We start from the raw sequence: 56,743 nt of genomic DNA, 5'->3' as shown, positions 1-56,743 counted from the left end.
CACGTGGACCGAGGACGCGGCCGAGGCGGCCGACCTTGCCCATCATGTCGGGGGTCGCGACGACGGCGTCGAAGTCGAGCCAGCCTCCGTTGACCTTGTCGATCAGCTCGTCGCCGCCGACGACGTCCGCGCCGGCCTCACGGGCGGCCTCGGCCTTCTCGGCGTTCGCGAAGACGAGCACGCGGGCGGTCTTGCCGGTGCCGTGGGGCAGGTTGACGGTGCCGCGCACCATCTGGTCGGCCTTGCGTGGGTCGACACCGAGGCGCATGACGACGTCGACGGTCTCGTCGAACTTCTTCTTGCTGGTGTCCTTGGCGATCTTGATCGCGGCGTACGGCGAGTACAGCTCGTCCACGTCGAACGACTCGGCCGCCGCGCGGTAGGTCTTGCTGCGCTGCATGGTGTTCCTACTTTCGGAAGATGTGGTCATCGGGCCAGCGCGGCCCTGCCACGGGTGTGGTGTGGATGGCGCCTTGGTGTCGAGACGGTCGCAGAGCGATCTCCTCAACCAGCGGCGATCACTCGGTGGTGACGCCCATCGAGCGGGCGGTGCCCTCCACGATCTTCATCGCGGCCTCGACGTCGTTGGCGTTGAGGTCGGGCATCTTGGTCTGCGCGATCTCGCGGACCTGGTCCTTGGTCAGCCGACCGACCTTCTCCTTGTGCGGGACGCCGGAGCCCTTCTGCAGGCCGGCGGCCTTCTTGATCAGCTCGGCGGCAGGCGGCGTCTTGGTGATGAAGGTGAACGACCGGTCCTCGTAGATGGTGATCTCGACCGGGATCACGTTGCCGCGCAAGGACTCGGTCTGGGCGTTGTACGCCTTGCAGAAGTCCATGATGTTCACGCCGTGGGGGCCGAGTGCGGTGCCGACCGGCGGTGCCGGCGTCGCGGCACCCGCCTGGAGCTGCACCTTGACCAGCGCGGCGATCTTCTTCTTCGGAGGCATTGCTTGTCTGTGTCCTTCGTGGTTGTACGTCGTGGTCATCGCGAGCCGGACCGGCCCTGCCACCTTGTTGTTACCGGGTGCTGCTGCGAGCTCAGACCTTCTGTACCTGGCTGAAGCTCAGCTCGACCGGGGTCTCCCGGCCGAAGATCTCGACCAGCGCCTTGACCCGCTGGGCCTCGGCGTTGATCTCGGTGATCGTCGCGTGCAGCGTGGCGAACGGACCGTCGACCACCATCACCGAGTCTCCCTCGCCGAAGTCGGCGACCTCGACCTGCTTCTTGGTGGCGGTCGCGGTGCCGCCACCGGATGCAGCGGCGCCGGCGGGCGTCTCTGCCGGGGCGACCATGGTCGGAGCAAGCATGTTCTCGACCTCGCTCATGCTCAGCGGCACGGGCTGGTGGGCCTGGCCGACGAACCCGGTGACCGACGGCGTGTGGCGGACCGTCGCCCAGGACTCGTCGGTGAGGTCCATCCGGACCAGCACGTAGCCGGGGAGAACGGTGCGCTTGACCATCTTGCGCTGACCGTTCTTGATCTCGGCGACCTCTTCGGTGGGGACCACGATCTCGTGGATGTAGTCCTCCATGTTCAGGGAGACGATGCGGTTCTCGAGGTTCTGCCGGACGCGGTTCTCCATGCCGTAGTAGGTATGGACGACGTACCACTCCCCGGGCTTGGCCCACAGCTCGCGTCGGAACTCCTCGAGCGGGTCGTCCTCCGCCGCGGTCTCGCCGGTGTCTCCGGCGTCCTCCGCGAGCGCCTCGTCCGTGTCGGCCTCGGCAGCCTCGGCCGCGGGCTCCTCGGTGGGCTCGGCCGGCTCCTCGGGGAGCTCGCCCACGGCCTCGTCGACCACCTCGGTCTCGGCTACCGGGTCGGCCGGGGTCGGCTCCTCCGCCTCCGCTACCGCGACGGACTCCTCGGCCACCGGCGCGTTCGCCTCGGCCTCGGCGTTCACCTCGGCCCCCTCGTCCGGGGTCGGGTCAGCCGACGCCTCGGGGGTCTCCGCATCTGCTTGCGCGGGGACCGCCTCTACGGCGCCGTCCTGCTCGATGTCGTGCTGCGACACGTTTCCTGCTCCCAACCTCAGCTCGAGGAATGGCCGCTGAACAGCCAGAACGTCAACTTGCCGAAGGCCAGGTCGAGCCCGGCGATCAGCGCCATCATGAACGCGACGAACACCATGACCACGAAGAAGTACGTGACCAGCTGCTGCTGAGTCGGCCAGACGACCTTCCGCAGCTCGGCGACGACCTGTCGGTAGAACAGGACGGGGCCGGTGCGCTCGGTGCGCCGGTCACGCGACCGGACGGCGTTGCCTCCCGCCACGTGGTCCACCTCTTCCTGGTCTCGGGCGGCCGGCCCGGTTGGCCGACCACTTCTGGTGTGTCCGTTGCTCGCAGGGCACGAGGGACTTGAACCCCCAACCTTCGGTTTTGGAGACCGATGCTCTGCCAGTTGAGCTAGTGCCCTCTGTGGATCTGTTGATCCGCGGGGATCTCCAGGACCCACCGCCCTGGGACCGTGGGCATGACAAAGCCTTGGGGAGAACCACCGTCGTGAACTCTACCCGGCGGCCGGAAGCGAGTCGAACTCGCGAGCGCCCCTACGATGGCCTCATGACCGAGGCCCGACCCGCCGCCAGCACCCCTCGTGAGCGCCGCGTCTCCGGACGCATCGGCGCCATCGCCGAGTCGGCCACGCTCAAGGTGGATGCCAAGGCCAAGGCGCTGAAGGCCGAGGGCCGGCCGGTCATCGGCTTCGGTGCGGGTGAGCCCGACTTCCCGACTCCGTCGTACGTCGTGGAGGCCGCGGTCGACGCCTGCCGCGACCCGAGGAACCACCGCTACACCCCGGCCGGCGGCCTGCCCGAGCTCAAGCAGGCCATCGCCGACAAGACGAGGCGTGACAGCGGTCTCGAGGTGCAGCCCGTGCAGGTGGTGGTGACCAACGGCGGGAAGCAGGCGATCTACGAGGCGTTCGCGACCATGCTCGACCCGGGCGACGAGGTGATCGTCCCGGCGCCGTACTGGACGACGTACCCCGAGGCGATCCAGCTCGCCGGTGGCGTCGCGGTGCCGGTGCTCGCCGACGAGACCCAGGGGTACAAGGTCACCGTCGAGCAGCTCGAGGCGACCCGCACCGCCCGCAGCAAGGTGCTGCTCTTCGTCTCGCCGTCCAACCCGACGGGCGCGGTCTACACCGCCGACGAGATCCGGGCGATCGGTCAGTGGGTCGAGGACCACGGGTTGTGGGTGCTCACCGACGAGATCTACGAGCACCTGGTGTACGACGGCGTCGAGACCGGCTCGATGCCCGTGCTCTGCCCGTTCCTCGCCGACAGCACCGTCGTCGTCAACGGCGTCGCCAAGACCTATGCGATGACCGGCTGGCGGGTCGGCTGGATGGTCGCCCCTGCCGACCTCGCCAGGGCCGCGGCCAACCTCCAGTCACACGCGACGTCCAACGTCGCCAACGTCTCCCAGCGCGCCGCCCTCGCGGCGGTCAGCGGGGACCTGTCGGCCGTGGCCGAGATGAAGTCGGCGTTCGACCGCCGCCGGAAGACGATCGTGTCGATGCTGAACGAGATCGAGGGCATCTACTGCCCGATGCCCGAGGGCGCGTTCTATGCCTACCCGTCGGTGAAGGGCCTGCTCGGCCGGGAGTACGACGGCCACGTGATCAACTCGTCGGCCGACCTCGCCGAGTACATCCTCGAGCAGGCCGAGGTGGCCGTGGTGCCGGGCGAGGCGTTCGGGACACCGGGCTACCTCCGGCTCTCGTACGCGCTGGGCGACGACGACCTGGTCGAGGGGATCACGCGGCTGCAGAAGCTGTTCGCCTGAGGTGCCGCGCGACCTCCGAACACTGCCGAAGGCACACCTCCACCTCCATTTCACGGGGTCGATGCGCCACCCGACCCTGCTCGAGCTCGCCTCGCGCGACGGCATCCAGCTGCCCGAGTCGCTGGTGAGCGAGTGGCCGCCCCAGCTCTCGGCGGCCGACGAGAAGGGCTGGTTTCGGTTCCAGCGGCTCTACGACGTGGCCCGGTCGGTGCTGCGCACCGAGGACGACGTACGCCGGCTGGTGCGGGAGGCGGCCGAGGACGACGTCCGCGACGGCGGACGCTGGCTGGAGATCCAGGTCGACCCGTCCGGGTACGGCGCCCGCTTCGGCGGCATCACCGCGTTCACCGAGCTGGTGCTGGACGCCGTCCGCCGGACGTCGGCCGAGACGGGCCTCGGGATCGCCGTGGTCATCGCCGCCAACCGCACCCGCCATCCGCTCGACGCCCGCACCCTGGCACGCCTTGCTGTCCAGTACGCCGGTCGCGGCGTCGTCGGCTTCGGCCTCTCGAACGACGAGCGTCGCGGCGTCACCGCGGAGTTCGCCCCCGCCTTCGCGATCGCCGAACGGGCCGGACTGCTGCTCGATCCGCACGGCGGCGAGCTGGTCGGACCGGCCTCGGTACGCACCGTCATCGACGCGCTGCACGCGCAGCGCATCGGCCACGGCGTCCGCTCCGTCGAGGATCCAGCATTGCTCGAGGAGATCGTCGACCGCGGGATCGCGCTCGAGATCTGCCCGGTCTCCAATGTCGCGCTCGGCGTGTACTCCGACCTCACGTCGGTGCCTCTGCCCGATCTGCTCGCCGCCGGGGCCACCGTCGCGCTCGGGGCCGACGACCCGCTGCTCTTCGGGTCGCGCCTCGCCGCGCAGTACGCGACCATGCGCGCCGCGCACGAGCTCGACGACGAGACGCTGGCGGAGCTGGCGGCGATGTCGATCCGGGCCTCGTGCGCGCCCTACGAGACCAAGGCGGCGCTGCTGGCCGAGGTCGCCGCCTGGCTCACGACGGACCCGATGTCTGCCACCATGACGCCATGAGCGACGACGATCTCTGGCGCCCGAAGGAGCCGTCCTCCGACGACCCGGCGTCCGAGACCACGAGCTCCGGCGAGCAGCCGCCGAGCCCTCCCGTCAGCGACGAGACCCAGCCGATCACCGGGTCGCCCGGCCCCGCGCCGTCGCCGCCCGGCCCGTCGTACCAGCCGCCGGGCCCCGGCGCCGTACCGCCACCCCAGAACCCCTACGGCGCGCCGGGTCCCTACGGCGCCCCGCCGAGCCCGAACCCGTACGGCGCCTCTCAGGGCGAGCAGTACGCACCGCCGCCCAACCCCTACCCCGCGCCGAACGAGTACGCCGCACCGCAGAACCCGTACGGCGTGCCGTTCCAGCCGGCCTACGCGGGCGGCGCGCTCCCCGACCACCCGTCCGCGACCACCTCCTTGGTGCTCGGCATCGTCGGCCTGGTCGGCATCGTCCTCTGCGGCGGACTCACGCTGGTCCTGTCACCCGTGGCCTGGGTCGTCGGCGCCAAGGCGGTGCGCGAGATCGACGCCACCCCCGGCCGGTACGGCGGGCGCGACAAGGCGCAGGGCGGCAAGGTGATGGGGATCATCGGCTCGATCTTCCTGGTGCTCGGGATCATCGCGATCATCGGCTTCGTCGCCCTCGCGGCGAGCGTGTCCAACGATCCGACCCCGACCGGCCCCCAGCACGGGTTCCTGAACGGCTGATACGCGGCTTGCGCGCCGCGCCCATTCGCTGCGTCGTCCGCTCCGGCTCCGCCGGATCGGACGGTCCTCCCTCAGAGCTCGCAGCCGACCAGCACCGGCTCGTTGACAAGCCGGATGCCGAAGCGTTGCTCGACCCCGTCGCGGACCTCGCGGGCCAAGGCCAGCAGCTCCGCCGTGGTGGCGTTGCCGCGGTTGGTGAGCGCCAGCGTGTGCTTGGTCGAGAGTCGCGCCCAGCCGTCGCCGTACCCCTTGCCGAAGCCGGCCTGCTCGATCAGCCAGGCGGCGCTGGTCTTGAGGCCGTCCCCCTGCGGCCACGCCGGTGCGCCCTCGGGCAGCACATCGGAGTCGACGACGGGGTTGGTGAAGAACGAGCCGGCACTCCAGGTGTCGTGGTCCGACGGGTCGAGGACCATGCCCTTGCCGCGGCGCAGCTCCAGCACCGCACGACGTACCTCGGCCATGGGCGCGCGCTCGCCGGGCTTCACCCCGAGACCTCGCGCCAGCTCGGCGTACCCCACCGGCGCACCGAGCTCGCCCTGGCGGAACTGGAAGGTGACCTCGAGGACGACGTGCCGGCCGGGGTCGGCCTTGAACCTGCTCGTGCGGTACCCGAAGCGGCAGTCCGCGGCGGCGAAGGTACGGATGCCTTTCAACGTCCGGTCCCAAACGCGTACCGAGGCCAGGGTCTGGGAGATCTCCTGGCCGTAGGCGCCGACGTTCTGGATCGGGGTCGCGCCGAGCGAGCCCGGGATGCCGGAGAGCGCCTCGATCCCCGCCCAGTGGCTCTCCACCGCTCGGGCGACGAAAGGGTCCCAGGGCTCGCCGGCGGCGACGGTCACGACCACGCCGCCGCAGGTCGCGTGGTCGCCCTCGTGGTCGGCTCGCACGCCGGTCGTGGCGACCTCGACGACCGTGCCGTCAAAGCCCTCGTCGGCCACCACCAGGTTGCTGCCGCCGGCCAGCACGAGGACCGGTTCGCCGACCTCGTCGCACCGGCGCACGGCCTCGATGAGTGCATCCTCGGTCGTGGCACGGGCCCAGCCCTTCGCCGGACCGCCCAGCCGCAACGTGGTGTGGTCGGCCAGCCGCTGCCGGCGCTCAGCCACGCAGGACCGCCACCGGATTGCCGAGCACGGTCTCACCGGCGCAGGTGACCCGCAGCGCGAGGGTGCGCTCGTCGCGCCAGGTGCCTTCGATTACGACCTCGGTGCCGGACTCAGGGACCACGACCGGCTTGGTGAACTTGGCGCCGAGCTCGGCGATCCGGCCCGGCTCGCCGAGCTGCTCGTCGACGTACCTCGCGGCCAGGGCGAGGGTGAACATGCCGTGCGCGATCACGTCCGGCAGCCCGACACTGCGGGCCACCTCGGGGTCCTGGTGGATCGGGTTGGGGTCGCCGCTGGCCGCGGCGTACGCGACCAGCGCGTCGCGGGTGACGGGGTACGTCGCAGGAGTGAGCTCGGTCATCAGGCGCCCGCCTTGTGCACGAGGGTCGCCTCGGCGGTGCAGACCAGCGCGCCCGCGTCATCGGTGATCGCGCTGGAGGTGGAGATGACGTCGGTGCCGGCGATCTGGCGGAGCCCACTCACACTGAGCGTCGCGGTCAGCCGGTCGCCGACCACGATCGGGCGCTCGTGCACGAACTTCTGCTGGCCGTGGACGACGTGGTGGAGCTCGATGCCGACCTCGGGGTCGACCATCAGCCCCTGCATCGCGCCGAAGGCGACCACGATCGCGAAGGTCGCCGGGGCCGGGTCGCCGCCGGCGTACGGCGTACCGGTGGCGGCGGCGAAGTCGCGCACGGCCTGCTCGGTGACGTCGTACGCCTGGGTCGGAGGGAAGGTGCGGCCGGCGAGCGACTGGTCGATCGGCATGGTCAGAACCTACCCAGACATGACGACACCCGCCCGGTCAGCCCGGACGGGTGCGTGGGTGCTCGCGAGAACTCGTGGTCTCGACAAGCTCGACCGACGAGACCTATCGCGTCTCGCGGTGCGGGGTGTGCTTGCGGCAGCGCGGGCAGAACTTCGACAGCTCCATGCGGTCGGGGTCGTTGCGCCGGTTCTTCTTGGTGATGTAGTTGCGCTCCTTGCACACGGTGCAGGCGAGCGTGATCTTCGGGCGAACATCGCTGGTCTTGCTGGCCACGGTCTGTCCTCTTGTTGTGGGGCCTTCTGTCGTACTGCTGGTCGGGGCCCGGACCGTCGTCCGGCCACCGCGGTAGTGGGGGCGGGATTCGAACCCGCGACACCACGATTATGAGCCGTGTGCTCTAACCACCTGAGCTACCCCACCAGGAGGAGCAGGGTGCCCCACCTCAGAGCCCCTTTACGGAATCGAACCGTAGACCTACTCCTTACCATGGAGTCGCTCTGCCGTCTGAGCTAAAGGGGCGGACGGACGAGAAGGATACACAGCGGCTGAGGCGATCCCGAAATCGTCTGAGACCCCTCCCACTCGAGGGTGTCGGGACCTCTCAGTCGAGGTCCGCGACGTCGATCAGAACCTTTCCGACAGCGCCGTTCTCGACCGCGTCGTGGGCCGCCGCGGTCTCCTCCAGAGGGAACCTCAAGAGCGGAAGTCCGTGCTCCTCGCCCACCTCGAGGACGCCCTCGGCAACCGCGCTCGAGATGTCCTCGGCAGCGGCACGGAGAGCCTCCTCCCCCAGGGTGTACATCAGGATGAACTGGAGCCGGGCGTTGAGTCCCATGAACGTCCGCACCGGCAACGTCACCTCGGTGCCGCCGGTGTTGGCGTAGCTCGAGACCGAGCCGCGAGTCTTGAGGACGCGCCCGACCAGGTCGGTGTTCTGGATGACCGCGACGTCCACGACGAGGTCGACGCCGTCGGGGGCGATCGCCTTGATCTCGGCGGCCGGATCACCGGCGCGGTAGTTGACGACGTGGTGGGCTCCGGCGGCCGCGGCCAGGGCTGCCTTCTCGTCACCGCTGACCGTGGTGACCACGGTGGCGCCGGCCCAGACCGCGAGCTGGACCGCGGCGTGGCCCACCGCACCCGCACCGCCGGTGACCAGCACGGTGCGGTCGTCGAGCGCCCCCGGGGCGAGTCGGCTCGGCCCGTCCTCGTGGATGGTGAGGGCGCGATGAGCGGTCATCGCCGGGACGCCGAGGCTGGCGCCCACGTCGTACGACGCGTCGCCGAGGCCGACGACGCGGTCGGCCGGGACCACCGTGTACTCGGTCGCGGTGCCGAGCGGGCGGTCGTGCTGGGCGAGGAAGACCCACACCCGGTCGCCGACCTTGACGTCGAAGACCCCGTTGCCGACCTCGTCCACGACCCCGGCGCCGTCCTGCCCGGGGACGATCTCGTCGAAGGGCATCGACGAGGCGGTGGTACCGGTCCGGGCCTTCCAGTCGGTGGGGTTGACCCCGGCCACGGCGAGCCGGACCCGGACCTGGCCCCAGTGGGGAGTGGGCAGATCACGTTCGACGACCTCGAGGACCGAGGAGTCACCGAGCTGGGAGTAGGCGACGGCACGCATGCGTTCGACCGTACCCAGATGGTCAGGCATCACGCAGCAGCGGCCACGGCCGGGCCTCCTCGAGCTCGTAGGCGAGCTCGAGGAGCAACCGGTCGTGGCCGACGTCGGCAGAAAGCATCATCCCCTGCGGCAGACCGGCGGCGGTGGTGCCCAGGGGCAGCGAGATCGCGGGTGCCCCCGTCGCGTTCTGCCAGGGCGTGTAGGCGACCCACCGGAGCAGTCGGTCCATCAGGGTCTCGTAGTCCTGCATCGGGTCGAGCCAGCCGACCCGAGGGGTCTCGCAGGCCAGGGTCGGGGTGAGGATGACGTCGTACGTCGCGTGCAGCTCGGCCGCGAGCCGGCCGCAGCGACGCAGCCGGGCGATCGCGCCGGGGAGGTGATGGAGGTTGCGGCGGCAATGCTTGTCGAGCCCGTGGGTCATCCCGTCGAGACGTGAGGCGTCCCAGGACCTGCCGTGCTCGACGCGACCCGAGGTGATGATCGCCGAGGCGAGCATGCCCCAGTAGACGAGGAAGTCGTCCTTGAACGATGCCGGGAGCGGCTGGTCGATCCGCTCGACGCGGTGCCCGAGCGACTCCAGCAGCGCTGCGGCCTCCATGGTCAGCGCCTCGACCTCCGGGGTCGCCCGGACGTCGATCCCGTCTGTCACGACCGCGACGGTACGGCGAGCCCGCGACGCGCGGGTCACGTCGCCGACCGGGGCGAGCCGCAGCTCGCGGTAGACCTTCTCGGCCTCGCGCAGGAACGCCGCGCTGTCGCGCACCGAGCGGGTCACCACGCCATCGGCGACCAGCCGGACCGGCATCTGGCGCAGCATCCGGTCCTGGGGAAGACGGCCCCTGGTCGGCTTCAGGCCGACAAGACCGTTCACCGCTGCCGGGATGCGGATCGACCCGCCGCCGTCGTTGGCATGCGCCAGCGGGACGGCGCCGGCGGCGACCAGTGCGGCCGAGCCCGCGGACGACGCGCCCGCGGTGTGGCCGGTCGACCAGGGCGAGCGGACCGGGCCGAGACGTGGGTGCTCGGCCGTTGCGTTGAAGCCGTACTCCGAGAGCTGGGTCTTCCCGAGTGGGATGACTCCCGTGGCCAGGAACATCCGCGCGAAGTCACCGTCGCGCTTGGCCGGAGCAGGGGCGAAGGCGTCCGTGCCCTGCATCGTGGGCAGTCCGGCCAGGTCGGAGTTGTCCTTGACGAACGTGGGGATCCCGGCGAAGAACCCGCCCCGTGGATCCGTCACCTCGGTGCGCGCGCGGTCGAAGCATTCCGCAGCGAGGGCGTTGAGCCGTGGCGCGACCTGCCGGGTCCGGGCGATCCCCGCATCGACGACCTCGGTGACTGACGCGCGACGCCGGGCGATCGCATCGGCGAGGCCGACCGCGTCGTGGTCCCCGAGTGCGTCGTCGGCGTAGGCGTGGACGCGGACCATGCGCTGGAGGCTATCCCTCCCCGACTCGACAGATGCGACGGCCGCCGGTGTGGGCCGGCGGCCGTCATGTGGTGCGCTGGAACGCCCCACAGGGATGGCGCCGGACCCCCGTCGACCCGACGCATCCTCAAGGAGTGCCGTGACGAGCGTCCTGATACGTCAGCCGGACAGGTCAGCCGACCACGTCAGGCGGCCGAGCTGCGATGGCAGCCAGCGAGGTGGTCGTCGACCAGGCCGATGGCCTCCATCAGCGCATGCATCGTGGTCGGCCCGACGAACGCGAACCCGGCCTTCTTGAGGGACTTCGACAGCGCCAGCGACTCGGGTGTCCGTGTCTCGATGTCGGCGGTGGTCGCGGGAGGCGCCCATGATGTCGGTCGGTGGGACTCGATCAAGCTGACCAGGCCACCGTGGTCGCGCAGCCCGACCGTCGCCCGGGCGTTGGTGATCGCGGCCTTCACCTTGGCGCCGTTGCGGACGATCCCGGCGTCGTTCATCAGGCGCTCGACGTCCGTGTCGTCGTACGCCGCGATGCGGTCGGCGTCGAAGTCGCGGAACGCGACCCGGAACGCCGGTCGCTTGAGCAGGATCGTGCGCCAGGAGAGCCCCGACTGGAACGCCTCCAAGGTGAGCCGCTCGAGGTGCGCAGCCTCGCCGACGACCGGCCGACCCCACTCGTCGTCGTGGTAGGCGCGCATCACGGCGTCGCTGTCACCCCAGGGGCAGCGGGCGAGTCCGTCCTCGCCGATGACCGGTCCCATGCGCCGATCCTGGCAGTCCCCACCGACACCACGCTGACCCGCCGGAAGTGCACGCCCTACGGACGCCGACCCGCCGGAAGTTCACGCCCTAGGGACGCCGACCCGCCGGAAGTGCACGCCCTACGGACGCCGACCCGTCAGATGCGCCCGCCATTTAGCGCCGACCCGCCGGAAGAGCACGCCGTGCGACATCGGGGTCAGCGCCTCCCAGCCGCACACTTCTGCCGGGTCAGCGCCTCCCAGCCGCACACTTCTGCCAGGTCAGCGCCTCCCAGCCGCACACTTCTGCCAGGTCAGCGTCGCGGCTTGAGCTTCGCGTTCGGGAGGGCGGGGGCCGGGATCGGCGGGAGGTGGTCTCCCTCGACGATGCCGAACCGGCCGTCGTAGATCTCCGAGCTGTCCTGGATGGTGCCGTTGTTGTCGCGGATCTGGGCCATCCAGTCCTCGCGGGCATGGACGACCTCGTCGTGGTCGCGGCCGACGAAGTTCCACCACATCACGATCTCCTCGCCGAGCGGTCGCCCACCGATGACGAGGACGTGGGAGAGATCGGCGGCCTCGATGTCGAGGCCCTCGCCGGGAGCGACGTACGCCAGCTGGTGCTGCTTGATCTCCTCGCCGTTGACCCGGACCAGGCCGAAGTCGACCAGTACGCCGTACTCGAAGTGCGACTGGAGGTCGGGCGTCAGCCGCGTGCCGCCGTCCAGGATCATCTCCGCGGCGAGCAGCGGACTGTAGGTCTCGACCGGCGACTCGCTGCCGAGCATCGAGCCGAGGAACACCTGTGCGTCCCAGCCTTGGCCGTGCACGACGGGTGGGGCGTAGTGAGCGAAGCTGGGCTCGGTGTCGCGGTACGCCGCGGGAAGGGCGACCCACAGCTGGACGCCGTGCAGCTGGGTGGTGTCGTCGGTGGACACCTCGGAGTGGGAGATGCCGCTGCCGGCGGTCATCAGGTTGAGCTCACCCGGCTTCACCAGGGCGTGGGTGCCGGCGCTGTCGCGATGCTCGATCGTCCCGCCGAACAGCCAGCTGACCGTCTGGAGCCCGATGTGGGGGTGCGGAGCGACCATCATCCCGCCGGTCTCGTCGACGCGGTCCGGCCCGTAGTGGTCGAGGAAGCACCAGGCACCGATCAACGAGCGCTGACGCTGCGGCAGGGTACGACGTACGTTCATCGCACGCAGGCCGCCCAGCGGCACCTCGCGGGGCTCGAGGATCTCAGTCATCGCTCACGTCTTCGCAGACCATCATTCGCAGACCATCAGGAGTTGGAGAAGACGGCGGGCCCGCCGTCCTCACCCGAGCCGGACTCGCCGGAGTGCCGGCCGGCCCAGCTCCAGGCGTACGACGCGTCCTCGGCCGCGACGCCGGCCTCGCCGAGGTCGAGCGGCTGGAAGGTGTCGATCATGACCGCGGTCTCGTCGAACGTCTCGACGCCCAGCGACGCCTCGATCGCGCTCGGCTGGGGGCCGTGGGCGTAGCCGCCCGGGTGCACCGAGATCGAGCCGAGGTCGATGCCCGAGCCCTTGCGCGCCTCGTAGTCACCGCCGACGTAGAACATGATCTCGTCGCTGTCCACGTTGGAGTGGTAGTAGGGCACCGGGATCGACAGCGGGTGGTAGTCGACCTTGCGGGGCAGGAAGTTGCAGATCACGAAGTTCCATCCCTCGAAGACCTGGTGCACCGGCGGCGGCTGGTGGATCTTGCCGGTGATCGGCATGTAGTCCTCGAGGTTGAACGTGTAGGGGTAGAGGCAGCCGTCCCAGCCGACCACGTCGAACGGATGCGTGTCGTAGGTCATCCGGGTGCCGACGACCTGGCCGCCGACGCGATGCTTGACGAGGACCTCGATGTCGCGCGGGCCCTCGACGAGGATGGTCTCCCCCGGGCCGTGCAGGTCACGCTCGCAGTACGGCGCGTGCTCCAGCAGCTGCCCGAATCGCGACAGATAGCGCTTGGGCGGGGCGATGTGGGAGTTGGCCTCGATCGCGTAGAGCCGGCTCGGCTCGCTGGGCACCCACCGGTGGGTGGTCGCTCTCGGGATGAGCACGTAGTCCTGGGTGCGGTACGGGACGACCCCGAACACGGTCTCGACCACGCCGCTGCCGGCCTCGACGTACACGCACTCGTCGCCGATCGCGTTGCGGTAGTACGACGACGGGTCGGTGCCGCTGACGACGTAGCTGATGCGGACGTCGTTGTTGCCGAGCACCATCCGCCGGCCCTCCACGGGGCAGGCGCCCTCGCCCTCGCCGGGTTCCGGGAAGAGGGTGTGCAGCTTCAGGTGCCGCGGCTTGAGGGGGTGGTTCGGCGTACGGCTCTGGTCAGGGAGCTCCCAGACCTGCGAGTCGACGATGCCCGACGGAACGCCCCGGTGGTAGAGCAGTGAGGAGTCCGAGGAGAAGCCTTCCTCGCCCATCAGCTCCTCGTAGTACAGCCTGCCCTCGGGGTCGCGGTGCTGCGTATGGCGTTTCGGGGGAACGGATCCGACGCTCCGGTAGAAGGGCATACCGCCAGACTAGGACGTCGACCGAGGACACGCAGAACCATGCCGGAGCGTGCTCCCGGACACCCAAAACGGTTCGCCGCTGCGACCCTCGCGACCGTAGGCTCATCAGTGCCATGCGCGACTTCCCACCGGAGATCACGACGTTCTACAGCGCGGCCGGACGGAAGCCGGGACCCGCGCCGGACACGCGCACTCCGGCCGCGTTCCTCCGGTGGATCCTGAAGCTCCAGTGGCCGGTGATCGCGACGTCGACCGTGGTCGGCGTGCTGTGGCAGCTGCCGGCGATGCTCGGGCCGTGGCTGTTCGGCAGGGCCGTGGACGACGGCATCGTGCCCGGCTCCACGAGCGGCACCCTGAAGTACGCCGGCCTGCTGCTGCTCGTGACCTTGATCGGCGCGTTCTTCGGCATCGTCATGCACACGCTCATCGTGCGCAGCTGGCTGATCGGTCTCTACGGGACCATGAAGCTGGTGACCCGCAAGGTCGTGCAGATGGGCCACGTCCTGCCTCGGCGGGTACCGACGGGCGAGGTGCTGAGCGTCGCCTCGGCCGACTCCGACGAGTTCGGCGCCCTGACCGAGATCATCTCTCGCTCGGGCTCGCAGCTCGTCGCCTACCTCGTGGTGGCGTTCATCGTGCTCAGCACCTCGCCGGAGCTCGGCGTGCTGATGCTGCTGGCCGCGCCCGTGCTCGTCGGAGCCGCGATGCCGCTGCTCAGGCCGCTGCACCGCCGCCAGCAGCTCGAACGCGTCCGCAACTCCGACCTGACCTCGATGGCCACCGACATCGTGGCGGGACTGCGGATCCTGCGCGGGATCGGCGGCGAGCGGACGTTCGGCCGCAACTACGACCACCAGTCGCAGCAGGCCAAGGGGGCCGGTGTCTCCGCCGGCCTCTGGCAGGCCGCGATCGAGGGCGTCGGCGTGCTGTTCTCCGGGGTCTTCATCGTGCTGCTGGTCTGGCTCGGCACGCGTGAGGTGATCTCCGGCGACCTCCTGATCGGCCAGCTGATCAGCTTCCTGGGCTACGCGCTGTTCATGATCTACCCGATCCAGACCTTCTTCGAGCTCGCCCAGAAGGTCACCCGGGCGATGGTCTCGGCCCGCAAGGCGGTCGCGATCTTCGAGCACCAGCCGCCGTGGCCGGACCGCGCCGAGAGCACACCGCTGCCCGACGGCGCCGACCTGTACGACGAGCTGTCCGGCTTCGTCGCCCACCACGGCGAGCTGACGATCGTGGTCTGCGGCGTCCCTGAGGACACCGCGGCGCTGGCCGACCGACTGGGCCGCTACCTGCCCGCCGACACCGAGCCGGTGAGCCAGGAGCTCGAGGAGGGCATCAAGGGTCGTGCGGCCCGACGGGCCCGCGCGGAGCGGCTGGCCGAGCGCGCCCGCCTCGCGGCACTGGACGAGGAGCTGGCGAGCCGTGAGTGGGGCGTCAAGCTCGGCGGCGTCGACCTCGGCGCGGCCGCGCTCGACGACGTACGCCGGAAGATCCTGGTCAGCGACACCGGCAGCCAGCTCTTCGCCGGGACGCTCCAGGACGCGATCGACCCGCATGGACGGCTGACCCGGGCCGAGGCCGAGGAGGCCGTGCGCGTGGCCAACGCCGAGGACGTCTACGACGCCCTGCCGGGCGGCTGGCAGGGCGTGCTCGACGAGCGCGGTCGCGGGCTCTCCGGTGGCCAGCGCCAGCGGGTGGTCCTGGCGCGAGCGCTCGCCGCCGACGCCCCGATCCTGGTGCTCGTCGAGCCCACGTCCGCCGTGGACGCCCACACCGAGGCGCGGATCGCCGCACGCGTGGCGGCCGTACGCCGAGCGCGGACCACCGTGGTCAGCACCGTCTCGCCGCTGTGGCTGCACCACGCGGACCGGGTCGTCCTCTTCGAGGGCGGCCGAGTGACCGAGGAGGGCACCCACGAGGACCTGCTGCGCGACAGCCCGGCGTACCGCCGTGTCGTCGCGCGGGCGATGGACGCGCCCGTGGAGGAGGTGTCGAGCCATGAGCACAGCGGTGTCTGACCCGTTGGCGAGCTCCGCCGACACCTGGCTCGACCGCTCCGCGCGCGAGCCGGCGATCCCGGCGGAGCTGGTGCCTCCGCCCGACGGCACGTCCCGCCGCCAGCGTCTCTCGGCGCTGCACCGGCGGCACCTCCTGCGCGAGAGGCGCGCCCGTGACACGTTCGCCGCGTCGCGGAACCCCGACCGCGGCTGGCCGGTGGCGGACAACCACGTCGTGCTGGCGTTCTTCCGCAGCTTGCTCCGCGAGCGCAAGGGCATCACCTTCTGGCTGATCGCCCTCAACGCACTGGCCGCCGGCACGGCGCTCGTCGTACCCCGGCTGCTGGGCAACCTCGTCAACCGCACCGCCGCAGGCGGCTCCGACGCCGCGCAGCTCAGCAGTCTGAACACGCTCGCGATCGTGATCGTGGTCGTGGTCTGCACGCAAGCAGTGCTCACCTTCCTGGCCCAGAGCGTCTCGACGATCTTCGGGCAGGACCTGCTGTCCTCCGCACGCGAGTACATCGTGACCACGGTCCTGAAGCTGCCGCTGGGCCGCGTCGAGGGCGCGTCGACGGGCGACCTGGTCACCCGCGTGACCCGCGACGTCGGCACGATGAGCCGCTCCGTGCAGTTCGGGGTGCCGCAGGCGATCATCTCGGGCCTGACCGTCGTGCTGTCGGTCGTGGCGATGATGCTCAACTCGGTGCTGCTCGCCGTGCCGTCCCTGCTGCTCATCGGGTCGTCGGCGTTCCAAGTACGGCGCTACCTCCAGCGCGCCCCCAAGGGGTACATCACCGAGGGATCGACGTACTCCCGGATCAACACCACGCTGACCGAGACCGTGGAGGGCGCGCGCACCGTCGAGGCGCTCGCGCTGACGGACCTGCGGGTGCTGGCCGGCGACGACGACATCGCCGTGTCCGCGCAGGCCGAGCGCTACACGATGACGCTGCGGAACCTGCTGTTCACGGTCATCGACGTCGCGTTCAACACCCCGCGCGTGATCACCGTGCTGGTGGGCGGCTACGGGTACCACCAGGGGTGGGTCTCGCTGGGACAGATCACGACCGCGCTGCTGTACGTCGAGTCGCTGAGCGGGCCGCTCGACCGGCTGGTCGGTGAGATGGACCGGCTCCAGGTCGGCGTCGCGTCGACGAGCCGGCTCCTGGGCATCGCCGAGGTGCCGGAGGATCGCGTCGCCGGCGAGGAGAGGCCGGACGGACCGCACCTGGTGGGTGAGGACCTGCGCTTCGCCTACCGCGAGGGGCACGACGTACTGCACGGGGTCTCGCTCGACCTCGAGGTGGGTGAGCGGCTGGCGATCGTCGGACCGTCCGGGTCCGGGAAGTCGACGCTGGGCCGGCTCCTGTCGGGGATCAACGGCCCGCGCACCGGGTCGGTGAAGGTCGGTGGCGTCGACCTGGTCGCCCTGCCGCTGGAGCAGCTGCGGACCGAGGTCGCCCTAGTCACCCAGGAGCATCACGTCTTCGTCGGCACGGTGCGCGACAACATCGTGCTCGCCCGCGAGGACTCCTCGGACGACGCGGTGTGGGACGCCCTGTCGGCCGTGGGCTCACGCGACTGGGTGGAGCGGCTGCCCACGGGCCTCGACACGATGATCGGCTCCGGCAACCAGTCGCTGACGCCGGCGCAGGCTCAGCAGATCGCGCTCGCGCGGTTGATCATCGCCGACCCCCACACGCTGGTGCTCGACGAGGCGACATCCCTGATCGACCCGCGCACCGCGCGCACGCTCGAGGGCTCGATGAGCGTGCTGCTCGACGGCCGTACCGTGGTCGCGATCGCCCACCGCCTCCACACCGCCCACGACGCCGACCGGATCGCGGTCGTCATCGACGGTGAGGTCGTGGAGCTCGGCTCCCACCACGAGCTGGTCGCCCAGGACGGTGAGTACGCCGCCCTCTGGCGCGCCTGGACCAGTTAGCGCTGACCCGTCAGAAGTGCACATGGTTTCGCGCTGACCCGTCAGAAGTTCGCCGTGTAACGCGTCCACCCGGCAGAAGGTTGCTGTGCACTTCTGCCGGGTCAGCGTCGTGAGGCGTGCACTTCCGGCGGGTCAGCGCTTACGGGCGGCCCTGGTAGGCCTTCGCGATGGTGGAGGTGAAGTGGTAGACGCCGGACTCATCGGGGGCCAGGGGGCCGGCGTCGTAGTGGGGCGTGGCCAGGCCGCGCTGGACGCCCTCGCAGGCGGCCCAGTCCTGGCGGTTGGTGAGGTCCCAGAAGTCGACGGCGTACGCCGGGCTGAAGCGCTCCTGCTCGACGACGTCGGGAGGGAACGCCCAGGAGCAGGTGATCCGGGTCCGGGTCGGCGACAGAGGCACCAGCAGGTGCGTCATGACGTAGTCGGGGTGCAGCGAGATCAGCAGGTTGGGCAGCACGGCGGCGTACATCACGTGCGACTGCTCGTGCTCGTCGAGCCGTGCCATCTTCAGGCCGCCGCTGCGCCCGTCGAGCGACATCGTCTCCATGCCGGTGCGCAGGTCCATCCACCCGCCGACCCAGTTGCCGGTGCGCTCCTGGACGTTGTCGCCGCTGTTCGGCGGAGAGATGCGGCACAGCTCGGGGTGGATCATCGAGCAGTGGTAGCACTCCTGGTAGTTCTCGACGATGACCTTCCAGTTGGCCTCCACGTCGTAGCTGTGCGACTCCGCGGTCACCAAGGACTCCGCGTCGTAGCGCGCGACGACGTCCTCCAGCTCGCCGATGTGCTCGGTGAAGTCCTTGGCCGTGCCGGTCCGGTCGACGAACATCCAGCCGTGCCACTCGTGCACGCGCACGGGCACGAGGCTCAGCGTGGACCGTTCATAGTGCTCGTCGATGTTCTTGAAGTTCGGCGCGCCGATCAGGCTGCCGTCGTGACGGTAGGACCAGGCGTGGTACGGGCAGACGATCGCCCGCGGCGCCTCCGACGACCCACCGCAGGGCAGCAGCTCGTGTCCGCGATGGCGACAGGCGTTCTCGAAGGCCCGGAGCACGCCGTCCTGGTCGCGGGTGAGGAGTACGCCGTAGCCGCCCACGGACTCGGCCCGCAGCCCGGTGGCCGGGATGTCCGTGGAGCGCCCGACGCACGTCCAGCCGTCGAACAGATATCGACGTTCCCACTCCAGGACCTCGTCCGACACGTACGCATCACGGGGCAGCAACCGGCTCTCGCCGAACGGTGCCAGGGCCAGCGCGACCTGCGCGGGGTCGAGGGGTGCGGGTGGGATCGTCGTCATCTCGCCTCCTTCGGCGATGTCTGTGTCCGGGCGCACGAACACAGCCGGCAACTGAACAGGTATTCAGTTCAGTCTACGGCACCCGCATTGATGCGGCGCCGACCAGATGGCGAACCGCTAACTGAATAGTCAGTCATGTGGTTCCGTCTGCCCCCTTCGCTGTCTAGACTTCCGCGCATGGCCCGAGGCGACCCAGCAAGTCAGCACCCCGGCGGGTCCATCTCGATCGTCGGTCTCCGCAAAGACTTCGGCGAGGTCACTGCCGTCGACGGGATCAACATCGACATCGGTGCGGGCGAGTTCTTCACGCTGCTCGGCCCCTCGGGGTGCGGCAAGACCACCACGCTGCGCATGCTGGCCGGCTTCGAGCAGCCCACCGAGGGACAGATCCTCATCGACGGTGTGGACGTCGCGCAGACTCCCGCACACAAGCGACCGGTCAACACGGTGTTCCAGAGCTACGCGTTGTTCCCGCACCTTGACGTCGAGCGCAACGTGGCCTACGGGCTGAGGTGGCGCAAGGACCTGGACAAGCGAGAGCGGGCGGCTCGGGTCGCCAAGGCGCTCGACCTCGTCCAGCTTTCCGGGTACAGCAAGCGTCGCCCACACCAGCTCTCAGGCGGCCAACAGCAGCGGGTGGCGCTGGCCAGGGCGCTGGTCCTCGAACCGGCCGTGCTGCTCCTCGACGAGCCGCTCGGTGCCCTCGACGCGAAGCTTCGGCACTCGCTGCGCGCTGAGCTGACCGGCCTGCAGCGCGAGGTAGGCATCACGTTCGTGTTCGTGACGCACGATCAGGAGGAAGCCCTCGAGATGTCGAACCGGCTGGTCGTGATGGACGGCGGCCGGATCATGCAGCTGGGCTCACCCGAAGAGGTGTACAACGAGCCGCTGACCGAGTTCGTCGCAGACTTCCTCGGCGTCGCGAACCTTCTCGGCATCGAGTGTCTGTCCGACGGCGGCTTCATGCGCACCATCCGCTACGGCGAGTTCACCCTCGAGGCGCAGGCTCCGGCGGGCCATGCCGCCGGTGAAGGACGGGCGGTGATCCGCCCCGAGTGCGTCGAGCTCGCAGCGGCTGGACTCACGGGCGCCAACCGGATGCCTGGAATGGTCGACCGAACCGTGTTCCTCGGGTCGACGACGCAGGTCATGGTTCGTCTGCCGCACGGTGCGGTTCTCCAGTCGCTGATGACCAACAACGCGGCCACCGAGACGTACTCGGCGGGGCAGCCGGTCACCGTGTGTTTGCCCGCCGAGTCGCTGCGCATCCTCGCGACGTCGGCCGAGGCCGCGCGTTTCGCTTACGCCGAGACGGTCTGACCGGGATCAGCCCCAGTCGGCCAGGGTCTCGAGGGCCGACTCGTCAGTTCCGCGGCGCCGCGCCTTCAACACCAGCACGGTGAGAATCAGAGCGAGGAACGTACCGACGAGCAGGATCGTGGCGAGCGCGTTCAGCGCCGGCGTCGGCGAGGCTCGGACGGCGTTGTACAGCAGGATCGGCACGGTCGCGTTCGAGGCGTTGCCGAACAGGAACTGGCTGACCACGAAGTCGTCCAACGACGTCGCGAAGACGATCATGGCGGATGCGAAGATCGCTGGCATGAGCAGCGGGACCAGGACGGTACGGATGGCCTGCATCGGGCTGGCTCCGAGATCGCGCGCGGCCTCCTCGTACTCGCCCCCGATGCTGAGCAGGCGTGATCGCACGATCACCAGGACGTAGGAGACCGTGAACGTCACGTGGCCGAGTAGCATGGCCGGCCTTCCGAGCGGCACGAACTGGTAGAGGTTGATCATCACCAGGTAGAGGGCCGATCCGACGACGAGCTCAGGCGTCACCAGGGGCACCAGGGAAATCCCGTTCGCAGCTGCACTCGTGCGACTGCGCCAGCGGGTCAGGCCCATCGCGAGCATGACACCGAGTGGTGTCGCCACCAGAACTGTCGCGATGCCGAGGATGAGGCTGTTCTTCAAGGCGAGGAACATGCTCGGGTCCTCGAAGACCGAGCCTTCGTTGCAGCAGTACCACTGCGTCGAGAAGCCCTGCCAGACGCTCCTGGACCGGCCGTCGTTGAACGAGAACTGGATGGCGATGAGCACGGGCAGCAGTGACCAGGCGATGTACAGCCAAGTGATCGCACCCAGGATGTACGGCCGCCGCCACGGGTTGCGCCACGGTGGAACCCGTCGGCGAACCGGCTTCGACACCTCGGCGACGGCCGGACGCTCCAGAACCGTCATCGGGTCAGCTCCTTGCTCGCTCGCTGGGTGAGGATCAGGTAGTAGAGCATGAAGAACAGGAGCACGAGCGACAGCAGCAGCACCAAGGCGGCTCCGATGTTCTTCTGCGGCCCTTCGAGCAGGAACAGCTCGATCTGGTTGCCGACCATGTTCGTGTGGGGCGAGCCGGAGACGATCGTGTTGGTGTAGTAGTCGCCGGCCATCGGCAAGGCGGTGATCACCAGCGCTGTGATGAGGCCCATCCGCGACAGCGGCAGCGTGACGTGGAGGAATGTCCGGACGGAGCCGACGCCCAGATCTCGGGAAGCCTCGAGCAAGCGCTGGTCGATGCGGTCGAGCGACGCGAACAGCGGGATGATGAAGAACGGCAGGTAGCCGTAGGCGAGGGCCCACACGACCGTGATCGAGCTGCCCGACAGCCACGAGTACGGCGGGATGCCGAAGAGGCCGAGGAACTTGTTCACGTAGCCGTCGTCCTGCAGCAGGTTCACCCAGGCGAGCATTCGGGTGATGTAGTTGATCCACCACGGCGCCAGGATCAGCGCCAGGACCAGCCCACGCCGCTTTCCGGCCAGCCGCGCGGCGTAGTAGGCCACCGGATAGCCGATGACCATGCAGATGACCAAGGCCCAGAACGAGTAGATGGCCGTGCGGACCCACACCTCGTGGTACACGCCCGACGGCGTGAAGGAGTCAACGATGACGCCGTTGAAGGTCGTGAATTCCCAGTCGAGCGGATTCCACGCGGGGATCGGCTCGTTGAAGATGTTGATCTGACCGCTGAAGGCGACTGCCATCACCGCGTAGAACGGCACGATGAACAGCGCGATCAGCCAGAGCGTGCCCGGCAGGGCCAGTGCTGGCCACAGCCGCCGCGTCGCGCGGTCGCGGCCGGACTTGTGGTCAGGCACCCGCCTTGAACCTTGCCCAGTCGGTCTGCCAGAGCGCCTCGGTGCTCGGGCTGACCTCATAGAAGGTGCGGCCCTGGGCGAAGTCGCTGCGCTCCACCACGGAGTTGGAGAGGTTTTTGGGGATGTAACCCTCGTCGGTCAGGAACTTCGTGGATAGCTTGGTCAGCGGCGGTTGGTATCCGTTCCAGCCGAAGTTCTCTAGTCCGATCTTGTTGTCCAGCAGGTCGTTGATCATCATGTGCGCCAGGACCGGCTTGGAGGCGGACTTCGGGATGGCGATGTTGTCGCTGCCGACCACGTAGTCGGCTGCCGCGGGGCGCCAGTACCCGAGAACCTCGGGCGTCTGGCCCTTCGGCAGGTAGTACTGCCCGGCGATCGGGTCGCCGGACCAGCACTGATGGATCGTGGCCGTGCCCTCGGGGACCTCGGAGTACGCGTTCACGTCGGTCTTGACGTTCACGAGGCCGATCAGCTCGATCAGGCTGTCGGTCGCCTTCTGGACGTCGTCGGCGTTCGAGGTGTTGATGTCGCCGGTGATCTTGTTGCGGAGCAGTGACATTCCGATCGCTTCCTGCCGATCGTCCAGCAGGTAGACCTTGCCTGAGTACGCCTTGTCCCACAAGAGGTCGTAGCCGACCTCAGGAACGCTGGTCACCCGGTCGGCGCGATACATCACGCCCGTGCCGTAGATCGTGTACGGGACCGTGTAGTGCGCACCACGGTCGTACCACGGGTCCTGGTACTCGGGCCAGACGTTCTTGAGGTGCGGGACGTATGCGTGGTTGATCGGTTGCAGCAGGTCTGCGTAGACCATCTTGCTGAGCACGCTCGGGCCCGGAAAGACCAGATCGAACGACTGGCCCGGTTGCCGGATCTTGGCGAGCATCTCGTCGTAGTTGTTGTACGGCGTGACCTCGACCGAGACGTTGTGCTTCTGGCCGAAGGCCTTCATGACTCCCGGCGCCATATACTGCGAGTAGTTGAGGATCTGGAAGGTGCCGCCGGTCTCGGGGTCGAGGCCGTCGTCGATCGGAGGGTTGCTGTCCTTGATCGCCAAGGTGACCGGCTTGTCCGGTCGAGCGAGGGGATAGGGAGCGGAGCCGTTCGCCGCCTGCCCCGAGGATCCGTTGTCGCCGCACGCGGCAAGCAACGGCGCCGCTCCCAGCCCCACGGTGATCCAGACTCCTCCTCGCAGGACGTCTCGTCGGGCCAGCTGCGGCCGTGGCCGCCGACGACGTAGTGCCGGGTCGTTCGGATCGAAGCTCATGTCAACCTCTTCACGGTCGACAGCAACGCCGACCTGATCTGCCCCGGGAACCTGCCCCTAACTGACCGTTCAACCAACAAGGTCATTCTCACCGTCACTGGGGTGAATGTCGAGTAACGAACAGGTCTCAAGCTTCTTGCCGCCTTCGGAGAAGGTCACATAGACTGAACGATCAGTCAATGACCTGACGACGGGCAGGAGCCCTGATGACCGCGACCGAGATCGCACCCGAGTTGTCCACCCGCCTGGACTCGATCATCGAGCACGAGACCGAGAACTTCCTGAGGCGACAGCATCGAAGTCATGAGATGTCGCAGCGCGCCACCGTGCTCGCCGGGGGCGCCACCTCCAGCTGGCAGGTGGCGGAGCCTCACGCCGTATGGCTGAGCCACGGCAACGGCTCCAAGCTCTACGACGTCGACGGTAACGAGTACTCCGACTTCCACGGCGGGTACGGCGTCTCGCTCGCGGGTCACAACCACCCCGCGATCGTCGAGGCGGTACGCCGCCGCGTCGCCCTCGGCACCCACTTCGCCCAGCCGACCGAGGACTCCATCGTCGTGGCGGACAACCTTGCCCAGCGCTACCACCAGCCGCTCTGGCGCTTCGGCAACTCCGGCACCGAGTCGACCATGGACGCCGTCCACCTGATGCGGGCGTTCACCGGTCGCGAGCGGATCCTCAAGCTCGAGGGCGGCTACCACGGCCACCACGACTCGGTCATGGTCTCGGTCCAGCCGGAGAGCGTCGGCGACCTCGGTCCCGCCGACGCCCCGATCGGCATCCCGGAGAACACCGGGCTGCTGCGCGCCACGATGGACGGCACCGTCATCGTGCCAGCCAACAACCTCCCCGCCGTCCAGGCGGCGCTCGAGCGCTACTCCGGCGAGATCGCCGGCATGATTCTCGAGCCGATCATGATGAACGCGGGGATCATCTACCCCGACGACGGCTACCTCGCGTCCCTCAAGGACCTGCTGCACGCCCACGGCGCACTGCTGACCTTCGACGAGGTCAAGACTGGCTTCACGGTCGGTCCGGGCGGTGCCTCCGGCAAGCTCGGCGTCACGTCCGACCTGGTCTGCGTGGCCAAGGCGATGGGTGGCGGGCTGTCGACGTCCGCGATCGGTGGCGGAGAGGTGATGGAGCTGGTGGCTCGCGGGGACTACCAGCAGGTGGGCACCTTCAACGGCAACCCGCTGGCGATGGCCGCCGCGCGGGCGATGCTCACCGAGGTGCTGACCGACGAGGCCTACGCACACCTTGACCACGTGCGCGTCCGGATGCAGGACGGTCTCCAGGCCGTCATCGACCGGCACGCGGCACCGTGGCTGGTGGTGACGGCGGGCGCGAAGGGCTGCGTATCCTTCATGCCCGACCGCATCCGCAACTTTCGCGACTTCCGCGGTCTCGACGGGCGCTACGGCCATGCGCACTGGTTGGTACAGCACAACCGCGGCGCCTTCCTACCCCCGTGGGGCAAGGTCGAGCAGTGGCTGATGTCGGTGCAGCACACCGACGAGGACGTCGACCGCTTCGTGGGCAACTTCGACCACCTGGCGGACACGCTGCTCGGACCCGCCTAGGCCCGAGCGGCCTCGGCCACTACGACCCAGGCGATCGCCGCGTGCTCGAACGGCGGCTCGGGCAACAGCTCACGGCAGCGCTGCTCGACCCGGCGCCGATGCTCGGGGTCGAGCGAGGCGACGTACGAGCCGACGGGCCCGACCCCGTCGAGGTACGGCGCCCACCACTCGTCGTACGACGTGAACGGGAGGCGGACCGTCAGCGACGTCGACCGCACGTCGCGCAGGCCGGCGGCATCGGCGATCTCGACGAGCGCACCCTCACGCGTCCCGGCCCGGTCGGCCTCGCCGGGCGCGGCCGGGTCGATCTCCTGGGCCGCCTGCCAGAACACCGACAGTGGCGCGGTCCCCCCGGCGAAGTCCCAGACGCTGGCGGACACGACTCCACCCGGCTTCGTCACCCGCCTCATCTCGCGCAGCCCGGCGACGGGATCGCTCATGAAGTGCACGACGAGCTGCGCAAGGGCCGCGTCGAAGACGTGGTCGTCGAACGGCAGGGCCTCGGCGGTGGCCTCGTGCACGTCGACGCCGGGGAAGCGGTCACGGACGGCCGCGATGAACGGGGTCGACGGGTCGACCGCCGCGACGCTCTCGGCTCCGCATCGCTCCACCAGTGGTGCGGTCAGGACTCCCGGACCGCAGCCCACGTCGAGCACCCGGTCACCACGCCGTACGGCGACGAGGTCGACGAACTGCTCCGCGAGCGGCCGGGAGTAACGGCCCATGAACCGCTGGTAGGCATCGGCGGCGACGTCGAAGCTCATGGGCCGAGTGTGGCCCCGTCAGGGGGACTCGAACCAGGGCTTGTGCAGGTCGTAGAAGCTGGCGCCGGCCATCATCGCCTCCAGCGCCTCCCTGACCTCGGTCGGAGGCTCCATCCCCTCGCCCTTGCGGGCGCTCTCCTCGTCGGTGAAGTAGACCGTCTCGAAGAAGGTCCCGTCCGACGCCAACGCGAAGGTGCCCCCGATGATCTCGGGCCGCATCGTCTTCAGGTCGCCGGGGTCGGCGAGCATCGCCTTGATCGGCGTCGCGTCGTCCGTCTGGCCGCGGATCACCTGCACGAACCCGGCGTCGTCCGAGCCGCCCTCGAGGAACGACGAGACGTCGTCGCAGTCGTAGAACGCCGGCGCACCCTCGAGCAGCTCGCCCAGGCGGGCCGCCCACTCGCCCTGCTCGGGACGCTGCGAGTTGGCCATCGCCGCCTCGCGCGACTCGAACCGGACGATCGCGAAGAAGTCGTCGTCCTCGGTGAAGCCGAACGTGCCGCCGAGCCAGCCGGTCGCTCCCTCACCGAGCTCTTCCCGCCACGACTCACCCACCGCTCGCAGCTCGTCCTGGCGGGTGCATGTTCCGTGGATGACTTGGATGAACACGGCATGGCCTCCTGTCACGCAGGCCATCTCGGCTGAGGTGGTCCTGTGTCCACCTCTGACCATAGGCAGGTGCCGATGCCGTGGCCAGACACTCCGGGACCACGTGGTCCGGGCGGTCGGTCAGGACCGCCTGGCGCTCCGTACGCGGGGTCGGGACCGCAGCCCGAGCTCCTTGGCGGCGACGTCGAGGGCCACCTGTCGCGCGCGCCTGGAGTCGACGACAGGGTCGTCGAGGGCGACCTGGACGACCAGGCCGTCGAGCAGCGAGCCCCACATGATCGCGAAGGTCTCGACGTCGAGGGGCTCGATCTCGCCGGCGTCGATGCCCTCCTGGGCGATCCGGGCGATCAGGTCGCGCCACTGCGCGTCCAGCTCCGCGCGGTCCTTCTTGACCTCGGGGTGGCGGAACGCCTGGGCCCACAGGTCGAACCACAGGCCCCAGTCACCGGTGAGCGCCTCCTGCTTGTCGGCGACCAGGGTCCACTCGACGAGGGTCTCCAGCCGGTCGCGCAGCGCGTCGGTGGACCGGAGCATCTCCTCGGTGGCGGCGTAGAACGATCGTTCGGACCAGCGCAGGGCCTCGGTGAGGAGGCTGTCCTTCGTGCCGAAGTAGTAGATGACCAGCGCGGGGCTCGCTCCGACCCGCTGGGCGACGTCCGCGATCCGGGTGTCGTTGAAACCACGCTCCGCGATCAGGGTGGACGCGGCGGCCAGCATCTGGTCACGGCGTACGTCGGCGACCGCGTCCCCATGCTCTCGTGCGGCCATCCCACCTCCCCGGTCCCGGTCTGTAACACGAGCTCCTTGTGCCGCACGCTAGCACGATCGTAGACTGAACAGTCAGTCAGGACCGCGCGACGAACGGTGAAGCATGGGCACCTCCCTCCCGTCCGACCAGGCCCGGCTTCGGACGACGTTGGCGGCCCGGTCCGTGGCCGTCGTGGGGGCCGGCGACCGGGTTGACTCCTTCGGTTGGCGGCTGACGACCGAGGCGTTGCGCAGCCCCGGGATCGAGCGCGTCCACCTGGTGCATCCCACCCGGACCTCCGCGTTCGGCCGACCGTGCGTGCCGTCGTTGGCGGACGTCCCGGAGCCGGTCGACCTGGTCCTGCTCGGCGTACCGGACAAGGCGCTCGCGCCGACCCTCGCGATCGCCTCGGAGCGCGGTGACGCGGGCGCGGTGGTGTTCGGGCCGGCGCACGGGGTCAAGGACGACGTGGTCGCCGCGGCCGGTGACATGGCGCTGGTGGGTGGCGGGTGCATGGGCTTCGTCGACACGACCACCGGCGTCCGGGCGATCGGCTACCTCGAGCGCGATCCGCTGCCGGCCGGACCGATCGGGCTGGTCACCCATTCCGGGTCGGTGTTCTCGGCATTGCTCCGCACCCGGCGCCCACTCGGCTTCACGCTGGCCGTGTCGTCCGGGCAGGAGCTGGTCACCACCACGGCCGACTACCTGGAGTACCTGCTGTCGCTCCCGGAGACCGGGGTGATCGGGCTGGTGCTGGAGACGATGCGCGACGCACCCCGGCTCGAGGCGGCGCTGGCCGAAGCCACACAGCGAGACATCCCGGTGTGCGCACTGACGGTCGGGACGTCGGTACGCGGCCAGGCCCTCGTCGATGCACACTCGGGCGCGATCGCCGGCTCGGACGCGGGCTGGGAGGCGCTGTTCACGGCGTACGGCGTGCACCGCTGCAGCGACCTGGACGACCTCACCGACAGCCTCGAGACGTTCTCGATCGGACGGCGTCACCTGCCCGGCACCGGCCGCGGGATCGCGACGGCGCACGACTCGGGAGCGGAGCGCGTGCTGGTGGCGGACGTGGCCGAGCGGTTGGGCGTGCGGTTCGCGACGCTGTCGGAGCCGACGGTCTCGCGGCTGGCCGCGGTGCTCGATCCCGGCCTGGAGCCGATGAACCCGCTGGACGTCTGGGGTCGAGGCACCGACACCGTCGAGCTGTTCACCGAGTGCCTGAGCGCGCTGGCCGACGATCCCGACACCGGCGCCGTGGCGCTCGCGGTCGACCTGGTCGAGGAGTACGACGGCGACGAGAACTTCGCCGTCGTGCTCGAGAACCTGTTGCGACGCACCGACAAGCCGGTCGCCGTCGTCTCCAACGTCACCGCGTCGCTGGACCCGGTGGTGGCCGCGCGGCTGCGGGCGCAGGGCATCCCCGTGCTCGAGGGCACGGCGTCCGGGCTGCGCGCGCTGGGACACCTGATGGCCGAGCCGCCGCGGCCCCGGCCCGCGGTGGTCGTCGACGCCGAGCGTGCGACGCGCTGGGCGTCGCGACTCGGTTCCGGCAGGGAGCTCGGGACGCCCGAGTGGTCGGAGCTGCTGACCGACTACGGCCTGCCGGTCGTGCCCGGCCGGAGCGTCGGGTCGGGGACGGGGGCGGTATCCGCGGCCGAGCGACTGGGGTACCCGGTGGTGCTCAAGAGCGACTCCGCCGAGGTGCACCACAAGACCGAGGCCGGTGGCGTCCGGATCGGGCTCGCCGACTCGGCGGCGGTGGCCGCGGCGTACGACGAGCTGGCCGGGCGCCTCGGCCCGCAGGTCGTGGTCCAGCGCCACGCCTCCGGGGTAGAGGTCGCGCTCGGTGTCGTCCGCGACCCGCTGCTCGGGCCCTTGGTGATGGTCGCGGCCGGGGGTGTCCTGGTCGAGCTGGTCTCCGACCGGGCAGTCGCGCTGCCGCCACTGGACCGGGAGACCTCGCTGGCGATGATCTCCCGCCTGCGGGTGTCGGCGCTTCTCGACGGGTACCGCGGCTCGGCACCGGCGGACACCGACGCGCTCGCCGACGCTCTGGTGTCGCTCGGACAGCTCGCGGTCGAGCTCGGCGACCACCTCGACGGGGTCGACCTCAATCCGGTCATGGTCGGCCCAGCCGCGGCGTACGTTGTGGACGCGTTGGTACTGCCCCGCAAACGCTGACCCGCCAGAAGTGTGCGCCGTACCAACGCCCACCCGCCAGAAGTGTGCGGCGTACCACTCTCACTCGGCAGGAACTCACTCCTGGCAGCGCTTGGCCGGCGTTGTCTTCACCGAGAACCGTCGGCCGGGTGAGGGCTCGTCGCGCGTTCGCTTCGGACGGGTCAGCGCTCCCAGGCGTGCACTTCTGACGGGTCAGCGCTCCTGGGCGTGCACTTCCGGCGGGTCAGCGGGGTGGGGGAAGGGGAGGGCGATGGGGTCGGGGTCGAGGCGGCTCCGGCCGTGCTCGTCGAAGCGTTCCAGCCCGAGGTCGGTGACGTCGACGACGTCGGTCGTGCCGGAGACGACCAGATCGGCGATCGCCTTCGCGACGCCGGGGCCCCACATCATCCCGTGGCCACCAGCGGCGGCGACGAAGGCGCCCTCGATCGGACCGTCGGCGCCGAGGGCCGGGCCGAGGATCGGCAGGTGGTCGGGGGTGTAGTCGATGGTGGCGGCCCAGGTCTTGCGGAGCCCGACCTTCCCGGTCGTCGGCAGGAGGGTGGCCATCCGGGCACGCATCACCTCGAAGTACGCCGTGTCGAACTCCGTCGCCTCGCCCGGCTCCTCCTCGGGGTTGCTCATCCCCCACAGGACGCCGCCCTCGCAGGGCCGCCAGTAGATGCCCGACATCAGGTCGAAGACCATCGGCAGCCGCTGCGCGGCGAAGTCCGGATGCGCCTCGGTCACGACCACCTGATGTCGCGCACCCCAGGCCGGGATCCGCACCCCCGCCGCCGACCCGACCGCAGCCAGGGTCGGCCCGCCGGTCAGCACCACGCGGGAGGTGGCCACGTCGCCGGCCGACGTGCGAACGCCGACGACGCGCCCTCCCTCCACCAGCAGGCCGGTGAACGCGGTCCTCTCGCACACGCGCACACCGGCCCCGAGAACCGCCGCGGAGTAGGCGAGGACGTTGCGCGGTGGGTCGATGTACCCGTCGTCGGCGGCGTACGACGACCCGAGCGTCTGCCCGGGCGCCATCGCCGGGTTCATCGCGTCGGTCTCGACCGGCCCGACCCACCGGACGTCGAGCCCGATCGCCTGCTGCATCGCGATCCGGTCGTGCGCGTAGGTGACCTCGGCCTCGCTGAAGCACGGCATGAAGTAGCCCTGCGCGACGAAGCCGGAGTCGATTCCGAGCAGGTCCGGCTGGCCGGCATAGAAGTCCCGGCTGAACATGCCGAGCCGGACCGCGGCCTCGGTGCCGCCCTGCGCACGGACCATGCCCGCGGCGCGGGAGCTCGCGCCCTGACCAAGGGTGTCCCGCTCGAGGAGCACGACGTCGGCGAGCCCGGATCGCCGCAGGAACCACGCAGCCCAGGCGCCGATCGTCCCCCCGCCCACGACCACGACGTCTGCTGTTGTCGGCACGGTGGTCATGATGCTCCACCCTGACCTAGACTGAACAGTCAGTCAACGCCGCCTGCTCCCGGAAGGACAGCGCCCGTGTACGGACTCACCCCCGAGGACCTCGAGCTCCAGGCGCGCGCCCGCGGGTTCGCCGACGAGCTGATCCCGCACGAGCAGTACGCCGAGGAACACGGCGGCGAGCTGCCGGAGGATGTCCGACACCGGATCGAGGCACGCGCCGTCGAGCTGGGCCTCACGGCGACCAACATCCCGGTCGAGCTCGGCGGCCGCGGCTGCTCGACGCTGCAGCAGGTGCTCGTGCAGGAGCAGGGCGGCCGAGTCACCAACGCGCTCGCGTGGTGCCTGACCACGCCTCCCGGATGGTGGGCAGCGGTCGCCAACGACCACCAGCGCGACACCTACCTGCTCCCGACGATCGAGGGACGGCGCGAGGGCTGCTACGCGATCACCGAGGAGTACGCCGGATCCGACGTCTCCGACCTGAAGGCGACCGCCGCACGCGACGGCGACGAGTACGTCCTCAACGGCGAGAAGTGGCACGTGACGTCGTACAACCTGTCCGACCACGTCTTCTTCCAGGGCGTGCTCACGACTGGCGACCACGCCGGCGAGCAGGCGATGTTCGTGGTCGACAACGACACCCCGGGCATCCGGGTGGTCCGCACCCCGGCGTACTCCCACACCTTCGCCCACCACCACCCGATCCTGGCGTTCGAGGACGTCCGGGTCCCCGCGACCAACCTGATCGGCGGTGAGGGCGACGGGATGTCCTTCGTCTACGAGTGGTTCCGCTACGAGCGCCTGATGATCGGCGCCCGTTGCCTCGGCGCGGCCGAGCGACTGGTCGACGAGATGCAGGCGTTCGCGGCGCAGCGACGGATCGGTGACGAGTACCTCGTCGACAAGCAGCTGGTTCAGGGAATGCTCGCCGACAGCCTCACCGAGCTGTTCGCCGCGCGCTCGATGGTCTACGAGGTCGGCCGCTCGCTCGATGCCGGCGCCGACCTCAAGGTCGCCCACGCCCAGTGCTCGATGGTGAAGCTCTACGTCAGCGAGATGGCGAACCGGATCGCCGACCGGGCCGTGCAGGTCTTCGGCGGACGCGGCTACATGCGCGAGAACGTCGCCGAGCGCTTCTTCCGGGAGCTGCGCGTGGAGCGCATCTGGGAGGGTGCCAGCGAGATCCAGCGGGCGATCATCGCCGCCCAGCTCGGCAAGCGCGGGCGGGCCGCACTCGTCTGACTCCGGACCGGCCGGCTGTGGTTGGCTGACCTCGTGAGTCCCGTCCCCGCCGCCTGGTCCGGGCTGGTCGACGACGCCGCGATCTTCCCGCCCGGCGACGCCCCGCTGGCCGATGCGGTCGCGGCGTACCAGGGTCGACGTGACGAGTGGTACGCCGACCTCGTCGGCCCACTGGTGGTCACCGACACCGTGCTCCCCGAGGTCCCCGTCGACGTGCCGGTCTCGGTGGTGCTGACGGGCGGCGCAGGCGTCGTCGCGGGGGTCGCGTCTCTCGCCACCAAGAAGGGGCATCGGCTCGTGGGCCTCGAGGCGGCGGTGCGCGACCTGGACGACATGGCGGGCAACGTCCGACGCATCACCGCCGCCGTCGACGCGGCACGCGCCGACGGTGACCTGACGGACACCCGGGTGTACGTCGAGCTGCCACCGTCCGACCCCACTCCCGACTGGCTGGCAGCCGCGGACGCGGTGGCCGAGGCCGAGCACCACCTGAAGTTCCGCACCGGCGGCGTCGAGGCGCACCTGTTCCCGGCGGCAGCGACGGTCGCGGCCTGGATCGACGCCGCGCTCGACCGCGAGACGCGGTACAAGTGCACGGCCGGGCTCCACCACGCCGTCCGGCACCGCGACCACGACACCGGCTTCGAGCACCTCGGTTTCCTCAACGTCCTGCTGGCGACCCGCGTCGCCTTCGACGGCGGCAGCCGCGACGAGGTCGCGCAGGTGCTGGACGACCACTACGCCAACGACCTGGTCGCGATGGCGCGGCAGAGCGACCTCGACGGCGCGCGGCGCTGGTTCACGTCGTTCGGCTCGTGCAGCATCGCCGAGCCGCTCGAGGAGCTGGTCGGGCTCGGCCTGCTGGAGGCTCCGCGTGAGTGACGGGTTCGGGCTCGACCACCTCCCGTACGGCGTGTTCGTCACCGAGGGCTCGGCCCCGCGCGTCGGGGTCCGGTACCACGACAGGGTCGTCGACGTCGCGACCGTGCGGCCGGAGCTGGACCACCCCACTCTCAACACCTTCATGGCGCTCGGGCCCGACGCCTGGGCCCGGACCCGGGCACAGATCACCGAGCTGGTCGGGTCCGAGGTACTTCCGGCGTTCCCCCTCGACGCGGTGTCGCTGCTGCTGCCCTTCGGCGTCGGCGACTACGTCGACTTCTATGCCTCGCTCGACCACGCCACCAACGTCGGTCGGATCTTCCGGCCCGACCAGGAACCCCTGCTGCCGAACTGGAGGCACCTTCCCGTCGGCTACCACGGACGCAGCGGGTCCGTCGTCGTCAGCGGTACGCCGGTCGTGCGGCCGTGCGGCCAGCGGAAGGCACCGACGGAGGACTCCCCGACGTACGGGCCCAGCCGGCGCCTGGACATCGAGGCCGAGCTCGGCTTCGTGGTCGGCGTCGGGTCGGAGCTCGGCAGCCGGATCCCGGTCGGGGAGCTCTCGCGGCACGTCTTCGGCGTGGTCGGCCTGAACGACTGGAGCGCCCGCGACATCCAGGCCTGGGAGTACGTGCCGCTCGGACCGTTCCTGGGCAAGTCCTTCGCCACGTCGGTGAGTGCCTGGGTGACTCCCCTGGCGGCCCTGGCGGACGCGAGCACCGACCTCCCGGCTCAGGAGCCCGCGCCGCTCCCCTACCTCTCCGGCGGCCACGCGCTCGACATCGCCGTCGAGGTCGTGCTCAACGGCGAGGTGGTGAGCCGGCCGCCGTACCGCACGATGTACTGGTCGCCGGGCCAGATGCTCGCCCACCTCACCGTGAACGGCGCGAGCACCCGCACGGGCGACCTGTTCGCCTCGGGCACGATCAGTGGTCCGGAGCCGGACACGCGTGGCTCGTTCCTCGAGCTGAGCTGGGGCGGGAAGGAACCGTTCGCCGGCGGCCACACGTTCCTCGAGGACGGCGACGAGGTGACCCTGCGCTACTCGGCGCCCGGCACCGGCGGCGGCCGGATCACCCTCGGCGAGGTCACCGGCCGCATCGAGCCGGCTCGTCCCTAGCTGACAGGCCTTCCCGAACCGGTCGGACAGGTTCAGGATCGGCGATGGCCCCGATCGGGCCTCGGGCGCCGTTGTGGTCGGCGTCGCACCTAGCTCGGAGGTGTTGCCATGTCATCGCGGGTTCGGCAAGTCGTTCGCCATCGGAGTGGCCGCGGTCGTCGCGGTGGGAGGGGGTGCGATCGCTGCGGTCGGCCCCGAACGCATCCACGAGAAGATCCGGCCGAGTCGGTCGGCGGCGACGGCGGGAGCAGCTACATCGACCCGGCACACCCCCGCATCCGCATGCACACCTACTACAACCCGCAGGTCGACGTGACCTTCCGCGGTTCCGACCCGAGCGGCTGGGACTGGATCGGCGACCCGCTGCTCGGCAGCCGCGAGACCTCGTCGTTCTACATCCCCATGGAGGGCGACCGGACCGCAGCAGGCAGCGTCTATGTCGGGTTGCAGCACGTGTGGCGGACCACGGACAACGGCGGTGACCAGGCGACACTCGACCAGCACTGCAACGAGTTCACCGGGGACTTCTCGATCACCTGCGGTGACTGGCAGCCGTTGGGCGGCAGTTCGCTGAACGGTCCCGGCGACCTGTCGGGTACGACGTACGGCACGGACAACGCGGGCGCCGGCAACTACGTCGTCGCGCTCACGCACGCGCAGCGGAGGACGAACATCCTCTGGGCGGCGACCAGACGCGGCCGGCTGTTCATCTCCACCGACGCCAACGCCGCCGACCCGTCGAGCGTGACGTTCACGCGGCTCGACCAGTCTGCCGTCGGTGGCCCGCTTCCGACGCGGTTCATCTCCGGGATCAGCGTCGACCCGAAGGACCCCTACCACGCGGTCGTGTCGTACAGCGGCTACTCGGCGTACGCCGCGGGCGGGCACCTGTACGACGTCAGGTACGACCCGGCCACGAAGCAGATCACGGCCAAGGACATCTCGGCGGACGTCGGCGACCAGCCGTTGACCGCGGTCGCCTACGACTGGCGCACCGGTGCGATCTACGCCGGCACCGACTGGGGCGTCCTCGTACAGCCGGCCGGCAGCAACCACTGGCTGACCACCGACGGGATGCCGCAGGTCGCGGTCTACGGGTTGACCCTCGACGAGTTCAGCCACCGGCTCTACGCGGCGACCCACGGACGCGGGTGGTACGTCAACCGCATCAACTGACCGGCAACTGACCGGCAACTGACCGGCACAGAGCACGGCCCGGCCGGGCCCGCGGAGGTGCTCGGCCGGGTCCGCGCTGCGACGCGTCGTACGCTCGCGAGATGATCCAGTACGGCCAGCTCGCGCCGCCGAGCCACGTGGTCGCGCACCTCAGCGACACCCATCTCCTCGCCGGCGACGCCCGGCAGTACGACGCGATCGACACCGTCGCCAACTTCAGGCGAGCCCTGGACCGGGTCAGCCGGATCGACCCGCCACCGCAGGCACTGGTCCTCACCGGGGATCTGGCCGACCTCGGAGAGCCCGCGGCGTACCGCCTGGTGCGCGAGCTGGTCGAGCCGCTGGCCGACCGGATCGGCGCGCAGGTGATCTGGTGCATGGGCAACCACGACGAGCGCGCGGAGTATTCACGCGAGCTGTTCGGCGAGGAGTCCGAGGCCCCGCAGGACCGGGTGTACGACGTGGCGGGACTGCGGATCATCAGCCTGGACACCAGCGTGCCCGGCTGGCACCACGGCGAGATCACCGACGAGCAGCTCGCCTGGCTTGGCGACGAGCTGGCGACCCCGGCCGAGCACGGCACGCTGCTGGCCCTGCACCACCCGCCGATCACCTCGCCGATGTGCCCCGTCGCGGAGGTGATCGAGCTGCTCGACACCGACCGGCTGGCAGCAGTCGTCGAGGGCAGCGACATCCGGGCGATCCTCGGTGGGCACTACCACTTCACGTCGCACTCGACCTTCGCCGGAGTCCCGGTCTCGGTGGCGGCCGCGACCTGCTACCTGTCCGACCCGGCGCCGCTCGGCCGCTTCATCTCCGCGGTCGACGGCCATACGTCGGTCAACGCCGTCCATGTGTATCCGGACCGCGTCGTGCACACGATCGTCCCGGTGCCGGAGGCGCCGGAGGTGAGCGGCTTCGGGACCGACGTGGCCCCGTTGGTGGAGGCGCTGAGTGCCGAGGAGCGGCTCGACATGTTCAGCCGCAAGGACTCGGAGTTCAACCAGGGCACGGTCGTCTGACGATTCGCCGCGGCCGCGGCCTCCAAGTTAGGGTTACCTAAGTTCTTCGAGCGAGGGTGGTACGACGTGCACGGACGTGTGACGAGCACCGAGCAGCTGACGCCGGGCATGGTGCGGGTCGTCCTCGGCGGTGGTGACCTCGAGCGCCTGGAGATGCCCCACGCGACAGACGCCTACGTCAACGTGGCATTCCGCCCGGCCGCTGCGTCGTACGACCAGGTCTTCGACCCCAAGGCAGTGCGGGAGACCGCTCCTCAGGAGGAGTGGCCGGCCCGGCGCCGCTACACCGTGCGCTCGTGGGATGCCGAGACGCGCGAGCTCGTCGTCGACTTCGTGGTGCACGCCGACGAGGGCGTGGCGTCCCGCTGGGCGCTCACCGCCCAGCCCGGCGACGTCCTGGTCTTCGAGGGGCCCAGCGGCGACTACCGGCCGACGCCGGCCGCCGACTGGCACCTGCTGGTCGGCGACGAGTCCGCACTCCCGGCGATCGCCGCGTCGCTCGAGGCGATGACGTCCGGTGAGCGGGCCGTCGTCCGCGTCGTCTGCGACGGCCCGGCGCACCAGGTCGACCTGAGCACCCGGGCCGACCTCGACCTGGAGTGGCTGCATCGGCACGGCGACGAGCGCGACGCGTCCCTGCTGCTCGCCGCGGTCGAGGCCCTGGACTTCGGCGAGGGCACGCCGTTCGGATTCGTGCACGGCGAGGCCGACGAGATCCGCGCCATACGCCGGCACCTGCTGACGGAGCGCGGGATGACCCGTCGGGACCTGTCCTGCTCGCCGTACTGGCGGCGCACGATGACCGACGAGGCCTGGCGGCGCATCAAGCGCGAGTATGTCGCGGCCATGGAGGCCGAGGCGGTCACCTCATGACAAGAGGCTAGACACCCTCGCGATCGTGGAAACCGAGGTGGGCCACTGCCTCGCCGCGCTTCATGGCTTCCACGACACCGGGATGCAGCCGGTGCAGGTGGCTGATCGCCTTGTGCCGGTAGCGGAGGATCTGGACGGCGCCGAACGCCCAGAAGGGGAACTGCACCGACATCGCAACCCGGAAGTCGGCGAGATCGTAGGAGTCGGTGCCGCCACCGCCGCTGTGCCAGTCGAGCAGGACGCCGATCAGCCCCATCGTGAGCAGGCTCGCGGAGAAGCCGCCGATGTTGACGAAGCCGTTGGCGCGCCCGGTGGCCTCGACCGGGATGAAGGTCCGCGCCATGTCGAAGCCGACCATCGAGGCCGGGCCCCCGGTCGCCATCAGACACACCAGCACGACCAGCATCCACAACGGCGCCGGGGTCGAGCGGAACAGCACGACCGCCCAGCCGAGCGCCATCGCTGCCACGATGGTGAGGACCATCCACGAGCGGTAGAACGGGTAGCGCGAGACCAGGGTGCCGAGCACGAGGCCGCTGACGATGATCCACCCGGTCATCACCATCAGCAGCGCACTCGCGGTGTCGGACGACAGACCCTCGCCCCGCACCAGGAACGGGAAGCCCCACAGCAGCGTGAAGACGGTGGCGCTGAACTGCGAGCTGAAGTGCGACCACATCCCGAGCCTGGTGCCCGGGTTCCCCCAGACCAGCCGCAGCGTCCGGGCCAGCGCCCGCATCTTGACCCGCGCGACCCCTTCACGGGCGTACGGCGAGTCCTTGATCAGCAGTGCGACCGCGACCATCCCGACCACCCCCAGCGTCGACGCGAGCGCGAACGCCTTGGTCCAGCCGAGATGCGCCAGAGCCAGCGACAGCGGCGCGGCCGCGACGATCGCGCCGAGCTGGCCGAGCTGGCCGGTGAGCTGCGTGATCAGCGGCGCCTGCCGGACCAGGAACCACACGGTGACCAGCCGGATCACGCTGACGAAGATCGTGGCGTCGCCGGCCCCCACCAGCGCCCGGGCCAGCACGGCCAGCGGGAACGACGTGGCGAAGGCGAACGCCAGCTGCCCGATGGTCATCAGGGCGAGGCCGCTCAGCAGCAGGACCCGGGATCCGTACCGATCGAGCAGCACGCCGATCGGCACCTGCAGCCCGGCGTAGACCACCAGCTGCAGCACCGTGAAGAACGACAGCTGCGTCGCGGAGATCCCGAAGCGTGAGGTGGCCAGCAGCCCCGCGACGCCGAGCGAGCTGCGGTTGAAGATGGCCAGGACGTAGACCGAGAGTCCGACCGCCCAGATGACCCACGCCCGGCGTCTGCCGATGTCGTGGATCTGCTCGGTCACCGAGCCATCATCCAGGACGGCACAGCCGGCTCAGCTGATCGGCACCGTCCAGACCAAGGTGGTGCCGCCCAGGTCGGGGACCTCGGCGACCACCATCGAGCCGTTGCGGTGCTCTGCGCGCTCGCGCATGTTTTCGAGCCCGCTGCGGCGTCCGACGTCGCCTACGCCGACGCCGTTGTCGCTGATCGTGACCGTCAGTCGCGCGGTCGTGGCATGGATGCTCAGCTGCACCTTCGAGGCGGACGAGTGGCGGGCGACGTTGATCAGGCCCTCGCGCACCACGGCGGTGACGTCGCCGACCAGGTCGGCGGTCGCCACCGAGTCCAACGGACCGTCGAGGTCGACCCGCGGATCGACCGCGAGCCCCGGCTGCACCTCCGCGACGACGTCCATGACCGCCGCCCGTAGGCCGCCGGGCACCGGCGGCTGGAGCTGGAAGATCGAGACCCGGATCTGCTTGATCGCCTCGTCGAGGTTGCCCACGACCTCGTGCAGCGCGGCGACGACCGCACGATCGTGGAGCCCGGAGGCGGTCGCCTGCAGGACCAGCCCGGCGGCGAACACCTGCTGGATCACGTGGTCGTGGAGGTCCCTCGCGATCCGGGCCCGGTCCTCGAGGAGCAGGACGCGCTGCTGGTCGCGTCGCGCCTCGGCGAGCTCGAGCGCGAGCGCCGCGTGGTTGGCGAACGTCGTGGCCATCTCGGCATCCGCGTCCGTGAACGGGCGGCGCTGATGACCACGCATCACGACCAAGGTCCCGCGCACGTCCTCTCGGCCGAGCAGCGGCAGCACCATCACCGGCCCGACCTGCACCTCTCCGCTGAGGTAGATGGTGCGCCCTTCGAGGGTCTCGGTGTGCTCGGCGTCCGCCAGAAGCACCGGCTTGCCGTTCTGGATGACGTGCTCGCTCAGGGTGCCGGACGCGGCGTACCGCGCATCCTCGATGCCGGCCGCGTCGCGGCCCTCGGCCACCGCCACGAACAGCTCGGAATCCACCGGGAGGACGACGGTGGTCAGCTCGGCGTCTGCGAGCGCGTGCACACGACGTGCGATCAGGCGGAGCGCCGCCTCGTCGCCGGCGAGCACCCGGCGGGTGACGTCGGTGGAGGCCGCGAGCCACTCCTGCCGGAGCCGCGCCTCCGCGAACAGCCGCGCGTTCTCGATCGCGACCCCGGCCGTTGCCGCCAGTGCCTGGACGAGGTCCTCGTCCTCCGCGCTGAACGGCTCCACCCCGCTGCGGGTGAGGTAGAGGTTGCCGTACGCCTCTCCGCGCACCCGCACCGGTACGCCGAGGAACGCGCGCATGGGCGGATGACCGGCGGGAAGACCCACCGAGCCGGGATGTGCCGCGAGGTCGTCCACCCGGAACGGCTGCTGCCCCTCGATCACCAGCCCGAGCAGTCCCTTGCCTTCCGGGAGGTGACCGATGGCCGCGATCGACTCGTCGTCGATCCCGACGTGGACGAACTCCTCGAGCGCGCCGTCCACGCCGACCACTGCCAGCGCGCCGTACCGTGCCCCGACCAGGTCGACCGCGGACTCCACGATGCGGCGCAGCACGAGGGCCAGGTCGAGGTCCGCGACGATGGCGCGGTTGGCGTCGAGCAGCGCACGCATCTGGTACTCCGCGACGCCCCGGTGATCCGCCACCACCCTTCGACCTTAGTCCTCGGCCCGGTGCGCGATACCCCGTTCGCCGGGGGGCGCTTGGGCGGCACTAACTGGCCTGGGCTCCCGCCGCCGCGCGGCGCTCGAGGCGCGCCGGAGCCGGGACGATCACGACCGGCACCGGTGCGTGGCGAACGCAGTACTCCGCGACCGACCCCAGCACCTGTTGGCTGGCGCTGCTCGGGTTGCCGCTGCCGACCACCACCATGGACGCTCGTTCGGCTCGCGACACGAGCACCCGGCCTGCGTAGTCGTGTACGACGACGCGAACCAGGTCGGGGACCTCGGCCTGCGTCTCGAGACAGCGCGCCACCACATCTCCCTGCATGTGATGCACCCGCGCCCGGACCTCGGCCAGGTCATCGGAGTCCGGGGTGCCCTCGAGGTGCCCACTGCCCAGCCACGCGGTGACGACCTCCACCGTGCACCCGCGCTTCACCCCCTCGGCGAGCGCGAAGTCAAGAGCGGCCGCAGCACCGGCACTGCCGTCCACCCCGACCACGATCACGCCAGGGTCTCCCACGGCGCCAGAGTGACGGCCGCACGGTCCGCACGCATCCGGCCATCGGCCCCGATCATCGGGACGTTCGTCCCGAGGGACGCTGACCGCTGACCCTGCCGCCCCGGTGCCGGGAGGCTCACCCTCGACCTGTGTCCCGCGTCCGGCCGCATCCCTGGTACGACGTCGCCTGGCCGGTCGTGGCCGGGCTCGCCGCCGGTGCCGGGCTGCTCGCGGCGTACGGATGGATGGGCCCGTGGCCGTTCGCGCTCGCCCTTGCCGTCCTCGAGCTCGCGTTCGCGCCGCTCGCCTGGAGCCTGCTCACCGACCTGGGCCACGACCTCCGTCATGTGGTGCTCCGCATCGCACCCATCACCGCTGTGGCGGCGCTGGCCGTGGTGGGTCTCACCGACGCGATCGCCCAGTGGACGTTCGTCGTCGGCGGCTTCGTGCTCCTCACCTCACCACTGCTCCGAGGCTGTACGCGACGCGGCTTCCCCACCACGCTCGCCACGCGGATGTCTCCGCGGATCGACACCCGGCGTCGCTTCGACGAGATCGTCGCGCACGCGTTCGGGGCTCCCGAGGACATGCCGCCCCGCTGATCCCGGTCGGCCGAGGCTCCCGACGGCGAGACCCCCGAGCGGAATCGGCCCGGGGGTCTCGAGGTGTGGCAGATCCAGGATTCGAACCTGGGTAGGCATAAGCCGACGGATTTACAGTCCGCTCCCATTGGCCGCTCGGGCAATCTGCCGGTGCCTGCCGCCCCCGCCGTCGGCGGTGCGTCGGGCGGTCGGAAGAATAGCAAGGCAGCACCGGAGACCCGAATTCGCCAGGAGGGCAGCCAGATGGCCGACAGCTCGTTCGACATCGTGAGCAAGATCGACCGACAGGAGGTCGACAACGCGCTCGGTCAGACCGCCCGAGAGGTCGCCACGCGCTTCGACTTCAAGGGCACCGGGGCCGCGATCGCGTGGCAGGGCGACGACGCGATCGAGATCAGTGCCTCGGCCGACGACCGCGCCAGCGCCGTCCTCGACGTGTTCAAGGGAAAGCTGGTCAAGCGCAACCAGAGCCTGAAGATCCTCGACGCCTCCGAGCCCCGCCAGTCCGGCCAGGTCTCGAAGATCGCGATCACCCTCAAGGAGGGGATCACCTCGGAGGACGCCAAGAAGATCTCCAAACTGATCCGCGACGACGGACCCAAGGGCGTGAAGTCGCAGATCCAGGGCGACGAGCTCCGGGTCTCCAGCAAGAAGCGCGACGACCTCCAGGCCGTGATCGCGCTGGTGAAGCAGCAGGACTACGACTTCGCGGTGCAGTTCACCAACTACCGCTGAGTCCCGTGACGGTCCGAGCAGAGCCAACGGCACGACGCCCACGCCGTCCGGGCGCCGGTAGGCATGCTCACCGGTCGTGACGATGACCCGATCGGCGAGGCGGTCACCGATCTGGGCGGGCAGCCAGTCGAGATGATGGTCGTGACCAGCCAATGACGGCCGTCCGCGCGGGGCAGTGCACCAACCACCGCTGGGCCGTCACGAGAGGTTGACCTGCGCCATCACCTGACTGCCCTGCTCACCTTGACCCAGGTGGGTGCTCCAAGTGCCGTGGGAGTCGGTGCCGCACGGGGTGGGCACGTTCTGGCCGTGCGCCGTGCAGGCGAGTGAGAGCACCTTGGCCCCGACCACGGCAAGGGTCGTGTGCTGCACCGGGCTCGAGGTCGTCACGTCGAGTGCCGTGAGCCGGGCCAGCGCGCGCCGGCCCGGGCCGCCCGAGCTCTGGACGACACCGGAAAGGCGGTAGCGCACGTAGAGCCAGTTGGTGGGTGGCAGTGCGAAGGTCGAGACTCCGACCGGGTCGACCGGGGAGGACGCCACCGTCTGCGTGCCGTTGCTGGCGAGGATCAGGTCGCTGATCGCGAGGGCGTGCGGCGGCAGCCCGGCCACGCGGGGCACCCGCAGGTTCACCGAACGCACGGGCAGGTCGGTCCGGATCCAGTGCTTCACCACGACATCGCCGGACGGGAGGACCCGGCTCCGCACCAACGACGAGCCCCGGTCCAGGTGCACCGGCGGGGCGTAGGAATGGCCGTGGACTGCGATCGCCTGCTCCTCGGTCCCGCGGCTGTTCGACCACCAGACGAGGACGCCTACGACGACGGCCGCGGCCACGAGGACCGATAACCAGGCGAGACCCTGCGACCGGGCGGCGGGGGGTACCGACAGAGGTGGTACGGCGAGCGCGGGATCCTCGTCCGGCTCGACGTACGGCGTGAGGTCCGGCTCGTCGAGGACGGCGATCTGCTCGGTCGTCTCCGCGAGGGTCGGCGCCTCGCGTGTCTCGTCCCTGAACGGCCACACGTCGTCCCACCACATCGCGGTGGGGTCGTCGACCGCCCACCGCGTCGCCGGCTCGGTCGACTGCTCCATCGTCGGCTCGGTCGTCGGCTCGGTCGTCGGCTCGGTCGACTGCTCGGTGATCGGCTCGGACGTCGGCTGGGACTCCGCGGCCCGGTCGTGCGGCGGGCGCGGTCGACGCACGGTCGCAGGCTTGTGCGGACGTCGCTTGCTCTTGACGGCGTTCGCCTTGGGCTTGCGCGTCACCTTCTTCTTGCTCCGTGTACTCACGGCGCCCCCCTTCGCCCGACGGCGTGCACGGGTCGAGCTGTGATCACCGCGAGGTTCTGGTAGCCGCCGTGGGTCGGGAGGTACGGACCGGCACAGGTCACCAGCGTCAACCGCCGCGGACCACGAGCGGAGAAGAACCGCGGGTGCCGGGCCAGCGTACCGCGAGGGACGAGTGCCAGCGAGACCACCGAGAAGTCCTGGGTCAGGTGGGTCGAGGACACGGTGATGTGTTGTCCGGGCCGGACCGAGAGGAGGCTGGCATAGGGCCCGAGCCCCTGCGTGAACGAGTCGACGTGCGCCGCCAGCAGCGTGGACCCGAACGGGTCCCCGAGACGAGATCCGCCACGCCACCAGCCCGCGATCCTGATGTCCGCGGGTACGTCGAGGCGGCCGTCGCGCGCCGTGTCGACGGGCTTGATCGGGACGACCGTCCCGCTCGGGAGGACACTGCGCGTGGGGACCTCAGCGCGTGGCGCACCGGCGCGTCGCGCCGGCACGACCGGTGTTGCAGGGTCGCGCACGGACGCCGCCGTACCTCCGGCCGACCGGTGGTGGGCGTGATCCGAGTCGGTGCGTCCCCAGGCGGACCACGCCGCAGTGGCGCACAGGACGGCGGCGAGAGCGACGGCGGCACCGGCTGCAGCCGTTCGAGGACCTCGTCCTGGTGCGAGCACGTCAGCTCAGCCGGATCTGCCCTGCGCACCTCGCCGCCGACGCAACGCCAGCACGAGTCCCGCCGCGATCAGGACTGCGCCGCCCAGCTCGAGCCACGGAACCGTCTGCGGGTCTGACGTCTCGGCTGGCGTGGCGTGGCGCTGCGGCACGCGGAAGGGGTGCACCGCCAGTCCGGCGGCGAGCCCGACCCGGCCGGTGTCGATGCTGCCCGGGACCACGGCGCCGTTGGAGGCGAGCGTGTCGGTGTGGGTGATGACGTTCATCGAGTGGTCTCGTGGGTTGCCGACGGCGTACACCATGGTCACCGTCCCGGCCCGCAGGTCGACGTGCAGCGGACCGAGGATGGCATGCGCCCGGCGGCCGGCGGGGAGCAGAGCGACCACGTGGGGACCGGCCGCGATATCGGCCGTGGCGAACTCGCCGTTGGCGATGTCATGGAAGACGACCTGGCCGTCGACGACCACGTCGGCGGGAGCCACCGTGGCCGTGTGGGCGATCAGGACGCGGGCCTTCCCGGGCGCGATCGGCGCACGCGGCGTCTTGTAGGCGTTGACCACGGGCGCCCCGCCCACCGAGGCGGGCAGGTGGACCACGATGTCGCTGCTGGAGCCGGACGCGACGTCGACGGTCGAGGTGAGTCGGAGCGTGCCCGACGGATCGGTGAACCCGACCCGATGGCGACCCGGGCTGAGGGAGAGCGGGCCGAGGATCGCGCCGACGGGTGTGCCATTGCGGACCATGTGGCCGTCCACGCTCACGTTCAGCGACTCGCTGGGAACCGCTTGCACGATCACGAGCCGTCCAGGAGGTGCGCCGGAATCAGCGCCCGCGGGAGCTCCCACTGCGACCATCAATGCGGCGGCCCCCGCCGCTGCGACGAGACGAGACGAGCTGACCATCTGGCATCCCCCCGAGGCTGCCGGCGGTCCCTCGTAGGACCGCACCGCTTGGCAGGACAACACGCGATCCGAGGGGCGTCAAGGTCGAACGCCGCGGGCTTCACCCATCTGGATGAGCGTGTGGCTGAAACGTCACCAGGCTGTGGCTATCTCGTGGTGATCTCGTGGCGAAGGGCGTCGTACGCCGGGATCAACCGACGAGCAGCGACTTCATGGCCGGGACGATGGCGGCACCGGAGGACGGCGTGAGCCAGATGCGCTCGCCTTCCTCCAGATCGAGCGCGCGGGCGTGCGACCGGGTGGTGACGACCGAGACCTCCTGACCCTGCTCGGTGCCGGCGACGAGGCGCACCTCGAAGCCGACCCGGGTGAGCCGCAGGATGTCCGCCGACGTCCCGCCTGCGAGGTCGGGCGAGCGCGTGATCTCGATGTCGTGCGGTCTCAGCCGGACCCCACCGAGCTGGGTGACCTCACCGAGGAAGCCCATCACGAAGTCGTTCGCCGGCGCGTCGTACAGCGAGTCGGGCGTGCCGACCTGCTCGATCCGGCCGTCGTTGATGACCACGATCTCGTCGGCGACCTCCATCGCCTCCTCCTGGTCGTGGGTGACGAACACCGTCGTCACCGGGACCTCGTCGTGGAGCCGGCGCAGCCAGTCCCGCAGCTCCTTGCGGACCTTCGCGTCGAGGGCACCGAACGGCTCGTCGAGCAGCAGCACCTTGGGTTGTACGGCGAGCGCGCGGGCCAGCGCCATCCGCTGGCGCTGGCCCCCCGACAGCTGGGACGGGAGCCGGTCCGCGAACTGCGAGAGGTGCACGAGACTCAGCAGCTCGTCGACGCGTGCTCGTACCTCGGCCTTGGGCTTTCTGCGGATCTCCAGGCCGAACGCGACGTTCTTGGCGACCGTCATGTGCTTGAACACGGCGTAGTGCTGGAACACGAAGCCGACGTTGCGCTTCTGCGGCGCCATCCGGGTCGCATCGATGCCTTCGATGTTCACCGTGCCGGTGTCGGCCTTCTCCAGGCCGGCGATGATCCGCAACAGCGTGGACTTGCCGCCGCCGGACGGGCCGAGCAGCGCGGTCAGCTGACCGGTGGGCAGCGAGACGTTGACGTCCTCGAGCGCGACGAAGTCGCCGAACAGCTTGTTGACGTTCTTGATCTCGATACTCATGAGGCGGACTCCTTGGGGCGCAACAGGGAGACGACGAGGATGCAGAGGACACTGATCAGGACGAGGATGAACGACACGGCGTACGCCTCGCCCTGGGCGAAGTTGTTGTACTTCTGCTCGACCACGAGTGGTGCGGTCTGGGTCTGACCGGTCAGGTTCCCACTGACGATCTTGAGGGCGCCGAACTCGCCGAGGGAGCGAGCCAGCGAGAGGACGACGCCGTACACGACCGCCCACTTGATGGCCGGCAGGGTGACCCGGCGGAGCACCTGGATGGCGCCGGCACCGAGACTGCGGGCGGCCTGCTCCTGGTCGTCGCCGATCTCCTCGAGGACCGGGACGACCTCGCGGACGACGAGGGGCAGAGCCACGAAGCAGGTGGCCATGATCATCGCGGGACTGTTGAAGATCACCACGATGCCGTGGGACTCCAGGGTCGGGCCGAACCAACCGTCCCGGCCGTTGTAGACCAGCAGCAAGGCGAGGCCGATCACGACCGGCGAGACGGACATCGGCAGGTCGATGAGTGCCGAGAGTGCTCGCTTGCCGGGGAACTCGTAGCGCACGAGCAGCAGACCCATCCCGACTCCGAACACGGTGTTGATCGCGACCGCCCACAAAGCGATCTCGACGGTGACCAGCAGGGAGTGCGTCACGTCGGGGTCGGAGAACGCGGCCTGGAAGCTCGCGAGACCGTCGGCGAAGGAGTTCTGGACCAGCGTGATCATCGGCCAGCCGACCAGCAGGAACACGTAGGCGATCACGACGATGCGAACGGCCCACTTGGCGGGGAGCGACAGGCTAACCACGGCGAGCCATCCTCCGCTGGATCACGTCGAGCGCGACGATCACGAAGAGCGCCACGCCCAGCATGATCGTGGCCAGGGCTGCGGCGGCGGTGCGATCTCCGCCCTCGATGAAGGACAGCACGCGGACCGAGACCACCTCGGTGCGGTACGGCAACATGCCGCTGAGCAGGACCAGCGAGCCGTACTCCGAGATCGCGCGGGCGAACGACAGCGCTGCTCCGGCCGCGATCGCGGGGATGATCGAGGGCAGCACGATCCGGCGCAGGGTCGTGAGGCGCCGTGCGCCCAGCGACGCCGCCGCCTCCTCGACGTCCGCGTCGAGCTCGGCGAGGACCGGCTGGACCGTGCGCACGATGAACGGCAGCGTCACGAAGGCCAGCGCGAGGGTGACGGAGGTCCGGGTGTTGGAGACGTTGATCCCCAACGGGCCCTTCGGGCCGTAGAGACCCAGGAGCACCAGACCGGCGACGATCGTCGGCATCGCGAACGGGATGTCGATGACCAGGTCGAGCAGGCGCTTGCCCCAGAAGCGGTCGCGGACCAGGACCCAGGCGATCAGGGTCCCCATCACGACGTTGATTCCGGTGACGAGGAGTGACTGTCCCACGGTCAGCTTGATCGCTGCCCAGGACTGCGGGTTCGTGAGCGTGTCGACGTACCCGCGCCACCCCTCCTCACCGGCCGTCGCCACGATGGCCGCGAGCGGGATCAGGACGAGCAGGCTGAACCACACCATCGCGATGCCGAGGCCGAGGGCCGACCCGCGGGTGAGGGTCGATCGGACACCCGAACGGCCGCGCCCGACCGCCCGGGTGTCCTGACTGAGGACGGCAGTTGTCATCTGTCAGCTGCCGATGTTGAGGCCCGAGATGATCTTGGTGATGGTCCCGGAGTTCTCGTCGAAGAACTCGGGATCGGCCTTGGCCCAGCCCCCGAAGTCCTGGTCGAGCGTGTACAGGTGCTTGACCTTGGGGAACGGGTCGCTGGGGTTCTCGACACCCGGCACCTCGGTCTGGATCCCGTCGATGACGGGCCGGAAGCCGGCCTTCGCGTAGAGGGTCTGGCCCTCCTTGCTCAGCTGGAAGTCCAGGAAGTCCTGCGCGGCCGGCGACGCGTCCTCCGTGACGGCGGCAGGGTTCTGGATCAGCAGGGTGTCGTTGGGGATCAGGTAGTCCACGGCCTCGCCCGCGGCCCGGGCCTCGATCGAGTCGTTCTCGTAGGCGAGCAGGACGTCCCCGTTGCCGGCGACGAACGAGGCGAGAGCGTCGGCGCCACTTCCCGGCATCGCAATGGTGTTGTGCAGCAGCTTCGTCACGAACGTCGCGGCGCCGGCGTCCGAGCCGGACTCCGCACGCCCGTGGGCCCAGGCGGCGAGGATGTTCCACTTCGCGGATCCGGACGACGCGGGGTTGGGCGTGATCACCTTGACGCCGGGCTTGACCAGGTCATCCCAGCTCGTGATGTGCAGGGGGTTGCCCTTGCGCACCAGGAAGACCACGACGGAGTCGGTGAGGATGCCCTGGGTCGGGGTCTGGTTCCAGCTCTTGTCGACGAGGTTGGCATCCACCAGCTTGGTCATGTCCGGCTCCAGGGACAGGTGCACCTCATCCGCGTGCAGTCCCCCGATGACGGCGCGTGCCTGATCGCCGGAGGCGCCGTACGACGTCGTGAACTTGACGTCCTTGCCGGCGTCGGTCTTCTGGAAGGCCGAGATGACCGGCTCGTTGGCGGTCTTGAGCACCGAGAAGCCCACGACACTGATCGAATTCTTGTCGGACGAGGATCCTGAGGAAGCGGCACATCCGATGAGGACGGCCGAGATGGACGTAGCGGCGACGATGATCGTCGCAAGCCGGATCCGCTTGGTCATGGCGCGATTCTCTCTTCACTCGGGTCTAAGCAACGTAAGTCACGTTGATTGGGTGAGATTACCAGGCGACTAGGTAAACCACGTCATCGGGGTTGGGTACGCGTGTCTCCGCGGCCCCTCGGCGGGCCGGCACTGGTGGGCAGACTCACGGTCGGAAAAGGTGGGATCGGTTCGGTTCGCCACGGGCGCGGGACTATCGTGGGGAGTTGCGCCGAGCACCGGAGACGTCCTCGAGACGCCGGCAGACACGCCCGAGTAGCTGAAGGAAGTGCACGTAGGTGTCCAAGCAGGTCAAGCGGCTCGACCGCGTGATCATCCGGTTCGCTGGCGACTCGGGCGATGGCATGCAGCTGACCGGGGACCGGTTCACCCAGGAGTCCGCGGTCTACGGCAACGACCTCTCGACGTTGCCCAACTTCCCGGCCGAGATCCGCGCCCCGCAGGGCACGCTCCCCGGCGTCTCGTCGTTCCAGGTCCACTTCGCCGACCACGACATCCTCACGCCGGGTGATGCCCCCGACGTGCTGGTCGCGATGAACCCGGCGGCCCTGCGCGCCAACCTCGGCGACCTGCCCAAGGGCGCCACGATCGTCGTCGACACCCATGACTTCACCGCGCGCAACCTGACCAAGGCCGGGTACGCCGACAATCCCCTCGAGGACGAGAGCCTCGAGGAGTACGCCGTCCACGCGCTCGACCTGACCGGCATGACCGTCGAGGCGGTCAAGGAGTTCGGCCTGTCCCGGAAAGACGCCGCCCGGGCGAAGAACATGTTCGCCCTCGGACTGCTCTCCTGGCTGTACGGCCGGCCCACCGAGTCGACGATCGCGTTCCTGCAGAAGCGGTTCGCCAAGGTCCCCGACATCCGCGACGCGAACGTCGCGGCGTACCGAGCGGGCTGGAACTTCGGCGAGACCACCGAGACGTTCGTGGTCTCCTACGAGATCAAGCCGGCGCCGATGCCGACCGGCACCTACCGCAACATCACCGGCAACCTCGCCCTGTCCTACGGGCTCATCGCGGGCGGCGTGCAGTCCGGGCTGCCGATCTTCCTCGGCTCCTACCCGATCACCCCGGCCTCCGACATCCTGCACGAGCTCAGCAAGCACAAGTCGTTCGGCGTCACGACGTTCCAGGCCGAGGACGAGATCGCCGGCATCGGAGCGGCCATCGGGGCGTCGTTCTCCGGGAGCCTCGGCATCACGACCACGTCGGGTCCGGGCATCACGCTGAAGTCCGAGTCGATCGGCCTCGCAGTGATGACCGAGCTGCCCCTCCTCGTCATCGACGTCCAGCGTGGCGGACCGTCGACCGGCCTGCCGACCAAGACCGAGCAGGCCGACCTGCTCCAGGCGATGTTCGGCCGCAACGGCGAGTCACCGGTGCCGATCGTCGCGCCGCGTTCTCCGGGCGACTGCTTCGACGCCGCCCTCGAAGCGATTCGCATCGCGATCACCTACCGCACCCCGGTGATGCTGCTGTCTGACGGCATGCTCGCCAACGGCTCCGAGCCGTGGCGGGTCCCGGAGCTGTCCGAGCTCCCGGAGATCGACCCGGGCTTCGCGACCGAGCCGAACCACGTGGTCTCGACAAGCTCGACCAACGGGAGAGGCTCGACCGACGGCAAGCGCGAGTTCTGGCCGTACCTCCGCGACGAGCAGACCCTCGCCCGGCCGTGGGCGATCCCGGGCACCCCGGGCCTCGAGCACCGCATCGGCGGCCTCGAGAAGGGCGACGGTCACGGCAACATCAGCTACGACCCGGCCAACCACGACTTCATGGTCCGCACCCGCGCCGCCAAGGTGGAGCGCATCGCCGAGTCGTTGCCCCCGCTCGAGGTCGACGACCCCGACGGCAACGCGAAGGTGCTGGTACTCGGCTGGGGCTCGACGTACGGCCCGATCGGCGCCGGCGTACGACGTGTCCGCAAGGCCGGCTACCACGTCGCGCAGGTGCACCTGCGTCACCTGAACCCCCTCCCCCGCGACCTCGGCGAGATCCTCGAGCGCTATGACAAGGTGCTGATCCCCGAGATGAACCTCGGTCAGCTCGCGCTGCTGGTCCGGGCGCGCTACCTGGTGGACGCGGTCGGCTACAACCACGTGCGTGGGCTGCCCCTCAAGGCCGCCGAGCTCGCGGAGGCGATCGGAAACCTGGTCGCCGATGCCGAGGGCATCGAGGTGGACCTCACCGGCGCCGAGACCGTGGACGCCACCACCGGAAGGGACGAGGGATGAGCGGCACCGACCTGGGCCTTCCCGCCGTACGCAGCGGCATCGAGCTGGTGCCGTCGGTCGACGAGGACACGCCGGCCCAGACCGGCAAGGACTTCACCAGCAACCAGGAGGTGCGCTGGTGCCCGGGCTGCGGCGACTACGCCGTGCTCAAGGCCGTGCAGGGCTTCCTGCCCGACCTCGGCCTGCGCCGCGAGAACATCGTGTTCGTCTCCGGGATCGGCTGCTCGTCGCGCTTCCCGTACTACCTCGAGACCTACGGCATGCACTCGATCCATGGGCGTGCGCCGTCGATCGCGACCGGCATCGCCACCTCGCGCGAGGACCTCTCGGTGTGGGTCGTCACCGGTGAGGGCGACGCGCTGTCGATCGGCGGCAACCACCTGATCCACGCGCTGCGCCGTAACGTCAACATGACGATCCTGCTGTTCAACAACCGCATCTACGGCCTCACCAAGGGCCAGTACTCCCCGACGTCCGAGACCGGCAAGATCACCAAGTCCACGCCCATGGGCTCGCTCGACCACCCGTTCAACCCGGTGTCGCTGGCGCTCGGCGCCGAGGCGACATTCGTGGCCCGCACCATCGACTCCGACCGCAAGCACCTCACCGGGGTGCTGTCGGCGGCCGCCGGGCACCGCGGCACGTCGTTCGTCGAGATCTACCAGAACTGCCCGATCTTCAACGACGGCGCGTTCGACGCCGTGAAGTCGCCGGTCACCCGCGACGAGGCGATCATCCCGCTGGTGCACGGCGAGCCGATCCGCTTCGGCACCGACGGGTCTCGCGGCCTGATCCGCGACTCGGCCACCGGGGGCGTCAAGGTCGTCGCGGTCGGAGACGAGCCCGACCAGGTCTCCGCCGACGACGTGCTGGTCCATGACGCGTTCAGCCCCGACGCCACGACGGCGTTCGCGATCTCGCGGCTCACCGACGCCGGCCGGCTGCACCAGGCGCCGATCGGCATCTTCCGCCAGGTCTCCCGCCCGACGTACGACGACCTCGCACGCGACCAGATCGCGCAGGCAGGCGCTGGCGTCACCGGCTCGAAGTCCGAGCGCCTCGCCGCCCTCATCGGGGGCGGCGACACCTGGACCGTGGCGTAGGTCAGCCCCTTTGAGCGAGCAGCGCCGCGGCCTCCTCCTGGGCGTCACGGCGTACGCGATCTGGGGCCTGTTCCCGCTCTACTGGCCGCTGCTCGAGCCGGCCGGGGCGGTCGAGATCCTGGCCCACCGGATCGTGTGGTCTGTCGTGACGATGGCCGTGCTGGTCCTGGTGCTCGGCCGGCGGGCGACGGTCCGCCGGATCGTGGCGGACCACCGGGTCAGGCGCCTGCTGGCGCTCGCCGCCGGCCTGATCACGGTGAACTGGGCGGTCTACATCTGGGGTGTGAACAACGGCCACGTCGTCGAGACGGCACTGGGATACTTCATCAACCCGCTGGTCACCGTGCTGATGGGCGTGTTCATCCTGGGTGAGCGGCTGCGCCGATGGCAGTGGGTCGCGATGGGCGTCGCCGCGCTGGCCGTGGTGGTCCTCACCGTCGACTACGGGCGCCTGCCCTGGGTCGCGGTGGTGCTCGCGCTGACCTTCGGCAGCTACGGACTGTGCAAGAAGCAGGCCGGCGCACCCGCCATCGAGAGCATCGCCTACGAGACGCTGCTGATCGCCCCGCTGGCGCTGGCGTACCTCGGGTGGCTCGGTGCGCGCGGCGACTCGACGTTCGCGAGTCATGGTGCCGGGCACACGCTGCTGTTCATGACCACCGGCGTCGTCACCGCGGTCCCGCTGATCTGCTTCGGGGGCGCGGCGATCCGGGTTCCGTTGGTGACCCTGGGCCTGCTGCAGTACCTCACCCCGATCCTGCAGTTCCTGCTCGGCGTCCTGTACTTCCACGAGGACATGCCGACCGGTCGGTGGATCGGCTTCGTGCTGGTGTGGGGCGCCTTGGCGATCTTCACCGTCGACTCGGTCCGCCACCAACGGCGTAGCGTCCGGCCAGCGACCGAGGTCGCCGGCGTCTAGATCACCCGGGGCGGTGAGCTATCCACGATTCCCGGCGGCGAAACGGTGGACCACCCACCGCCGGGTGACCGGTCAGGTGGAGCGGGTGGCCACGATGTCGGCGAAGTTCTCCAGCGCTTCGCGGACCGGCCCGTCGGGCAGCACCGTGAGCAGGGACTTCGCCTCCTGGGCCCGAGCGACGACGTACGCGCGGGCCTCGCCCATCGCGGGGTGGGCCCGCAGCAGGGTGAGCGCCTCGGTGTGGAGGCCGTCATCGCTGAGGTCGGAGTCGAGCAGCTGCAGCAGCCGGGCATCCTCCCGGCGGGTCGAGGCCTGCGCCATGATCACCGGCAGCGTCGGCACGCCCTCGCGCAGGTCGGTGCCGGGAGTCTTGCCCGACTCCACCGAGTCGGAGGCGATGTCGAGGATGTCATCGGAGAGCTGGAACGCCGTACCGACGATGTCGCCGTACGCCGTCAGCGCCTCCTCCACCTCGGGGGTCGCGCCGCCGAAGCGCGCGCCGTACCGCGCAGAGGTCGCGATCAGCGAGCCGGTCTTCCCGGCCACCACGTCGAGGTAGTGCTCGAGCGGGTCGTCGTCGGGGCTGGGCTTCACGGTCTCCTGGATCTGGCCCTCGACCAGCCGGGTGAACGTCTGGGCCTGGATCCGTACGGCGTTCGCACCGAGCTCGGCGGTGAGCTCCGACGACTTCGAGAAGAGGAAGTCGCCGGTGAGGATCGCCACGTGGTTGTCCCACCGCGCGTTGGCCGACTCGGCTCCGCGACGGAGCGCGGCCTCGTCCATCACGTCGTCGTGGTAGAGCGAGGCCAGGTGGGTCAGCTCCACCACGCAGGCAGCCGTGATCACGTCGTCGGAGTCCGGGTGTGACCCCGCCTCGGCGGCGAGCAGAACCAGGAGCGGGCGGAAGCGCTTGCCGCCGGCCTCCATCAGGTGGCTGGCGGCGCTCGTGACGAACGGCGCGCGACTGCGGACATGGCCGGTGAGGGCGTGCTCGACGGCCTGCATCCGCTCGACGAGGCGACCGGCGAGGGCGTCGTCGGTCACCGGCATCGCGAGTCCGGCATCGCCGGGTCGCGGTGGGGCATCGCTCACCTGATGAATTGTCCCGCAGTCCGGGTCAGATCGAGAACCGGGCCCGGCAGGATGCCCAGGGCGACGGTCGCCGCGGCGGCGATCCCGATCGCGGTCGCGGACAGGATCGACGGGTGCACCACGTGCGCGCTGTCGGAGTCGGGCTCGTGGAAGTACATGACCACGATGACCCGGACATAGAAGTACGCCGCGGCCGCGCTGGCGATCACCGCCACGATCACCACCGGCCAGGCACCGGCCGCGAGCGCCACCTCGAAGACCGCCCACTTCCCGGTGAAGCCGGACGTGAGCGGGATGCCGGCCATGCCCAGCAGGAAGAGCGCGAAGACGCCGGCCACGACCGGCGAGTGCTTGCCCAGCCCGGCCCAGCGGCTGATCGTCGACTGCTCCCCCGCGGAGTCGCGGACGAGCCCGACCACGGCGAAGGCACCGAGTGTGGTGAGGCCGTAGGTGACCAGGTAGAACAGCACGGCTTGGAGCGAGGTGATCTGCCCGGGGTGGATGTCGTTGACGCCCTGGAGGCCGAGGACCCCGGTGAGGAGGAAGCCGGTGTGCGCCACCGACGAGTAGGCGAGCATCCGCTTCATGTCCGTCTGGACGAGGGCGAGCACGGTGCCGACGATCATGGTGAGGATCGCGATCACCCACAGCATCGGTTGCCAGGTCCAGCGCGCCTCGCCGAACGCGACGTAGAACAGCCGCAGCATCGCACCGAACGCCGCCGCCTTCGTCGCCGCCGCCATGAACGCGGTGACGGCGGTGGGGGCACCCTGGTACACGTCGGGCATCCAGGCCTGGAACGGCGCAGCGCCGACCTTGAAGAGCAGGCCGACGGTCAGCATGCCCATGCCGATCACCAGCAGCGTCTGGTTGCCGGCGTTGTTGCGGACGGCCTCGTTGATCGCCCCGAAGTCCATCGAGCCCGCGTAGCCGTAGATGAGGGCCACGCCGTACAGGAAGAAGCCGGAGGAGAAGGCGCCGAGCAGGAAGTACTTCATCGCGGCTTCCTGGCTGAGCAGGCGACGACGGCGCGCCAGGCCGCAGAGCAGGTAGAGCGGGAGCGAGAGCACCTCGAGCGCGACGAACATGGTGAGCAGGTCACCGGACGCCGGGAACAGCATCATCCCGCCGACCGCGAACAGCAGGAGTGGGTAGACCTCGGTGTGGTCAAGCCCCTGCGCCTGTCGCTCGGACTCGGTGCCCGGAAGCGCGGCCGCCTGCCCGGCGAATGCCGAGACTCCGGCCTCGACCCGCCGTTCGGCGAACAGCAGGACGCCGCCGAGGCCGAAGACCAGGACGAGTCCCCAGAGGAACATCGTCGGGCCGTCGAGAGCAATCGTGCCCTCCGACCCGAACAGACCGCGAGCCGTGCCGTCGCCGAGCTTGGGCAGGCCGTTGGCCACGAAGCCGACACCGACCAGGGCCACCACCATGGCGACGAGAGTGGTGCCGAACTGGGCGACGTACCGCCACTTCCGGGGCAGGAACGCCTCGATCAGGACGCCGAGGCAGGCTGCCCCGAAGATCACCAGGATGGGCCACAGCGAGCCGTACTCGAGGTGCGGCTTGACGAAGGTGTCGTCGGCGGCGAGCGCGATCACTGCTGTCCTCCCTGAACGGGCGCGGCATTGGTCGACGTGGCCACGGTCGAGGCCGGGTCGTGGACGCCGACGTGCTGGAGCGTGTCGTCGACGTAGGGGTTGATCACGTTGAGCAGAGGCATCGGGAAGAAGCCGAACACGATCAGCCCGACGAACAGCGGGGCCAGGGTCCCCACCTCACGCCGGTCGAGGTCGGGCGTCTCCGCATCACGACCGCCGACCAGGTCGGGCCCGGTCATCGTGCGCTGGTACATCCACAAGATGTACCAGGCGGTCCACACGATGGCGCTGACCGCGATCGCTCCCACCCACCAGTGGTGCTGGAACGCCGCGATGATCACCAGGATCTCGGAGACGAACGGCGACAGGCCGGGGAGGCTGAGCGCCGCGAGGCCGAAGACCAGGAACAACCCGGCGAGCACCGGCGCGACCTTCTCGACGCCGCCCATCGCCCGGATCGACGCCGTGCCGCGGCGCTTGATCAGGAAGCCGGCCACCAGGAACAGCGCGGCCGTGGCGAGGCCGTGGTTGACCATGTAGAGCACAGCACCCGAGCCGCCCTGACTGGTGAGCAGGAAGATGCCGAGCACGATGAAGCCGAAGTGGCTGATCGACATGTACCCGAACAGCCGCAGCATGTCGTCCTGCCCGATCGCGACCAGTGCGCCGTACACGATGGAGATCAGGGCGAGGGTGATCACCACCGGCGTCGCCCACTGCGAGCCGTCGGGGAGCAGCCCGAGGCAGAAGCGCAGCATCCCGTAGGCACCGATCTTGTCGAGGATGCAGACCAGCAGGACGCTCGTGCCGGTGGTGGCCTGCTCGGTGGTGTCCGGAAGCCAGGTGTGGACCGGGAACAGCGGGGCCTTGACCGCGAACGCGATGAAGAAGCCGACGAACAGCCACTTCTGGGTGTCGGGATCGATGGTGATGCCCTGCAGATCGGTGAAGAGGTACGACGGGGCGCCGCGGCCGGCCGACACGACGTACAGCCCGATCACCGAGGCCAGCATCACCAGACCACCGGCCAGCTGGAAGATCAGGAACTTCACCGCGGCCTTGCGACGCTGGTTGCCGCCGAAGCCGCCGACCAGGAAGTACGCCGGGATCAGCGTCGCCTCGAACACGACGTAGAAGAGGAAGACGTCGGTGGCCGCGAACACCGCGATCGACAACGCCTCGAGCGCCAGGGCCCACGCGAAGAACGCCTT

The 56,743-nt window shown here is 69.9% G+C and carries 53 protein-coding genes and 4 tRNA genes (1 of these 57 cut by a window edge); 19 read left to right on the top strand and 38 right to left on the bottom strand.

What is annotated here, in order from left to right; all coding sequences use genetic code 11:
* The 5 genes from rplA to VGJ24_RS13515 all read right to left on the bottom strand — a co-directional run.
* A protein-coding gene (rplA, locus tag VGJ24_RS13535; RefSeq protein WP_331501149.1) for a 50S ribosomal protein L1 crosses the window boundary here: on the bottom strand, positions 1 to 400 show its 5' portion. The gene continues 314 nt to the left of window position 1, outside the view; only the first 400 of its 714 coding nucleotides appear in the window; the start codon lies at positions 398 to 400; the stop codon falls past the left edge of the window.
* A gap of 118 nt (positions 401 to 518) precedes the next feature.
* Positions 519 to 947, bottom strand: a complete 429-nt coding sequence (gene rplK, locus VGJ24_RS13530) for a 50S ribosomal protein L11 (RefSeq protein WP_331501168.1) — start codon at positions 945 to 947, stop codon at positions 519 to 521.
* Between the two features lie 91 nt (positions 948 to 1,038).
* Positions 1,039 to 1,872: a transcription termination/antitermination protein NusG gene (gene nusG, locus VGJ24_RS13525; protein WP_414691082.1), complete on the bottom strand. Its 834-nt coding sequence runs from the start codon at positions 1,870 to 1,872 to the stop codon at positions 1,039 to 1,041.
* 158 nt (positions 1,873 to 2,030) lie between these two features.
* Positions 2,031 to 2,273: a preprotein translocase subunit SecE gene (gene secE, locus VGJ24_RS13520; protein ID WP_331501148.1), complete on the bottom strand. Its 243-nt coding sequence runs from the start codon at positions 2,271 to 2,273 to the stop codon at positions 2,031 to 2,033.
* 71 nt (positions 2,274 to 2,344) lie between these two features.
* Positions 2,345 to 2,417: transfer RNA gene (locus VGJ24_RS13515), tRNA-Trp, on the bottom strand.
* A 146-nt stretch (positions 2,418 to 2,563) separates the two neighbouring features.
* On the opposite strand from VGJ24_RS13515, the gene VGJ24_RS13510 reads away from it, so the two are divergent.
* From VGJ24_RS13510 to VGJ24_RS13500, 3 genes are all read left to right on the top strand, one after another.
* The gene (locus VGJ24_RS13510) at positions 2,564 to 3,790 is read left to right on the top strand and encodes a pyridoxal phosphate-dependent aminotransferase (RefSeq protein WP_331501147.1); all 1,227 of its coding nucleotides are present in this window, start codon (positions 2,564 to 2,566) and stop codon (positions 3,788 to 3,790) included.
* Positions 3,791 to 3,851: 61 nt separating this feature from the next.
* Positions 3,852 to 4,832, top strand: a complete 981-nt coding sequence (locus tag VGJ24_RS13505) for an adenosine deaminase (protein ID WP_414691079.1) — start codon at positions 3,852 to 3,854, stop codon at positions 4,830 to 4,832.
* On the top strand, positions 4,829 to 5,524 hold the full coding sequence (locus VGJ24_RS13500) for a DUF4190 domain-containing protein (protein WP_331501145.1): 696 nt from the start codon (positions 4,829 to 4,831) through the stop codon (positions 5,522 to 5,524). Before VGJ24_RS13505 ends, VGJ24_RS13500 begins: the two co-directional genes overlap by 4 nt.
* A 71-nt stretch (positions 5,525 to 5,595) precedes the next feature.
* On the opposite strand, the gene VGJ24_RS13495 is transcribed toward VGJ24_RS13500, so the two are convergent.
* From VGJ24_RS13495 to VGJ24_RS13445, 11 genes are all read right to left on the bottom strand, one after another.
* Positions 5,596 to 6,630 carry a UDP-N-acetylmuramate dehydrogenase gene (locus VGJ24_RS13495; protein ID WP_331501144.1) on the bottom strand — a complete coding sequence of 345 codons (1,035 nt, stop codon included), beginning with the start codon at positions 6,628 to 6,630 and terminating at the stop codon, positions 5,596 to 5,598.
* Positions 6,623 to 6,991: a MaoC/PaaZ C-terminal domain-containing protein gene (locus VGJ24_RS13490; RefSeq protein ID WP_331501143.1), complete on the bottom strand. Its 369-nt coding sequence runs from the start codon at positions 6,989 to 6,991 to the stop codon at positions 6,623 to 6,625. Before VGJ24_RS13490 ends, VGJ24_RS13495 begins: the two co-directional genes overlap by 8 nt.
* The gene (locus VGJ24_RS13485) at positions 6,991 to 7,398 is read right to left on the bottom strand and encodes an FAS1-like dehydratase domain-containing protein (RefSeq protein WP_331501142.1); all 408 of its coding nucleotides are present in this window, start codon (positions 7,396 to 7,398) and stop codon (positions 6,991 to 6,993) included. Before VGJ24_RS13485 ends, VGJ24_RS13490 begins: the two co-directional genes overlap by 1 nt.
* Before the next feature lie 103 nt (positions 7,399 to 7,501).
* A complete protein-coding gene (rpmG, locus tag VGJ24_RS13480; protein WP_331501141.1) occupies positions 7,502 to 7,672 on the bottom strand; it encodes a 50S ribosomal protein L33 in 171 nt (56 codons plus the stop codon).
* Between the two features lie 73 nt (positions 7,673 to 7,745).
* Positions 7,746 to 7,819, bottom strand: a tRNA-Met gene (locus VGJ24_RS13475).
* A gap of 26 nt (positions 7,820 to 7,845) precedes the next feature.
* Positions 7,846 to 7,918 (bottom strand) — tRNA-Thr (locus VGJ24_RS13470).
* A gap of 82 nt (positions 7,919 to 8,000) precedes the next feature.
* Entirely contained in the window at positions 8,001 to 9,026 is a 1,026-nt protein-coding gene (locus tag VGJ24_RS13465; RefSeq protein ID WP_331501140.1) for an NADPH:quinone reductase, read from the bottom strand.
* Positions 9,027 to 9,048: 22 nt separating this feature from the next.
* Complete coding sequence (locus VGJ24_RS13460; RefSeq protein ID WP_331501139.1) at positions 9,049 to 10,452, bottom strand: amidase; 1,404 nt, start codon at positions 10,450 to 10,452, stop codon at positions 9,049 to 9,051.
* A 185-nt stretch (positions 10,453 to 10,637) separates the two neighbouring features.
* On the bottom strand, positions 10,638 to 11,213 hold the full coding sequence (locus VGJ24_RS13455; RefSeq protein WP_331501138.1) for a DNA-3-methyladenine glycosylase I: 576 nt from the start codon (positions 11,211 to 11,213) through the stop codon (positions 10,638 to 10,640).
* 293 nt (positions 11,214 to 11,506) lie between these two features.
* A complete protein-coding gene (locus VGJ24_RS13450) occupies positions 11,507 to 12,439 on the bottom strand; it encodes a pirin family protein (protein ID WP_331501137.1) in 933 nt (310 codons plus the stop codon).
* A 35-nt stretch (positions 12,440 to 12,474) separates the two neighbouring features.
* Positions 12,475 to 13,722, bottom strand: coding sequence for a homogentisate 1,2-dioxygenase (locus VGJ24_RS13445; RefSeq protein ID WP_331501136.1), 1,248 nt, complete (start codon positions 13,720 to 13,722; stop codon positions 12,475 to 12,477).
* A 113-nt stretch (positions 13,723 to 13,835) separates the two neighbouring features.
* On the opposite strand from VGJ24_RS13445, the gene VGJ24_RS13440 reads away from it, so the two are divergent.
* On the top strand, positions 13,836 to 15,743 hold the full coding sequence (locus VGJ24_RS13440) for an ABC transporter ATP-binding protein (RefSeq protein WP_331501135.1): 1,908 nt from the start codon (positions 13,836 to 13,838) through the stop codon (positions 15,741 to 15,743).
* A complete protein-coding gene (locus VGJ24_RS13435; protein WP_331501134.1) occupies positions 15,724 to 17,670 on the top strand; it encodes an ABC transporter ATP-binding protein in 1,947 nt (648 codons plus the stop codon). The genes VGJ24_RS13440 and VGJ24_RS13435 overlap by 20 nt, the downstream gene beginning before the upstream one ends.
* A gap of 139 nt (positions 17,671 to 17,809) precedes the next feature.
* Here the strand turns inward: VGJ24_RS13435 and VGJ24_RS13430 are convergent, their stop codons facing one another.
* Positions 17,810 to 18,964, bottom strand: coding sequence for an aromatic ring-hydroxylating dioxygenase subunit alpha (locus VGJ24_RS13430; protein ID WP_331501133.1), 1,155 nt, complete (start codon positions 18,962 to 18,964; stop codon positions 17,810 to 17,812).
* Positions 18,965 to 19,141: 177 nt separating this feature from the next.
* On the opposite strand from VGJ24_RS13430, the gene VGJ24_RS13425 reads away from it, so the two are divergent.
* Positions 19,142 to 20,284: an ABC transporter ATP-binding protein gene (locus VGJ24_RS13425; RefSeq protein WP_331501132.1), complete on the top strand. Its 1,143-nt coding sequence runs from the start codon at positions 19,142 to 19,144 to the stop codon at positions 20,282 to 20,284.
* Between the two features lie 6 nt (positions 20,285 to 20,290).
* Here VGJ24_RS13425 and VGJ24_RS13420 read toward each other — a convergent pair whose 3' ends face one another.
* Genes VGJ24_RS13420 through VGJ24_RS13410 form a run of 3 tightly spaced genes read right to left on the bottom strand, consistent with a single transcriptional unit; the run spans position 20,291 to position 23,383 of the window.
* Positions 20,291 to 21,205, bottom strand: coding sequence for an ABC transporter permease (locus VGJ24_RS13420; protein ID WP_331501131.1), 915 nt, complete (start codon positions 21,203 to 21,205; stop codon positions 20,291 to 20,293).
* Positions 21,202 to 22,116, bottom strand: coding sequence for an ABC transporter permease (locus tag VGJ24_RS13415; RefSeq protein ID WP_331501130.1), 915 nt, complete (start codon positions 22,114 to 22,116; stop codon positions 21,202 to 21,204). Before VGJ24_RS13415 ends, VGJ24_RS13420 begins: the two co-directional genes overlap by 4 nt.
* Entirely contained in the window at positions 22,109 to 23,383 is a 1,275-nt protein-coding gene (locus tag VGJ24_RS13410; RefSeq protein ID WP_331501129.1) for a spermidine/putrescine ABC transporter substrate-binding protein, read from the bottom strand. Before VGJ24_RS13410 ends, VGJ24_RS13415 begins: the two co-directional genes overlap by 8 nt.
* A 206-nt stretch (positions 23,384 to 23,589) precedes the next feature.
* Between VGJ24_RS13410 and VGJ24_RS13405 the strand changes: the two genes are divergently transcribed.
* Positions 23,590 to 24,969 (top strand): aspartate aminotransferase family protein, encoded by a 1,380-nt coding sequence (locus VGJ24_RS13405; protein ID WP_331501128.1) that lies wholly within the window; start codon positions 23,590 to 23,592, stop codon positions 24,967 to 24,969.
* On the opposite strand, the gene VGJ24_RS13400 is transcribed toward VGJ24_RS13405, so the two are convergent.
* The 3 genes from VGJ24_RS13400 to VGJ24_RS13390 all read right to left on the bottom strand — a co-directional run bounded on the left by VGJ24_RS13400 (position 24,966) and on the right by VGJ24_RS13390 (position 27,110).
* Positions 24,966 to 25,733, bottom strand: a complete 768-nt coding sequence (locus VGJ24_RS13400; RefSeq protein WP_331501127.1) for a class I SAM-dependent methyltransferase — start codon at positions 25,731 to 25,733, stop codon at positions 24,966 to 24,968. The genes VGJ24_RS13405 and VGJ24_RS13400 overlap by 4 nt on opposite strands.
* Positions 25,734 to 25,751: 18 nt before the next feature.
* Positions 25,752 to 26,342 (bottom strand): hypothetical protein, encoded by a 591-nt coding sequence (locus tag VGJ24_RS13395; RefSeq protein WP_331501126.1) that lies wholly within the window; start codon positions 26,340 to 26,342, stop codon positions 25,752 to 25,754.
* A 120-nt stretch (positions 26,343 to 26,462) separates the two neighbouring features.
* Entirely contained in the window at positions 26,463 to 27,110 is a 648-nt protein-coding gene (locus VGJ24_RS13390) for a TetR/AcrR family transcriptional regulator (protein ID WP_331501125.1), read from the bottom strand.
* Between the two features lie 103 nt (positions 27,111 to 27,213).
* Between VGJ24_RS13390 and VGJ24_RS13385 the strand changes: the two genes are divergently transcribed.
* Positions 27,214 to 29,280 carry an acetate--CoA ligase family protein gene (locus tag VGJ24_RS13385; RefSeq protein ID WP_331501124.1) on the top strand — a complete coding sequence of 689 codons (2,067 nt, stop codon included), beginning with the start codon at positions 27,214 to 27,216 and terminating at the stop codon, positions 29,278 to 29,280.
* Positions 29,281 to 29,472: 192 nt separating this feature from the next.
* Here VGJ24_RS13385 and VGJ24_RS13380 read toward each other — a convergent pair whose 3' ends face one another.
* Positions 29,473 to 30,699, bottom strand: a complete 1,227-nt coding sequence (locus tag VGJ24_RS13380) for an FAD-binding oxidoreductase (RefSeq protein ID WP_331501123.1) — start codon at positions 30,697 to 30,699, stop codon at positions 29,473 to 29,475.
* A gap of 66 nt (positions 30,700 to 30,765) precedes the next feature.
* Here VGJ24_RS13380 and VGJ24_RS13375 point away from each other — a divergent pair, with 66 nt between their 5' ends.
* From VGJ24_RS13375 to VGJ24_RS13350, 6 genes are all read left to right on the top strand, one after another.
* Positions 30,766 to 31,932 (top strand): acyl-CoA dehydrogenase family protein, encoded by a 1,167-nt coding sequence (locus tag VGJ24_RS13375; RefSeq protein ID WP_331501122.1) that lies wholly within the window; start codon positions 30,766 to 30,768, stop codon positions 31,930 to 31,932.
* Between the two features lie 33 nt (positions 31,933 to 31,965).
* Positions 31,966 to 32,814, top strand: coding sequence for a hypothetical protein (locus tag VGJ24_RS13370; protein WP_331501121.1), 849 nt, complete (start codon positions 31,966 to 31,968; stop codon positions 32,812 to 32,814).
* Positions 32,807 to 33,934, top strand: a complete 1,128-nt coding sequence (fahA, locus tag VGJ24_RS13365) for a fumarylacetoacetase (protein WP_331501120.1) — start codon at positions 32,807 to 32,809, stop codon at positions 33,932 to 33,934. The genes VGJ24_RS13370 and fahA overlap by 8 nt, the downstream gene beginning before the upstream one ends.
* A gap of 282 nt (positions 33,935 to 34,216) precedes the next feature.
* Positions 34,217 to 35,110, top strand: coding sequence for a hypothetical protein (locus VGJ24_RS13360; protein WP_331501119.1), 894 nt, complete (start codon positions 34,217 to 34,219; stop codon positions 35,108 to 35,110).
* Between the two features lie 101 nt (positions 35,111 to 35,211).
* The gene (locus VGJ24_RS13355) at positions 35,212 to 36,132 is read left to right on the top strand and encodes a metallophosphoesterase (RefSeq protein ID WP_331501118.1); all 921 of its coding nucleotides are present in this window, start codon (positions 35,212 to 35,214) and stop codon (positions 36,130 to 36,132) included.
* A 66-nt stretch (positions 36,133 to 36,198) separates the two neighbouring features.
* On the top strand, positions 36,199 to 37,005 hold the full coding sequence (locus VGJ24_RS13350) for a siderophore-interacting protein (RefSeq protein ID WP_331501117.1): 807 nt from the start codon (positions 36,199 to 36,201) through the stop codon (positions 37,003 to 37,005).
* Positions 37,006 to 37,012: 7 nt separating this feature from the next.
* Here the strand turns inward: VGJ24_RS13350 and VGJ24_RS13345 are convergent, their stop codons facing one another.
* The 3 genes from VGJ24_RS13345 to VGJ24_RS13335 form a co-directional block, all read right to left on the bottom strand.
* On the bottom strand, positions 37,013 to 38,356 hold the full coding sequence (locus VGJ24_RS13345; protein WP_331501116.1) for an MFS transporter: 1,344 nt from the start codon (positions 38,354 to 38,356) through the stop codon (positions 37,013 to 37,015).
* 30 nt (positions 38,357 to 38,386) lie between these two features.
* On the bottom strand, positions 38,387 to 40,006 hold the full coding sequence (locus VGJ24_RS13340) for a GAF domain-containing protein (protein WP_331501115.1): 1,620 nt from the start codon (positions 40,004 to 40,006) through the stop codon (positions 38,387 to 38,389).
* Positions 40,007 to 40,073: 67 nt separating this feature from the next.
* On the bottom strand, positions 40,074 to 40,547 hold the full coding sequence (locus tag VGJ24_RS13335) for a universal stress protein (protein ID WP_331501114.1): 474 nt from the start codon (positions 40,545 to 40,547) through the stop codon (positions 40,074 to 40,076).
* Positions 40,548 to 40,675: 128 nt separating this feature from the next.
* Between VGJ24_RS13335 and VGJ24_RS13330 the strand changes: the two genes are divergently transcribed.
* Positions 40,676 to 41,128 carry a hypothetical protein gene (locus tag VGJ24_RS13330; RefSeq protein ID WP_331501113.1) on the top strand — a complete coding sequence of 151 codons (453 nt, stop codon included), beginning with the start codon at positions 40,676 to 40,678 and terminating at the stop codon, positions 41,126 to 41,128.
* A gap of 66 nt (positions 41,129 to 41,194) precedes the next feature.
* On the opposite strand, the gene VGJ24_RS13325 is transcribed toward VGJ24_RS13330, so the two are convergent.
* Positions 41,195 to 41,277: transfer RNA gene (locus tag VGJ24_RS13325), tRNA-Tyr, on the bottom strand.
* A 94-nt stretch (positions 41,278 to 41,371) separates the two neighbouring features.
* Between VGJ24_RS13325 and VGJ24_RS13320 the strand changes: the two genes are divergently transcribed.
* The gene (locus VGJ24_RS13320; protein ID WP_331501112.1) at positions 41,372 to 41,863 is read left to right on the top strand and encodes a YajQ family cyclic di-GMP-binding protein; all 492 of its coding nucleotides are present in this window, start codon (positions 41,372 to 41,374) and stop codon (positions 41,861 to 41,863) included.
* Positions 41,864 to 42,061: 198 nt separating this feature from the next.
* On the opposite strand, the gene VGJ24_RS13315 is transcribed toward VGJ24_RS13320, so the two are convergent.
* The 7 genes from VGJ24_RS13315 to VGJ24_RS13285 all read right to left on the bottom strand — a co-directional run bounded on the left by VGJ24_RS13315 (position 42,062) and on the right by VGJ24_RS13285 (position 48,580).
* On the bottom strand, positions 42,062 to 43,153 hold the full coding sequence (locus VGJ24_RS13315) for a hypothetical protein (RefSeq protein ID WP_331501111.1): 1,092 nt from the start codon (positions 43,151 to 43,153) through the stop codon (positions 42,062 to 42,064).
* Entirely contained in the window at positions 43,150 to 43,674 is a 525-nt protein-coding gene (locus VGJ24_RS13310) for a class F sortase (RefSeq protein ID WP_331501110.1), read from the bottom strand. The genes VGJ24_RS13315 and VGJ24_RS13310 overlap by 4 nt, the downstream gene beginning before the upstream one ends.
* 159 nt (positions 43,675 to 43,833) lie before the next feature.
* Positions 43,834 to 44,679 carry a DUF4397 domain-containing protein gene (locus VGJ24_RS13305; RefSeq protein ID WP_331501166.1) on the bottom strand — a complete coding sequence of 282 codons (846 nt, stop codon included), beginning with the start codon at positions 44,677 to 44,679 and terminating at the stop codon, positions 43,834 to 43,836.
* A 238-nt stretch (positions 44,680 to 44,917) separates the two neighbouring features.
* The gene (locus tag VGJ24_RS13300) at positions 44,918 to 45,901 is read right to left on the bottom strand and encodes a sulfate/molybdate ABC transporter ATP-binding protein (protein WP_331501109.1); all 984 of its coding nucleotides are present in this window, start codon (positions 45,899 to 45,901) and stop codon (positions 44,918 to 44,920) included.
* Complete coding sequence (locus VGJ24_RS13295) at positions 45,898 to 46,710, bottom strand: sulfate ABC transporter permease (protein WP_331501108.1); 813 nt, start codon at positions 46,708 to 46,710, stop codon at positions 45,898 to 45,900. Before VGJ24_RS13295 ends, VGJ24_RS13300 begins: the two co-directional genes overlap by 4 nt.
* Positions 46,703 to 47,551 (bottom strand): sulfate ABC transporter permease subunit CysT, encoded by an 849-nt coding sequence (gene cysT / locus VGJ24_RS13290; RefSeq protein WP_331501107.1) that lies wholly within the window; start codon positions 47,549 to 47,551, stop codon positions 46,703 to 46,705. The genes VGJ24_RS13295 and cysT overlap by 8 nt, the downstream gene beginning before the upstream one ends.
* A gap of 3 nt (positions 47,552 to 47,554) precedes the next feature.
* Positions 47,555 to 48,580 carry a sulfate ABC transporter substrate-binding protein gene (locus VGJ24_RS13285; RefSeq protein WP_331501106.1) on the bottom strand — a complete coding sequence of 342 codons (1,026 nt, stop codon included), beginning with the start codon at positions 48,578 to 48,580 and terminating at the stop codon, positions 47,555 to 47,557.
* Positions 48,581 to 48,858: 278 nt separating this feature from the next.
* Between VGJ24_RS13285 and VGJ24_RS13280 the strand changes: the two genes are divergently transcribed.
* From VGJ24_RS13280 to rarD, 3 genes are read left to right on the top strand one after another with little or no spacing between them, the layout of a single operon-like run.
* Positions 48,859 to 50,817 (top strand): 2-oxoacid:acceptor oxidoreductase subunit alpha, encoded by a 1,959-nt coding sequence (locus tag VGJ24_RS13280; RefSeq protein ID WP_331501105.1) that lies wholly within the window; start codon positions 48,859 to 48,861, stop codon positions 50,815 to 50,817.
* A complete protein-coding gene (locus VGJ24_RS13275; RefSeq protein WP_331501104.1) occupies positions 50,814 to 51,920 on the top strand; it encodes a 2-oxoacid:ferredoxin oxidoreductase subunit beta in 1,107 nt (368 codons plus the stop codon). The genes VGJ24_RS13280 and VGJ24_RS13275 overlap by 4 nt, the downstream gene beginning before the upstream one ends.
* A gap of 10 nt (positions 51,921 to 51,930) precedes the next feature.
* The gene (gene rarD, locus VGJ24_RS13270; RefSeq protein ID WP_331501103.1) at positions 51,931 to 52,839 is read left to right on the top strand and encodes an EamA family transporter RarD; all 909 of its coding nucleotides are present in this window, start codon (positions 51,931 to 51,933) and stop codon (positions 52,837 to 52,839) included.
* Positions 52,840 to 52,911: 72 nt separating this feature from the next.
* On the opposite strand, the gene VGJ24_RS13265 is transcribed toward rarD, so the two are convergent.
* The 3 genes from VGJ24_RS13265 to VGJ24_RS13255 form a co-directional block, all read right to left on the bottom strand.
* Positions 52,912 to 53,889 carry a polyprenyl synthetase family protein gene (locus VGJ24_RS13265; RefSeq protein ID WP_414691080.1) on the bottom strand — a complete coding sequence of 326 codons (978 nt, stop codon included), beginning with the start codon at positions 53,887 to 53,889 and terminating at the stop codon, positions 52,912 to 52,914.
* 38 nt (positions 53,890 to 53,927) lie between these two features.
* Complete coding sequence (gene nuoN / locus VGJ24_RS13260) at positions 53,928 to 55,532, bottom strand: NADH-quinone oxidoreductase subunit NuoN (RefSeq protein ID WP_331501102.1); 1,605 nt, start codon at positions 55,530 to 55,532, stop codon at positions 53,928 to 53,930.
* Positions 55,529 to 56,743: NADH-quinone oxidoreductase subunit M (locus VGJ24_RS13255; RefSeq protein WP_331501101.1), on the bottom strand; the 1,215-nt coding region annotated here is incomplete at its 5' end. The genes VGJ24_RS13255 and nuoN, both read right to left, overlap by 4 nt.

It is taken from the genome of Nocardioides sp. (assembly GCF_036493135.1).
Classification (GTDB): Bacteria; Actinomycetota; Actinomycetes; order Propionibacteriales; family Nocardioidaceae; genus Nocardioides.
Note: the sequence above shows the minus strand (reverse complement) of the source record. Positions and strands in the feature narration are given on the sequence as shown.

Coding starts and splice junctions, on each gene's coding strand:
- VGJ24_RS13485 (WP_331501142.1), bottom strand. CDS start 7,398: ATGCCGATCGACCAGTCGCTCGCCGGCCGCACCTTCCCTCCGACCCAG.
- VGJ24_RS13420 (WP_331501131.1), bottom strand. CDS start 21,205: ATGACGGTTCTGGAGCGTCCGGCCGTCGCCGAGGTGTCGAAGCCGGTT.
- VGJ24_RS13265 (WP_414691080.1), bottom strand. CDS start 53,889: ATGCCGGTGACCGACGACGCCCTCGCCGGTCGCCTCGTCGAGCGGATG.
- rplK (WP_331501168.1), bottom strand. CDS start 947: ATGCCTCCGAAGAAGAAGATCGCCGCGCTGGTCAAGGTGCAGCTCCAG.
- VGJ24_RS13450 (WP_331501137.1), bottom strand. CDS start 12,439: ATGACTGAGATCCTCGAGCCCCGCGAGGTGCCGCTGGGCGGCCTGCGT.
- VGJ24_RS13490 (WP_331501143.1), bottom strand. CDS start 6,991: ATGACCGAGCTCACTCCTGCGACGTACCCCGTCACCCGCGACGCGCTG.
- VGJ24_RS13360 (WP_331501119.1), top strand. CDS start 34,217: ATGCACACCTACTACAACCCGCAGGTCGACGTGACCTTCCGCGGTTCC.
- VGJ24_RS13455 (WP_331501138.1), bottom strand. CDS start 11,213: ATGGGACCGGTCATCGGCGAGGACGGACTCGCCCGCTGCCCCTGGGGT.
- VGJ24_RS13465 (WP_331501140.1), bottom strand. CDS start 9,026: ATGCGTGCCGTCGCCTACTCCCAGCTCGGTGACTCCTCGGTCCTCGAG.
- VGJ24_RS13390 (WP_331501125.1), bottom strand. CDS start 27,110: ATGGCCGCACGAGAGCATGGGGACGCGGTCGCCGACGTACGCCGTGAC.
- VGJ24_RS13300 (WP_331501109.1), bottom strand. CDS start 45,901: ATGAGTATCGAGATCAAGAACGTCAACAAGCTGTTCGGCGACTTCGTC.
- VGJ24_RS13400 (WP_331501127.1), bottom strand. CDS start 25,733: ATGAGCTTCGACGTCGCCGCCGATGCCTACCAGCGGTTCATGGGCCGT.
- VGJ24_RS13500 (WP_331501145.1), top strand. CDS start 4,829: ATGAGCGACGACGATCTCTGGCGCCCGAAGGAGCCGTCCTCCGACGAC.
- VGJ24_RS13285 (WP_331501106.1), bottom strand. CDS start 48,580: ATGACCAAGCGGATCCGGCTTGCGACGATCATCGTCGCCGCTACGTCC.
- VGJ24_RS13510 (WP_331501147.1), top strand. CDS start 2,564: ATGACCGAGGCCCGACCCGCCGCCAGCACCCCTCGTGAGCGCCGCGTC.
- VGJ24_RS13275 (WP_331501104.1), top strand. CDS start 50,814: ATGAGCGGCACCGACCTGGGCCTTCCCGCCGTACGCAGCGGCATCGAG.
- VGJ24_RS13320 (WP_331501112.1), top strand. CDS start 41,372: ATGGCCGACAGCTCGTTCGACATCGTGAGCAAGATCGACCGACAGGAG.
- VGJ24_RS13430 (WP_331501133.1), bottom strand. CDS start 18,964: ATGACGACGATCCCACCCGCACCCCTCGACCCCGCGCAGGTCGCGCTG.
- VGJ24_RS13425 (WP_331501132.1), top strand. CDS start 19,142: ATGGCCCGAGGCGACCCAGCAAGTCAGCACCCCGGCGGGTCCATCTCG.
- VGJ24_RS13380 (WP_331501123.1), bottom strand. CDS start 30,699: ATGACCACCGTGCCGACAACAGCAGACGTCGTGGTCGTGGGCGGGGGG.
- VGJ24_RS13305 (WP_331501166.1), bottom strand. CDS start 44,679: ATGGTCGCAGTGGGAGCTCCCGCGGGCGCTGATTCCGGCGCACCTCCT.
- VGJ24_RS13505 (WP_414691079.1), top strand. CDS start 3,852: ATGCGCCACCCGACCCTGCTCGAGCTCGCCTCGCGCGACGGCATCCAG.
- VGJ24_RS13405 (WP_331501128.1), top strand. CDS start 23,590: ATGACCGCGACCGAGATCGCACCCGAGTTGTCCACCCGCCTGGACTCG.
- cysT (WP_331501107.1), bottom strand. CDS start 47,551: ATGACAACTGCCGTCCTCAGTCAGGACACCCGGGCGGTCGGGCGCGGC.
- VGJ24_RS13410 (WP_331501129.1), bottom strand. CDS start 23,383: ATGAGCTTCGATCCGAACGACCCGGCACTACGTCGTCGGCGGCCACGG.
- VGJ24_RS13355 (WP_331501118.1), top strand. CDS start 35,212: ATGATCCAGTACGGCCAGCTCGCGCCGCCGAGCCACGTGGTCGCGCAC.
- VGJ24_RS13445 (WP_331501136.1), bottom strand. CDS start 13,722: ATGCCCTTCTACCGGAGCGTCGGATCCGTTCCCCCGAAACGCCATACG.
- VGJ24_RS13385 (WP_331501124.1), top strand. CDS start 27,214: ATGGGCACCTCCCTCCCGTCCGACCAGGCCCGGCTTCGGACGACGTTG.
- VGJ24_RS13460 (WP_331501139.1), bottom strand. CDS start 10,452: ATGGTCCGCGTCCACGCCTACGCCGACGACGCACTCGGGGACCACGAC.
- VGJ24_RS13440 (WP_331501135.1), top strand. CDS start 13,836: ATGCGCGACTTCCCACCGGAGATCACGACGTTCTACAGCGCGGCCGGA.
- VGJ24_RS13435 (WP_331501134.1), top strand. CDS start 15,724: ATGAGCACAGCGGTGTCTGACCCGTTGGCGAGCTCCGCCGACACCTGG.